Origin of the sequence: Pseudomonas eutrophicaquae, from assembly GCF_023544715.1 — a bacterium.
In the GTDB taxonomy this organism is placed as follows: Bacteria; Pseudomonadota; Gammaproteobacteria; order Pseudomonadales; family Pseudomonadaceae; genus Geopseudomonas.
In genome coordinates this window covers 1-54550 of sequence record NZ_JAMJEZ010000015.1, presented here as the reverse complement: position 1 = coordinate 54550, position 54550 = coordinate 1, and the positions used below count along the sequence as shown (strand labels likewise).

57 protein-coding genes, 1 other RNA gene and 1 CRISPR repeat array (1 of these 59 cut by a window edge) are annotated in these 54550 nt (G+C 66.9%); of the genes, 40 read left to right on the top strand and 18 right to left on the bottom strand.

Annotated features, from left to right (window positions below; all coding sequences use genetic code 11):
- Both MXC11_RS08535 and MXC11_RS08530 read right to left on the bottom strand, forming a co-directional pair.
- On the bottom strand, positions 1-1199 hold the 5' portion of the coding sequence (locus MXC11_RS08535) for a YifB family Mg chelatase-like AAA ATPase (protein WP_250008281.1). The gene continues 307 nt to the left of window position 1, outside the view; the window shows 1199 of its 1506 coding nt (coding positions 1-1199); it begins with the start codon at positions 1197-1199; the stop codon falls past the left edge of the window.
- A 33-nt stretch (positions 1200-1232) separates the two neighbouring features.
- Positions 1233-1493 (bottom strand): accessory factor UbiK family protein, encoded by a 261-nt coding sequence (locus MXC11_RS08530; protein ID WP_250008273.1) that lies wholly within the window; start codon positions 1491-1493, stop codon positions 1233-1235.
- Positions 1494-1855: 362 nt separating this feature from the next.
- Here MXC11_RS08530 and glnK point away from each other — a divergent pair, with 362 nt between their 5' ends.
- From glnK to sutA, 3 genes are all read left to right on the top strand, one after another.
- Entirely contained in the window at positions 1856-2194 is a 339-nt protein-coding gene (gene glnK, locus MXC11_RS08525) for a P-II family nitrogen regulator (protein WP_250008265.1), read from the top strand.
- A 44-nt stretch (positions 2195-2238) separates the two neighbouring features.
- A complete protein-coding gene (locus MXC11_RS08520) occupies positions 2239-3492 on the top strand; it encodes an ammonium transporter (protein ID WP_250008249.1) in 1254 nt (417 codons plus the stop codon).
- A gap of 192 nt (positions 3493-3684) precedes the next feature.
- On the top strand, positions 3685-4020 hold the full coding sequence (gene sutA / locus MXC11_RS08515) for a transcriptional regulator SutA (protein WP_250008242.1): 336 nt from the start codon (positions 3685-3687) through the stop codon (positions 4018-4020).
- An 84-nt stretch (positions 4021-4104) separates the two neighbouring features.
- Here the strand turns inward: sutA and MXC11_RS08510 are convergent, their stop codons facing one another.
- The 6 genes from MXC11_RS08510 to lptM are packed head-to-tail and all read right to left on the bottom strand — an operon-like array spanning position 4105 to position 8367.
- The gene (locus tag MXC11_RS08510; protein WP_250008234.1) at positions 4105-4794 is read right to left on the bottom strand and encodes an HAD family hydrolase; all 690 of its coding nucleotides are present in this window, start codon (positions 4792-4794) and stop codon (positions 4105-4107) included.
- Positions 4795-4820: 26 nt separating this feature from the next.
- Positions 4821-5384 (bottom strand): site-specific integrase, encoded by a 564-nt coding sequence (locus MXC11_RS08505; protein WP_250008227.1) that lies wholly within the window; start codon positions 5382-5384, stop codon positions 4821-4823.
- A 30-nt stretch (positions 5385-5414) separates the two neighbouring features.
- Positions 5415-6095 carry a DUF484 family protein gene (locus MXC11_RS08500; RefSeq protein ID WP_250008206.1) on the bottom strand — a complete coding sequence of 227 codons (681 nt, stop codon included), beginning with the start codon at positions 6093-6095 and terminating at the stop codon, positions 5415-5417.
- Entirely contained in the window at positions 6092-6922 is an 831-nt protein-coding gene (gene dapF, locus MXC11_RS08495) for a diaminopimelate epimerase (protein ID WP_250008199.1), read from the bottom strand. Before dapF ends, MXC11_RS08500 begins: the two co-directional genes overlap by 4 nt.
- A gap of 13 nt (positions 6923-6935) precedes the next feature.
- On the bottom strand, positions 6936-8183 hold the full coding sequence (lysA, locus tag MXC11_RS08490; RefSeq protein WP_250008182.1) for a diaminopimelate decarboxylase: 1248 nt from the start codon (positions 8181-8183) through the stop codon (positions 6936-6938).
- A 49-nt stretch (positions 8184-8232) separates the two neighbouring features.
- Positions 8233-8367: an LPS translocon maturation chaperone LptM gene (gene lptM / locus MXC11_RS08485; RefSeq protein WP_250008173.1), complete on the bottom strand. Its 135-nt coding sequence runs from the start codon at positions 8365-8367 to the stop codon at positions 8233-8235.
- Positions 8368-8494: 127 nt separating this feature from the next.
- Here lptM and cyaY point away from each other — a divergent pair, with 127 nt between their 5' ends.
- The 3 genes from cyaY to rnk all read left to right on the top strand — a co-directional run bounded on the left by cyaY (position 8495) and on the right by rnk (position 9537).
- Positions 8495-8827: an iron donor protein CyaY gene (gene cyaY, locus MXC11_RS08480; RefSeq protein ID WP_250008165.1), complete on the top strand. Its 333-nt coding sequence runs from the start codon at positions 8495-8497 to the stop codon at positions 8825-8827.
- Positions 8817-9014, top strand: coding sequence for a DUF1289 domain-containing protein (locus MXC11_RS08475; RefSeq protein WP_250008159.1), 198 nt, complete (start codon positions 8817-8819; stop codon positions 9012-9014). Before cyaY ends, MXC11_RS08475 begins: the two co-directional genes overlap by 11 nt.
- Before the next feature lie 118 nt (positions 9015-9132).
- Positions 9133-9537 carry a nucleoside diphosphate kinase regulator gene (rnk, locus tag MXC11_RS08470; RefSeq protein ID WP_250008152.1) on the top strand — a complete coding sequence of 135 codons (405 nt, stop codon included), beginning with the start codon at positions 9133-9135 and terminating at the stop codon, positions 9535-9537.
- A gap of 107 nt (positions 9538-9644) precedes the next feature.
- Here the strand turns inward: rnk and MXC11_RS08465 are convergent, their stop codons facing one another.
- The 3 genes from MXC11_RS08465 to argH all read right to left on the bottom strand — a co-directional run bounded on the left by MXC11_RS08465 (position 9645) and on the right by argH (position 11905).
- Entirely contained in the window at positions 9645-9881 is a 237-nt protein-coding gene (locus MXC11_RS08465) for a TIGR02647 family protein (protein WP_250008145.1), read from the bottom strand.
- 45 nt (positions 9882-9926) lie between these two features.
- Positions 9927-10391 carry a hypothetical protein gene (locus tag MXC11_RS08460; protein WP_250008138.1) on the bottom strand — a complete coding sequence of 155 codons (465 nt, stop codon included), beginning with the start codon at positions 10389-10391 and terminating at the stop codon, positions 9927-9929.
- A 119-nt stretch (positions 10392-10510) separates the two neighbouring features.
- Positions 10511-11905, bottom strand: a complete 1395-nt coding sequence (gene argH, locus MXC11_RS08455) for an argininosuccinate lyase (RefSeq protein WP_250008131.1) — start codon at positions 11903-11905, stop codon at positions 10511-10513.
- A 196-nt stretch (positions 11906-12101) separates the two neighbouring features.
- Between argH and MXC11_RS08450 the strand changes: the two genes are divergently transcribed.
- The 8 genes from MXC11_RS08450 (at position 12102) to MXC11_RS08415 (ending at position 18953) form a co-directional block, all read left to right on the top strand.
- Positions 12102-12839, top strand: a complete 738-nt coding sequence (locus MXC11_RS08450) for a LytR/AlgR family response regulator transcription factor (RefSeq protein WP_250008127.1) — start codon at positions 12102-12104, stop codon at positions 12837-12839.
- A 93-nt stretch (positions 12840-12932) separates the two neighbouring features.
- The gene (gene hemC / locus MXC11_RS08445; RefSeq protein WP_250008121.1) at positions 12933-13871 is read left to right on the top strand and encodes a hydroxymethylbilane synthase; all 939 of its coding nucleotides are present in this window, start codon (positions 12933-12935) and stop codon (positions 13869-13871) included.
- Complete coding sequence (locus tag MXC11_RS08440) at positions 13868-14635, top strand: uroporphyrinogen-III synthase (protein ID WP_250008114.1); 768 nt, start codon at positions 13868-13870, stop codon at positions 14633-14635. The genes hemC and MXC11_RS08440 overlap by 4 nt, the downstream gene beginning before the upstream one ends.
- Positions 14636-14681: 46 nt before the next feature.
- Positions 14682-15926, top strand: a complete 1245-nt coding sequence (locus MXC11_RS08435) for a uroporphyrinogen-III C-methyltransferase (protein WP_250008106.1) — start codon at positions 14682-14684, stop codon at positions 15924-15926.
- On the top strand, positions 15923-17161 hold the full coding sequence (locus MXC11_RS08430; RefSeq protein ID WP_250008099.1) for a heme biosynthesis HemY N-terminal domain-containing protein: 1239 nt from the start codon (positions 15923-15925) through the stop codon (positions 17159-17161). The genes MXC11_RS08435 and MXC11_RS08430 overlap by 4 nt, the downstream gene beginning before the upstream one ends.
- A gap of 61 nt (positions 17162-17222) precedes the next feature.
- Positions 17223-17714 (top strand): disulfide bond formation protein B, encoded by a 492-nt coding sequence (locus MXC11_RS08425; RefSeq protein WP_250008091.1) that lies wholly within the window; start codon positions 17223-17225, stop codon positions 17712-17714.
- Between the two features lie 121 nt (positions 17715-17835).
- The gene (gene rsd, locus MXC11_RS08420; RefSeq protein ID WP_250008084.1) at positions 17836-18294 is read left to right on the top strand and encodes a sigma D regulator; all 459 of its coding nucleotides are present in this window, start codon (positions 17836-17838) and stop codon (positions 18292-18294) included.
- A gap of 65 nt (positions 18295-18359) precedes the next feature.
- Positions 18360-18953, top strand: a complete 594-nt coding sequence (locus MXC11_RS08415; protein ID WP_250008077.1) for an AlgP family protein — start codon at positions 18360-18362, stop codon at positions 18951-18953.
- Here the strand turns inward: MXC11_RS08415 and MXC11_RS08410 are convergent.
- Complete coding sequence (locus tag MXC11_RS08410) at positions 18944-19414, bottom strand: TIGR02444 family protein (protein WP_250008069.1); 471 nt, start codon at positions 19412-19414, stop codon at positions 18944-18946. The two genes, MXC11_RS08415 and MXC11_RS08410, sit on opposite strands and share 10 nt — an antisense overlap.
- A 64-nt stretch (positions 19415-19478) precedes the next feature.
- On the opposite strand from MXC11_RS08410, the gene MXC11_RS08405 reads away from it, so the two are divergent.
- Genes MXC11_RS08405 through MXC11_RS08395 form a run of 3 tightly spaced genes read left to right on the top strand, consistent with a single transcriptional unit; the run spans position 19479 to position 22750 of the window.
- Positions 19479-21395 carry an ATP-binding cassette domain-containing protein gene (locus MXC11_RS08405; RefSeq protein WP_250008062.1) on the top strand — a complete coding sequence of 639 codons (1917 nt, stop codon included), beginning with the start codon at positions 19479-19481 and terminating at the stop codon, positions 21393-21395.
- Positions 21392-21985 (top strand): mechanosensitive ion channel family protein, encoded by a 594-nt coding sequence (locus MXC11_RS08400; protein WP_250008054.1) that lies wholly within the window; start codon positions 21392-21394, stop codon positions 21983-21985. The genes MXC11_RS08405 and MXC11_RS08400 overlap by 4 nt, the downstream gene beginning before the upstream one ends.
- 6 nt (positions 21986-21991) lie before the next feature.
- A complete protein-coding gene (locus MXC11_RS08395) occupies positions 21992-22750 on the top strand; it encodes a TerC family protein (RefSeq protein ID WP_250008048.1) in 759 nt (252 codons plus the stop codon).
- Positions 22751-22815: 65 nt separating this feature from the next.
- On the opposite strand, the gene MXC11_RS08390 is transcribed toward MXC11_RS08395, so the two are convergent.
- Complete coding sequence (locus tag MXC11_RS08390) at positions 22816-23589, bottom strand: SDR family NAD(P)-dependent oxidoreductase (RefSeq protein WP_250008041.1); 774 nt, start codon at positions 23587-23589, stop codon at positions 22816-22818.
- Between the two features lie 123 nt (positions 23590-23712).
- Here MXC11_RS08390 and MXC11_RS08385 point away from each other — a divergent pair, with 123 nt between their 5' ends.
- A complete protein-coding gene (locus MXC11_RS08385; protein ID WP_250008034.1) occupies positions 23713-24168 on the top strand; it encodes a YaiI/YqxD family protein in 456 nt (151 codons plus the stop codon).
- A gap of 49 nt (positions 24169-24217) precedes the next feature.
- Here the strand turns inward: MXC11_RS08385 and elbB are convergent, their stop codons facing one another.
- Positions 24218-24871 (bottom strand): isoprenoid biosynthesis glyoxalase ElbB, encoded by a 654-nt coding sequence (gene elbB / locus MXC11_RS08380; RefSeq protein WP_250008027.1) that lies wholly within the window; start codon positions 24869-24871, stop codon positions 24218-24220.
- Positions 24872-25106: 235 nt separating this feature from the next.
- Here elbB and hemB point away from each other — a divergent pair, with 235 nt between their 5' ends.
- Together hemB and ppk1 are read left to right on the top strand one after the other, a co-directional pair.
- Complete coding sequence (gene hemB, locus MXC11_RS08375) at positions 25107-26120, top strand: porphobilinogen synthase (RefSeq protein ID WP_250008020.1); 1014 nt, start codon at positions 25107-25109, stop codon at positions 26118-26120.
- Positions 26121-26137: 17 nt separating this feature from the next.
- Positions 26138-28432: a polyphosphate kinase 1 gene (ppk1, locus tag MXC11_RS08370; RefSeq protein WP_349665507.1), complete on the top strand. Its 2295-nt coding sequence runs from the start codon at positions 26138-26140 to the stop codon at positions 28430-28432.
- A 92-nt stretch (positions 28433-28524) separates the two neighbouring features.
- Here ppk1 and ppx read toward each other — a convergent pair whose 3' ends face one another.
- On the bottom strand, positions 28525-30027 hold the full coding sequence (gene ppx / locus MXC11_RS08365; protein ID WP_250008014.1) for an exopolyphosphatase: 1503 nt from the start codon (positions 30025-30027) through the stop codon (positions 28525-28527).
- Positions 30028-30204: 177 nt separating this feature from the next.
- Between ppx and trxA the strand changes: the two genes are divergently transcribed.
- The 4 genes from trxA to MXC11_RS12185 all read left to right on the top strand — a co-directional run bounded on the left by trxA (position 30205) and on the right by MXC11_RS12185 (position 33957).
- Complete coding sequence (gene trxA / locus MXC11_RS08360; RefSeq protein WP_250008008.1) at positions 30205-30531, top strand: thioredoxin TrxA; 327 nt, start codon at positions 30205-30207, stop codon at positions 30529-30531.
- Between the two features lie 233 nt (positions 30532-30764).
- A complete protein-coding gene (rho, locus tag MXC11_RS08355; protein ID WP_250008001.1) occupies positions 30765-32024 on the top strand; it encodes a transcription termination factor Rho in 1260 nt (419 codons plus the stop codon).
- Between the two features lie 131 nt (positions 32025-32155).
- On the top strand, positions 32156-33622 hold the full coding sequence (gene ubiD, locus MXC11_RS08350; protein ID WP_250007988.1) for a 4-hydroxy-3-polyprenylbenzoate decarboxylase: 1467 nt from the start codon (positions 32156-32158) through the stop codon (positions 33620-33622).
- 200 nt (positions 33623-33822) lie between these two features.
- Positions 33823-33957 carry a hypothetical protein gene (locus MXC11_RS12185; protein ID WP_284060450.1) on the top strand — a complete coding sequence of 45 codons (135 nt, stop codon included), beginning with the start codon at positions 33823-33825 and terminating at the stop codon, positions 33955-33957.
- Between the two features lie 6 nt (positions 33958-33963).
- On the opposite strand, the gene MXC11_RS08345 is transcribed toward MXC11_RS12185, so the two are convergent.
- The 3 genes from MXC11_RS08345 to MXC11_RS08335 all read right to left on the bottom strand — a co-directional run bounded on the left by MXC11_RS08345 (position 33964) and on the right by MXC11_RS08335 (position 35196).
- A complete protein-coding gene (locus tag MXC11_RS08345; protein WP_250007982.1) occupies positions 33964-34572 on the bottom strand; it encodes a 5-formyltetrahydrofolate cyclo-ligase in 609 nt (202 codons plus the stop codon).
- 89 nt (positions 34573-34661) lie between these two features.
- Positions 34662-34836, bottom strand: a non-coding RNA gene (gene ssrS / locus MXC11_RS08340) — 6S RNA.
- Between the two features lie 54 nt (positions 34837-34890).
- A complete protein-coding gene (locus tag MXC11_RS08335; protein WP_250007975.1) occupies positions 34891-35196 on the bottom strand; it encodes a cell division protein ZapA in 306 nt (101 codons plus the stop codon).
- Between the two features lie 206 nt (positions 35197-35402).
- On the opposite strand from MXC11_RS08335, the gene MXC11_RS08330 reads away from it, so the two are divergent.
- The 16 genes from MXC11_RS08330 to cas2e all read left to right on the top strand — a co-directional run bounded on the left by MXC11_RS08330 (position 35403) and on the right by cas2e (position 52902).
- Positions 35403-35963 carry a UPF0149 family protein gene (locus MXC11_RS08330; RefSeq protein ID WP_250007958.1) on the top strand — a complete coding sequence of 187 codons (561 nt, stop codon included), beginning with the start codon at positions 35403-35405 and terminating at the stop codon, positions 35961-35963.
- A 19-nt stretch (positions 35964-35982) separates the two neighbouring features.
- Entirely contained in the window at positions 35983-37317 is a 1335-nt protein-coding gene (gene pepP / locus MXC11_RS08325; protein WP_250007951.1) for a Xaa-Pro aminopeptidase, read from the top strand.
- A 1-nt stretch (position 37318) separates the two neighbouring features.
- Positions 37319-38524, top strand: a complete 1206-nt coding sequence (gene ubiH / locus MXC11_RS08320) for a 2-octaprenyl-6-methoxyphenyl hydroxylase (RefSeq protein ID WP_250007945.1) — start codon at positions 37319-37321, stop codon at positions 38522-38524.
- 26 nt (positions 38525-38550) lie between these two features.
- Entirely contained in the window at positions 38551-39780 is a 1230-nt protein-coding gene (locus MXC11_RS08315) for a 2-octaprenyl-3-methyl-6-methoxy-1,4-benzoquinol hydroxylase (RefSeq protein ID WP_250008293.1), read from the top strand.
- Between the two features lie 124 nt (positions 39781-39904).
- Positions 39905-40906: an extracellular solute-binding protein gene (locus MXC11_RS08310; protein ID WP_250007939.1), complete on the top strand. Its 1002-nt coding sequence runs from the start codon at positions 39905-39907 to the stop codon at positions 40904-40906.
- A 134-nt stretch (positions 40907-41040) separates the two neighbouring features.
- Positions 41041-42657 carry an ABC transporter permease gene (locus MXC11_RS08305; protein WP_250007931.1) on the top strand — a complete coding sequence of 539 codons (1617 nt, stop codon included), beginning with the start codon at positions 41041-41043 and terminating at the stop codon, positions 42655-42657.
- A gap of 99 nt (positions 42658-42756) precedes the next feature.
- Positions 42757-43842, top strand: a complete 1086-nt coding sequence (gene gcvT / locus MXC11_RS08300) for a glycine cleavage system aminomethyltransferase GcvT (RefSeq protein WP_250007925.1) — start codon at positions 42757-42759, stop codon at positions 43840-43842.
- 70 nt (positions 43843-43912) lie between these two features.
- Positions 43913-44296, top strand: a complete 384-nt coding sequence (gcvH, locus tag MXC11_RS08295; protein WP_250007919.1) for a glycine cleavage system protein GcvH — start codon at positions 43913-43915, stop codon at positions 44294-44296.
- A 104-nt stretch (positions 44297-44400) separates the two neighbouring features.
- Positions 44401-47151 carry a CRISPR-associated helicase Cas3' gene (gene cas3 / locus MXC11_RS08290; RefSeq protein WP_462938113.1) on the top strand — a complete coding sequence of 917 codons (2751 nt, stop codon included), beginning with the start codon at positions 44401-44403 and terminating at the stop codon, positions 47149-47151.
- The gene (gene casA, locus MXC11_RS08285; protein ID WP_349665506.1) at positions 47148-48719 is read left to right on the top strand and encodes a type I-E CRISPR-associated protein Cse1/CasA; all 1572 of its coding nucleotides are present in this window, start codon (positions 47148-47150) and stop codon (positions 48717-48719) included. Before cas3 ends, casA begins: the two co-directional genes overlap by 4 nt.
- Entirely contained in the window at positions 48706-49251 is a 546-nt protein-coding gene (casB, locus tag MXC11_RS08280) for a type I-E CRISPR-associated protein Cse2/CasB (protein ID WP_250007888.1), read from the top strand. Before casA ends, casB begins: the two co-directional genes overlap by 14 nt.
- A gap of 28 nt (positions 49252-49279) precedes the next feature.
- Positions 49280-50446 (top strand): type I-E CRISPR-associated protein Cas7/Cse4/CasC, encoded by a 1167-nt coding sequence (gene cas7e / locus MXC11_RS08275; RefSeq protein WP_250007882.1) that lies wholly within the window; start codon positions 49280-49282, stop codon positions 50444-50446.
- Between the two features lie 2 nt (positions 50447-50448).
- Entirely contained in the window at positions 50449-51096 is a 648-nt protein-coding gene (gene cas5e / locus MXC11_RS08270; RefSeq protein WP_250007875.1) for a type I-E CRISPR-associated protein Cas5/CasD, read from the top strand.
- Positions 51071-51688 (top strand): type I-E CRISPR-associated protein Cas6/Cse3/CasE, encoded by a 618-nt coding sequence (gene cas6e / locus MXC11_RS08265; RefSeq protein ID WP_250007873.1) that lies wholly within the window; start codon positions 51071-51073, stop codon positions 51686-51688. The genes cas5e and cas6e overlap by 26 nt, the downstream gene beginning before the upstream one ends.
- Complete coding sequence (gene cas1e / locus MXC11_RS08260) at positions 51688-52602, top strand: type I-E CRISPR-associated endonuclease Cas1e (RefSeq protein WP_250007862.1); 915 nt, start codon at positions 51688-51690, stop codon at positions 52600-52602. The genes cas6e and cas1e overlap by 1 nt, the downstream gene beginning before the upstream one ends.
- The gene (gene cas2e / locus MXC11_RS08255) at positions 52603-52902 is read left to right on the top strand and encodes a type I-E CRISPR-associated endoribonuclease Cas2e (protein WP_250007844.1); all 300 of its coding nucleotides are present in this window, start codon (positions 52603-52605) and stop codon (positions 52900-52902) included. It abuts the gene before it with no gap.
- A 64-nt stretch (positions 52903-52966) separates the two neighbouring features.
- A CRISPR array of direct repeats spans positions 52967-54459; the repeat unit is 29 nt; unit sequence GTGTTCCCCGCGCCTGCGGGGATGAACCG.
- Positions 54460-54550: the final 91 nt, after the last annotated feature.

Sequence of the window (54550 nt, the reverse complement as noted above, 5' to 3'; positions counted from 1 at the left end):
GCGGGCGCGTGCAGGCGGGTCGGTTCGCGGCGCACGGTCAGGTGCAGGTCGATGCGCTCAAGCAGCGGGCCGGACAGACGGCTGCGATAGCGCTGGATCTGCTCGGGGGTGCAGCGGCAGGTCTGCTCCGGATCGCCCAGGTAGCCGCAGGGGCAGGGGTTCATCGCCGCCACCAGCTGAAAGCGCGCGGGAAAGCGCAGGCGCTGCTGGCTGCGGGCAATCAGGATCTCGCCGCTCTCCAGTGGCTCGCGCAGCACCTCGAGCACGCTGCGGGCAAATTCGGCCAGCTCATCGAGAAACAGCACGCCGTGGTGGGCGAGGGTGATTTCACCCGGGCGCGGCTTGCTGCCGCCACCGACCAGCGCGGCCGCCGAGGCGCTGTGGTGGGGCTGGCGGAACGGGCGCTGCGGCCAGCCGGTCAGTGGCGTGTAGCGCTCCAGGGACTGGATGGCGGCCACCTGCAGCGCTTCTTCTTCGCTGAGTGGCGGCAGCAGCCCCGGCAGGCGGCTGGCCAGGAGGGTCTTGCCGGTACCGGGCGAGCCGCTGAGCAGCAGGTTGTGGCGGCCGGCGGCGGCAATCAGCAGGGCGCGCTTGGCGGCCAGCTGGCCTTGCACCTCGGCGATATCGGCGTGCGAAGTGGGCGCTGCGTGCGGCTCCAGTCCGTCGGCCCGCCAGCGTTGTAGCGGCTGCTCGCCACGCAGGTGGGCGGCGATCTCGGTGAGGTGCTCGGCGACGTACAGCTCCAGACCGCTGACCAGCGCCGCTTCTTCAGCATTGGCCCGCGGCACCAGCAGCGCGCGCTTGGCCTTGCGGGCGGCCAGCGCGGCCGGCAGCACGCCGCTGACCGGGCGCAGCGCACCGGACAGGGCCAGCTCACCGAGGCATTCCAGCGAGTCCAGGGCCTCGCCCGGCAACTGGCCGCTGGCGACCAGAATGCCCAGCGCGATGGCCAGATCAAAGCGCGCGCCCTCTTTGGGCAGATCGGCCGGGGCGAGACTCAGGGTGATGCGCCGGCTGGGGAACTCGAAGCCGCAGCTGTGGATCGCGCTGCGCACCCGGTCCTTGCTTTCGCGCACCGCGGTTTCCGGCAGGCCCACCAGGGTCAGCGAGGGCAGGCCGTTAGCCAGATGGGCTTCCACGCTGACCGGCGGCGCGTCGATGCCGAGCTGGGCGCGGCTGTGAATGATGGCAAAGGACATGATCTCTCCCTGATCAGGCCCGCTGGTGGCGCGTCAGTCGCGCGGGGGCTCCAGGCGGGCTTCGAGTTCGGCCACGCGCGCCTCGAGGGCTTCCAGGCGGGCGCGGGTGCGGGCCAGCACCGCCATCTGCGCATCGAACTCGTCACGCCCGACCAGATCCAGCTTGCCGAACGCACCCTGCAGCAGGGCCTTGAACTGGGCTTCCAGTTCGGCGCGGGGCAGCGGGTTATCCGCACTGAACAGGCGGCTGGCCTGGGTGGCGAGCAGGTCGAAAACGGCTTTGGGCGGCAGCATGGCGATCTTCCAGACAACGTGAGGGCGCAGTCTAGCAGATGCCCATTGCCGTGCGCGGGACCGCTACGGCGCCCGCCGCGAGCGCATGGTTGCACCGATCTGGTGCGCGATCTCTGCTGCCTCGCCCGCCGTAGGGGCTGAGCGGCCACGCCAGCGCCCGGTATGCGCGGCTTGCGGCCAGTTGGCAAGGTTTCTGCATTGATGCTCTGGCCAGTGCCACTACGTCGGGATACCCCCATGAGCCGGTGGCCAGGCTGGATCCGGCGCCTGCCGGTGGCGCGTTACAAAGGCGCGAGGCTGCGCTTAGACTTGCCTGGGGTTCATCCATCCTGGGGCAGGTCCATCACTACAGGAGCAACAACATGAAACTAGTCACCGCCATCATCAAACCCTTCAAGCTCGACGACGTGCGCGAGGCGCTGTCGGAAATCGGCGTTCAGGGCATCACCGTCACCGAGGTCAAGGGCTTCGGCCGTCAGAAAGGGCATACCGAGCTGTATCGCGGTGCCGAGTACGTGGTCGATTTCCTGCCCAAGGTGAAGATCGAGGTGGCCATCGCTGACGATCAGCTCGATGCCGTGATCGACGCCATCACCAAGGCCGCCAACACCGGCAAGATCGGCGACGGCAAAATTTTCGTGGTCAACCTGGAGCAGACCATCCGCATCCGGACCGGGGAATCCGGCACCGACGCCATCTGATACCGCGACTCCCCTGAACCCCCCTCTGCCCCAGGAGTACCCCCATGGAAACCCCCGATCTGCGGGCCCTGCAATACGGGCTCGACACCTTCTACTTCGTGATCTGCGGCGCGCTGGTGATGTGGATGGCCGCAGGTTTTGCCATGCTTGAAGCCGGCCTTGTACGGGCCAAGAACACCACCGAGATCCTCACCAAGAACATCACCCTCTACGCGGTGGCCTGTCTGATGTACATGCTGGTCGGCTACCACCTCATGTACTCCAGCCCCGAAGGCGGCTTCCTGCCCAGCCTCGGGTTCCTGATCGGTGACGAGCACAGCGTCGAGAGCGTGCTGGCCGGCGGTGCTGATGCCCCTTACTACTCGGCGCGCGCGGACTTCTTCTTCCAGGTGGTGTTTGTGGCCACCGCCATGTCGATCGTCTCCGGCGCAGTAGCCGAGCGCATGAAGCTCTGGATCTTCCTTGCCTTCGCCGTGGTGATGACCGGCTTCATCTACCCGGTGCAGGGCTACTGGAAGTGGGGCTCGGGCTTCCTCAATGAAGCCGGCTTCCTGGACTTTGCAGGCTCCGGTGTGGTGCACCTGTGCGGCGCGTCGGCGGCGCTGGCCGGGGTGCTGCTGCTTGGCCCGCGGCGCGGCAAGTACGGCGCGAACGGGCAGATCAATGCCCTGCCAGGCGCCAACCTGCCGCTGGCCACCCTGGGCACGCTGATCCTTTGGCTGGGCTGGTTCGGCTTCAACGGCGGCTCGCAGCTGAAGATGAGCACCGTCGAGGATGCCAACGCGGTGGCCAGCGCCTTCGTCAACACCAACATGGCCGCGGCCGGCGGGCTGATCGCTGCGCTGCTGCTGGCGCGGCTGATCTTCGGCAAGTCCGACCTGACCATGGCCCTCAACGGCGCACTGGCCGGGCTGGTGGCGATCACTGCCGAGCCGGTCACGCCCTCGGTGCTCTCCGCCACGCTGATCGGCATGGTCGCGGGTGCGCTGGTGTTTGGCAGCATCCTGCTGCTCGACAAGCTGCATCTGGATGATCCGGTCGGTGCGCTGTCGGTGCACGGGGTGGCCGGGATCTGGGGCCTTCTGGCGGTGCCGCTGACCAATGCGGACGCCACCTTTGCCGCGCAGCTTTTGGGCATCGTCTGCATCGTCGGCTGGGTGTTCGTCGCCAGCCTGCTGGTCTGGGGCCTGCTCAAGGTGCTGTTTGGCCTGCGGGTGGACGCCGAGGAGGAGTACACCGGCGTCGATCTGGCCGAATGCGGCATGGAAGCCTACCCGGAGTTCACCCGCAAGGCGTGAGCCTCCCCCCCGATGAGCACGACAAGGGCACCTGCGGGTGCCCTTTGTTTTTTCCGGCGCCGCGCTAGAATGCGCGCCCATGCGCTGCCGGCCAGGGGCTCGGCTCCGGCGCACTGCGTATTGCCGTCCGCCTGCGATCGAGCGTTGGCGGACTCTGATCAACCGGCTCTGCCAGCACCACGGGGGTTCGCTATGAACGAAGAAGAACTGGAACAGGACGACCTGGAGGACGTTGAGGACGTCGAAGGCGAGGACGCCGAAGAGGGCGATGACGGCTTTGCCGGCGGCGCCGATGACGACGGTGACAGCGACGACGAGGCTCCGGCCCCGGTCGCCAAGAAGGCCAAGAAGGCCGTTGAGCCCGAGGAGCTGCCCTCCATCGAGGCCAAGCAGAAGGAGCGCGATGCGCTGGCCCGTGCCATGGAGGAGTTCCTCGCGCGCGGTGGCAAGGTGCAGGAAATCGACTCCAATGTGGTCGCCGACCCGCCGAAGAAGCCGGAAGGCAAGTACGGCAGCCGCCCGATCTGAGGCCCTGTCGCACCACCCCAAAGGCGATCATGTCCGCGGCATGATCGCCTTTTTGTTGCGCGCCTCCCGGCCCTTGGGCCGCGTCTAGCCGCGTGCCAGCAGCGCCGGCAGCTGATCGAGGCGCTGGATCTCGCCGTCCGGCGCCAGTGGGCCTGTCCAGGGCTGGCGCTGCGGGTTGAACCACACCGCTCTAAGGCCCGCCTGCTGGGCGCCGGCGATGTCATCGATGGGGTGATCACCGACGTGCAGCGCCTCGTCCGGTTGCAGGTTCAGGCGGGCGAGGGCGGTCTGGAACACCCGCGGGTCCGGCTTGCCGATGCCAAGCATCTCGGCGTTGAAGGCAAAGGCAAAGTACTCGCCGATGCCGATGGCGCCGACATCGGCGTTGCCGTTGCTCAGCACACCCAGCACATGGCTTTGCGCCAGTTGGCTCAGCAGCGGGCGCACTTCGGGGAACAGGGTCACCCGCTGGCGGGCGGCGAGAAACTGCTGGAAGGCCTGCTCGCCCAGCACGCGGGCGGTCTCGGCCGGGTAACCGGCCGCTTCCAGGCTGGCCTGCAGCATGCGCCGGCGCAGGCTGCTGAGCCGCACCGCCAGCGCAGGCTCTGCTGCGAGCAGGCGCTGGCGCTGCTGGCGCAGTTGCTGCGCGGCGTCCGTCAGGCGTGGGGCGTGCTGGGCCAGCCAGTCCAGCAGCACCGCCTCGGCGGCCTGCACCACCGGCGCGGTGTGCCAGAGGGTGTCATCAAGGTCGAAGGTGATCAGGCGGATCGCCATGGCGGCTCCAGGGGCGGCAGGGGGAATTAGGGGCTGTCGTCGTCGTGCTCGGGCGGTGGGTGGCCGGGCGTGGTCTCGGTCGTGCGCCGCGCCCGCGGATGGGCCTTGCGATAGGCCTGCACCAGCTGACGAAAATCCAGCGGCGCATACAGCGCCCGGTCATAGGGTGCCTCGCGCTCGGCATCGAGAGCTTGGGTGCGGGCCAAGGCGGCGGCCTGCCGCACGCGGGCGAGGCCCGCCAGGCGAATCCGCTGCTGCACGGCGGCAATGCTCAGGCGCTGGCCATGGCGGGTGACGAACAGCGCGCTGGCTGGGTTATCGCCACCGGGCAGGCGCTGGCGCCAGTCCAGCCAGCTTTGCAGCGCCGCGCAGGCTGCCTCCGGCAGGGGCCACTCGCGGGGCAGACCGGCGCTGGCCGGGCGCCACAGGCGACGGGCCGGCAGATCCAGATCCTGCAGGGTCAGAGCGCTCAGGGCCGCCGGGCGCAGGCCGGCAGCGTCAAACAGGGCGAGCATCGCCCGGTCGCGGCAGGCAGTGAAGAGCCCCTCTGGCGCTGGGCTGGGCTGGGCGTCATCCGGCCAGTCGAACATCGGCACCTCCGGCGTGTGCAGGCCGGCCGCTCAGGACGCGGCGCCCAGCGTGGTCAGCCGCCGCGCCAGCACCTCGGCAATCTGGGCAAGGAACACCCCACCCAGGCTGCTGCGGTACTGCTGCGGGTCCGGGCTGCCCAGCGCCAGCACGCCGTGCAGGCTTTGATGCTCCAGACGCGCCACCGCCGCCGAGCCGAGCGTGTCGCCGTGCTGGCCGGGGAACAGAAAATCCAGCTCGCTGGCGCGCAGCACGCCACAGGCTACCAACGGACCTTCCAGCAGGCCGCCGAGTGCCTGGCGGGCACTGTCGATGGTGACCTGCCGCCCCGCATTGCCGGTCGGCCCGAACAGCAACAGGCTGACGTAGGGCACCTGAAAGTCATGGCGCAGCCCGTCTTCGACCGCAGCGACCAGCTCCTCCAGGGATTCGGCATCCAGCAATTGCACGATCAGCCGGCGGCTGCGCTCGAACAGCCGGTCATTCTGGCGCGCCACTTCCATCAGCGTGCTCAGCTGGGCGCTCAGGCTCTGGTTGCGGCTGCGCAAAAGCCCCAGCTGGCGCTCGACCAGCGAGATGGCGTGCCCGGCTTCGTGGTGGATCTCCATATTGGCCAGCAGCGCATCACGCCCGACAAAAAACTGCGGGTGCGCCGCCAGCCAGGCGGCGACCTGTTCGGCATCCAGCACCGGCGTTTCGCGCGGCTCGCTCACAGGCGCACCTGGCCTTCAAACACCCGCAGCGCCGGGCCGGTCATCAGCACCGGCTGGCCTTCGCCGCGCCACTCGATGCTGAGGGCGCCGCCCGGCAGCTCGATGCGCACCGGCGAGTCCAGCCAGCCCTGGCGGATACCGGCCACCGCCGCCGCACAGGCGCCGGTGCCGCAGGCCTGGGTCTCGCCACAGCCGCGCTCCCAGACCCGTAGCCGCGCCTGCTGGCGATCGATCACCTGCAAAAAGCCGATGTTGGCCTTCTGCGGGAAGCGCGGGTGGGTTTCCAGTTGCGGGCCAAGGCTTTGCACCGGTGCCTGGGCGACATCGGCGACCCGCAGCACGCCGTGCGGGTTGCCCATCGACAGCGCCGCCAGCTCGACGGTCTGCCCGTCCACCTCGACCGGGTAGCTCAGCGCGGCCTGCTCGGCGAGGAAGGGCACCTCGGCCGGCAGCAGGCGCGGCGCGCCCATGTCCACGGTGATCTGTCCGTCCGGGCGCACATTCAGCTCGATGATGCTGTTCTTGGTCTCGACGCGGATGCGCTTCTTGGCGGTCAGGCGCTTGTCCAGCACGAAGCGGGCAAAGCAGCGCGCGCCGTTGCCGCACTGCTCGACCTCGCTGCCGTCGGCGTTGAAGATCCGGTAGCGAAAATCTACATCCGGACGGCTCGGCGGCTCGACGATCAGCAGCTGGTCGAAGCCGACGCCGGTGTGGCGATCGCCCCACTGGCGCACGTGCTTGGGCTGGATGTGGGCGTGCTGGCTGACCAGGTCGATGACCATGAAATCGTTGCCCAGCCCGTGCATCTTGGTGAATCGCAGCAGCATGCCAGTCTCCGGGTCAGGCGGGCAGCAGGCTTTCGCCGGCGTAGAGTTCCTCGAGGGTTTCCCGGCGCCGCACCTGGTGCATGGCGGTGCCATCGACCATGATTTCCGCCGCGCGGCCGCGGGTGTTGTAGTTGGAACTCATCACAAAGCCGTAAGCCCCGGCCGAGCGCACGGCCAGAAGATCGCCTTCGGCGAGCACCAGCGCGCGGTCCTTGCCGAGAAAATCGCCGGTCTCGCAGATCGGCCCGACCAGATCGTAGGGGCGGGCTTCACCCTCGCGCGGCACCACCGGGACGATGTCCATCCATGCTTCGTAGAGCGCCGGGCGGATCAGGTCGTTCATGGCGGCATCGATCACCGCAAAGTCCTTGTGCTCGGTGTGCTTGAGGTACTCGACGCGGGTCAGCAGCACGCCGGCGTTGGCGACGATGTAGCGCCCCGGCTCGAACACCAGCGCCAGATCCCGGCCGGCCAGCCGCTCGCGCACTGCCTTGATGTAGTCGCCAGCCTGCGGCGGCTCCTCGTCGCGGTAACGCACGCCCAGCCCGCCGCCCAGATCCAGATGGCGGATGGTGATGCCCTGCTCGGCCAGGCGGTCGATCAGCGCCAGCAGGCGCTCGAGGGCATCGAGGAACGGGGTCAGCTGTGTCAGCTGCGAGCCGATGTGGCAATCGACGCCGATGATCTCAAGGTTCGGCAGCGCGGCCGCGCGGCGATAGACCGCCAGGGCCGCGTCGATGTCGATGCCGAACTTGTTTTCCTTGAGGCCGGTTGAGATGTACGGGTGAGTCTGGGCATCCACATCCGGATTGACCCGCAGCGAGACCGGCGCCTTGACGCCCAGCTCGGCGGCAACCGCCTGCAGGCGCTCCAGCTCGACATCGGATTCGACGTTGAAGCAGTGCACGCCGACTTCCAGCGCGCGGCGCATGTCGTCGCGGCTCTTGCCAACGCCGGAGAACACCACCTTGGCCGGATCACCGCCGGCGGCCAGCACGCGCTCCAGCTCGCCGCGCGAGACGATGTCAAAGCCAGCGCCCAGACGCGCCAGCACGTTGAGCACCGCCAGGTTGGAGTTGGCCTTGACGGCAAAGCAGACCAGATGCTCGATGCCGTTCAGGGCATCGGCGTAGCTGCGAAACTGCGCCTCGATGTGGGCGCGGGAATAGACGTAGGTCGGTGTGCCAAATTGTTCGGCGATGGCGGACAGCGCCACGCCTTCCGCGAACAGTTCACCGTCGCGGTATGCAAAGGGGTGCATGCAGGTCTCCCGGGCGGAACCGGCTTCAGGTGCCGGGCCGCAAAAAGGCTCAGAGTTCGAAACGGTCCTTGCTGTTGCCGGCTTTTTCATCGCCTGGCAGATAGAGCGGACCTTTCTGCCCGCAACCGCTGAGGCCGGCACCGAGTACGAGCAGTGCCAGCAGGGGAAGCAACAGGCGCTTCATGGCGGAAATCCTTGTAAAAGCAACGATTGCGCCGGAGTATACCGACCCCCCGATGGCTTGCCTATGTGCCCAAACGCGCGGCCGGCGCGGGGTCTGCCCTGTGTTTCGAGTCTGCGGAGACCAACCCATGAGCCTCACCGAAGCCCGTTTCCACACCCTGGTGGATGCCCTGCAGGCAGCCGTCGAGGACGCCTTTGATGCCAGCGATCTGGATGTCGACCTTGAGAGCAGCGGCGGCGTGCTGACTGTGCGATTCGATAACGGCAGCCAGCTGATCTTCAGCCGCCAGGAGCCGCTGCGCCAGCTGTGGCTGGCGGCCCGCTCGGGCGGTTTCCACTTCGACTATGACGAAGCCGCTGCCGGCTGGATCTGCGACAGCAACGCCGAGCCGCTGATGAGCATGCTGCCGCGCCTGGTGCGTGAGCAGGGCGGTGCCGAGGTGTGCTTCGATGGCCTCTGAGCTGCGGGTGCGCCGCGATGACGAGGGGCGCATCGCCTCGCCCTGTGTAAGCCTGTGCGGTCTGGATGAGTATGACGTGTGCCGTGGCTGCGGACGGCTGCGCAGCGAGATCCGCGCCTGGCGCGATGCCGATGATGCCGAGCGTCTGGCGATCCTGAATGCGGTGCAGGCGCGGCGCGAGCGCTGAGCTTGCCTATTCCCTAGGCTGTGCTATGGTCACGGCAAATCTTTCAAAGCCCTGCCGTTTCGGTGGGGCTTTTCTTTTCACCCTTATATCCACCGTTCCGAGGAGTTGTGCCGCGATCATGAGCCTGTCCCCACCCATCACTCTCACCCGTCTCGACCTGCAGCGTCTGGAAAAGCTGCTGGACAGCCTGGAGGACTTCGGCCCCACCGCCGAGGCGCTGGAGCGCGAGCTCGAGCGTGCCGAGGTGGTCAGCCATGACGCCATCCCGCCGGGCGTAGTGACCATGAACTCCACCGCCCATTGCCGCGAGGAAGCCAGCGGCAAGGAGTATCACCTGACGCTGGTCTATCCCCACGAGGCGGGTGCCGAGGGCACGGTGTCGGTGCTGGCACCGGTCGGCTGCGCGCTACTTGGGCTCTCGGTCGGGCAGTCGATTGACTGGACGATGCCCGGCGGCAAACCTCTCACCCTGACCCTGCTGGGCGTCGAGTACCAGCCGGAGGCAGCTGGCGAGCTGCGCTGAGCCGGATCTGCGCCGCAAGGCCAAACAAAACAGCCCGCGACCGGAAACCCGGCGCGGGCTGTTTGGCTAAGGAGCCCGCGCTAAGCGTGCATCCTTGAGCGAGCCGCTTAGGCCGGCTTGAGGATGGTCAGCACGGTGCGCAGCTGCTCGACGGCATCCAGACCGAGGCTGGTCAGGTAGCCACCATCGACCTGGGAAATCAGGCCCTTGGCGAACAGACGCTCACCGGCAGCGACCATCGCCGGCGCAGCGTCGTGATGGATCTTCAGCCCCTCCTGGGTGTTGTCGGGGTTGAACAGAGTCAGCAGTTCCAGCTCAGCAATCAGTTCGGCGGTCAGTTTCATAGTGCCTCCAGAGCACGGCGGGGCGGCCAGCGTGGCCACCCTCGGTTATTCGTCTTGTTCGTCGTCGTCCGCGTTGCCGAGCGCTTCGGGCAGCTCGGGCAGGGCACGCAGCATCTGCTCGTAGCCGGCGCCGTCGAACGGGCGGTCCTCGGCGAGCATGTTCTCGATCTCGTGGGCGAGGATCAGCGCCATCAGGCGCACCGCGTCCTCGCGGGCGTAGCCGACCAGGGTCAGCTTGTTGAGGGTCGCCTGGGTCGCGGGCGGCTCACCGGCGGCGATCTGATTCTCGATGGCCTCGATCAGCTTTTCTTCGGCGAAGAGCGCATCGTCTTCGGCGCTGTGTTCGGTCATGGCGGGGGTCTCGTCGGGGGCCGGCGGATTCTCTTCATCCAGCTGGCAGAGGGTGCAGCTGCCATCGTCCGGGCGGCTGGTCTCGATGTAGCGCACGCGGCGGCTGGCCGACTGGCGGTCGGCGGCAACACGAAAGCGTGGGCGGTCAGAGTCAGACATGGCGGGGGTTCCAGAACGCGCAGGCCTTCTTCATAACCCGCCCTGGCTGCGGGCGGCAAGCGCTGATTGGTCGTGCCGGGTGCCGCGCGCGGTACGGTAGCGCTGCACCCGGCCATCCGTCAGCGTGCGGCCAGCAGTTCGCGGCCGCGGGCCACGGCGGCGCGCACCTGCGCCGGGGCGGTGCCGCCGATGTGGTTGCGGGCGTTGACCGAGCCTTCCAGGGTCAGCACGGCGAATACGTCGTCGGTGATCTGGTCGCTGAACTGGCGCAGCTCATCCAGGCTCATCTCGGCCAGGTCCTTGCCGGTGGTGACGCCGTACTTCACCGCGTGGCCGACGATCTCGTGGCAGTCGCGGAACGGCAGGCCCTTGCGCACCAGGTAGTCGGCGAGATCCGTGGCGGTGGAGAAGCCGCGACGCGCCGCCTCGCGCATCACCTCGACGCGCGGCTTGATCGCCGGGATCATGTCGGCGAAGGCGCGCAGGCTGTCGCGCAGGGTGTCGGCGGCGTCGAACAGCGGCTCCTTGTCCTCCTGGTTGTCCTTGTTGTAGGCCAGCGGCTGGCCCTTCATCAGGGTCAAGAGGCCGGTCAGCGCGCCGAACACGCGGCCGCTCTTGCCGCGCACCAGCTCGGGCACGTCGGGGTTCTTCTTCTGCGGCATGATCGAGGAGCCGGTGCAGAAACGATCCGGCAGCTCGATGAAGTTGAACTGCGCGGAAGTCCACAGCACCAGCTCCTCGGAGAAGCGCGACAGGTGCATCATCGCCAGCGAGGCGGCGGCGCAGAATTCGATGGCGAAGTCGCGATCCGACACGCCGTCCAGCGAGTTGCCGCCGATCGCCTCAAAACCCAGCAGCTCACAGGTGATCTCGCGCTGGATCGGGTAGGTGGTACCGGCCAGCGCCGCCGAGCCCAGCGGCATGCGGTTGACCCGCTTGCGGCAGTCGACCAGGCGCTCGTAGTCGCGCGACAGCATCTCGAACCAGGCCAGCAGGTGGTGGCCGAAGCTCACCGGCTGCGCGGTCTGCAGGTGGGTGAAGCCGGGCATGATCACTTCGGCGTGCTGCTCGGCCTGCTCCAGCAGACCTTCCTGCAGACGGGTGATCTCGGCAAGGATCACGTCGATCTCGTCGCGCAGCCACAAGCGGATGTCGGTGGCGACCTGGTCGTTGCGGCTACGCCCGGTGTGCAGCTTCTTACCGGTGATGCCGATGCGGTCGGTCAGGCGCGCCTCGATGTTCATGTGCACGTCTTCCAGGTCGACGCGCCAGTCGAAGGTGCCGGCCTCGATCTCGGCCTGGATCTGTGTCAGGCCGTCGATGATCACATCGCGCTCGGCGGCGGTGAGCACGCCGGCTTGTTCGAGCATGGTGGCGTGGGCGATCGAGCCCATGATGTCGTGGCGGTACAGGCGCTTGTCGAAGTCGACGGAGGCGGTGAAGCGGGCGACGAAGGCGTCGACCGGCTCGCTGAAGCGGCCGCCCCAGGACTGGTTGGTTTTTTCGCTGCTCATTGGGAGTTCTCGTGCTGCATGCGGGTCGAAAATGGCCGGCATGATAGCAGGTCGCCTACGGCCGCCGGGCGATGCCTCGCGGGCACTTTTCGTGCCAGAAATGCCTGTTTGGCCGGGAAATGACTTTGATCATGACCGACGGTCACAGGGCGCGTTAGTCTACGCTTGAACGTGACCCTTGCAGGGAGCTGATCCCATGAATGTCCTGATCGTCACCGGTGAACCCCTGATCCGCGCGCAGCTGGCCGAGTGGATCAGCCAGCTGCCGGGCTATCGCCCTCTTGCGGCCGAGGTGGCCAGCGTTGCCGAGGCGCTGGCGCAGATCGACAGCCTGCAGCCGGACATCGTCCTGCTAGATGTGGCGCTGCCCGGCGATGGCCTGCAGGTCGCGGCCCGCCTGTGCGAATACGAGCCGTCCCCGGCGCTGGTGCTGTGTGGCGAGGCGGCGCAGCTGGCCGGGCTGCGCCGCGAGGCGCTGGCGCTGCTGTGCCTGAGCGAGGGCGTTGATGGGCTGGCTGCCGCACTGGCGGCTGCCGTGGCGCCCAGTCGCGCCCAGCTGCTGGCCCTGGTGGCCGCACCCCAGCCGGGGCAGGCGCCGCGCAGCCATATCGGCGCGCGCACCCGGCGCGGCGTCGAGCTGGTGGCGCTTGGGGAGGTGCTGTATTTCATTGCCGATCACAAGTACGTGACCCTGCGCCATACCGGTGGCGAGCTGCTGCTCGATGAGACCCTCAAGGGGCTGGAGGAGGAGTTTGGCGAACGCCTGGTGCGCATCCACCGCAACGCGCTGGTGATGCGCGAGCGCATCGATCACTTGCAGCGCGATGTGCATGGCTACTTCCAGCTCTATCTGCGCGGGCTGGATGAGGCGAGCCTGACGGTCAGTCGCCGGCATGTCAGCGGCCTGCGCAAGCTGATGCGCGGATTGTCGTGAGCGCGGGTGCGCTGATCTGGCCGGGCAGGCCTGCGGAGGCGGGCGGGCAAGCTGCTATCATCGGCCGACTTCCCTGATCGTCTGGAATTGCCCATGCCCCGCGAAATCCGCATCGCCACCCGCAAGAGTGCCCTCGCCCTGTGGCAGGCCGAGTACGTCAAGGCCCGCCTTGAAGCGGCCCACCCGGGCCTGATCGTGACCCTGGTACCGATGGTCAGTCGCGGCGACAAGCTGCTCGATGCGCCGCTGGCCAAGATCGGCGGCAAGGGCCTGTTCGTCAAGGAACTGGAAACCGCCCTGCTGGACAACGAAGCCGACATCGCTGTGCATTCGATGAAGGATGTGCCGATGGACTTCCCCGAAGGCCTCGGTCTGTACTGCATCTGCGAGCGTGAAGACCCGCGCGATGCCTTTGTTTCCAATACCTACGCCAGCCTCGACGCGCTGCCGGCCGGTAGTGTGGTCGGTACCTCCAGCCTGCGCCGTCAGGCCCAGCTGCTGGCGCGCCGCCCGGACCTGGAAATCCGCTTCCTGCGCGGCAACGTCAACACCCGTCTGGCCAAACTGGATGCCGGCGAGTATGACGCCATCATCCTCGCCGCCGCCGGGCTGATTCGCCTGGGCTTTGAGGCGCGCATCCGCGCCTTTATCAGCGCCGAAGACAGCCTGCCGGCCGGTGGTCAGGGCGCGGTGGGCATCGAGTGCCGCACGGCCGATGCTGAGCTGCACGCGCTGCTGGCGCCGCTGCATCACGCCGATACTGCCGATCGGGTCAACGCTGAGCGCGCGCTGAACAAGCACCTCAACGGCGGCTGCCAAGTGCCGATTGCCTGCTACGCGCTGCTCGATGGCGATGATCTGTGGCTGCGTGGACTGGTCGGTCAGCCCGATGGCGGCGAGCTGCTGCGCGCCGAAGCATGTGCCCCGCGTGCGCAAGCCGAGGCGCTCGGTGTTCAGGTGGCCGAGGCGCTGCTGGCTCAGGGCGCGGATCGCATCCTCGCCGCCGTCTACGGCGACGCAGGCCAGCCGTGAGCGACTGGCGTCTGCTGCTGACCCGTCCGGCCGAGGACTGCGCCGCTCTGGCCCAGACCCTCGCCGCGCAGGGAATCTTCGGCCATTGCCTGCCGCTGCTGGCCATCGAGCCGCTGGCGGAAACTCCCGAGCAGCGCAGCCTGCTGCTCGATCTGGATCGCTACGATGCGGTGATTGCGGTCAGCAAACCGGCCGCGCGCCTGGGGCTTGAGCTGCTGGATCGCTACTGGCCGCAACCACCGGCCCGCCAGCGCTGGTTTGCGGTCGGCCCGGCCACCGGCGCGCTGCTGGAGGCTTATGGCCTGGATGCCCACTGGCCTGAGCACGGCGATAACAGCGAAGCGCTGTTGGCGCTGCCGGCTGTGCAGGCACTGCTGAATATGCCCGATGCGCAGGTGCTGATCCTGCGCGGCGACAGCGGGCGCGACTGGCTTGCTGCTCAGCTGCGCGCACGCGGTGTGCGGGTCGATTTTCTGCCGCTGTACCGGCGTGTGCTGCCGGACTATCCGGCCGGTACCCTGCTGGCCACGCTGCGCGAGCAGGCGCTCAATGGCCTGGTGGTCAGCAGTGGTGAGGGGCTGAGCAATCTGCAGCAGCTGGCCGGCGCGCACTGGCCAGAGGTGGCGCGTCTGCCGCTGTTCGTGCCCAGTGAGCGGGTCGCCGAACTGGCCCGCGCAGCGGGCGCCCTTGATGTACGCAACTGCCACGGCGCCAGCGCTGCGGCCCTGCTGGCGGCCCTGGCCGACCAGTCCGAATCCCGTTAACCGTCGGTGCGCCGCACTGCGGCGTACCTTACCGAAGGATGCCTCCGTGACCGACGCCGCCTCGCAACCCGAACAACTGCCGCCGGCTGAACCGGCAACCCCCACCCCGAGCGCAGCCCCTGCGGCGCCCGCGCCGGCACCCCGTGGCGGCTCCCGTCTGAGCCTGCTGGCGCTGCTGCTGGCCGGCGGCGCGCTGCTGCTGGGCGGCTGGAGCGTCAGTCAGCTGCAAAAGCCGACCGACCCGCAGCTGGTGGCCCAGCTGCAGAGCCTGGAGATGCGCCTCACCGAGCAGACGCAGCGCAGCGCGCAAAGCGCGCAGGCACTGAACGCGCGCCTGGCGGCCCTGCCGGGCGCTGAGGTGTTGAGCGAGCAGCAGCGCCTGCTCGCGGATCTGCAGACCCAGCAGCAGACCTTGTCGGTGCGCATCGATCAGGTGCTGGGCGCCAGCCGGCAGGAGTGGCGGCTGGCGGAAGCCGAATACCTGCTGCGTCTGGCCTCGCTGCGCCTGAGCGCCCTGCAGGACGTCAACAGCGCCCGCGCGCTGGTGCAGGCCAGTGACCAGATCCTGCGCGATCACGATGATCCCTCGGCCTTTGCCGCCCGCGAGCAGCTGGCGCGCAGCCTGGAAGCGCTGCGGCGCCTGCCGGTGATCGACCGCACCGGCCTGTTCCTGCAGCTGGCGGCGCTCGGTGAGCAGGCCGCCGGGCTGGACAGCCGTCTGCCGGTCTTCCAGCCGACTGCAGCACCCGCCGCACCGGCTAACCGCGATGGCTGGCAGGCCTGGTGGCAGCAGCTGAGCGGCTTTGTGCGGCTGGAATTTACCGCCAGTGACGAGGTGGCGCCGCTGCTGGCCGGGCAGACCCGCGAGCAGCTGCGTCTGGCCCTGCGCCTGGCGCTGGAACAGGCGCAGTGGGCGGCGCTACATGCCGATGCGCCGGTCTATGCCCGCGCGCTGGAGCAGGCTCGCGAGCTGGTGCAGCAGTTCTTCGGCCTGGAGGATGCGCACAATCAGGCGCTGTATGCGCGTCTGGGTGAGCTGCAGGCCCAGCCGGTGGCCGTGGCGCTGCCGGATCTGGCCCCGGCGCTCAATGCCCTGCAGGCCTATCTGGAGCAGCGCGCCCGCGCGGCCTTGCAGCAGAGCCTCGCAGAGACCCCCGCGACCTCCGAGGTAGCACCCGAAGCCTCGGCCCGCGCGGCAGCCGCCGAGGCGTCGGCAGCGCCCGCAGAGAGCGCACCGGCGCCGGCCGAATCCACTCCGGCCGCTGCGGCGACTGAGGAGGTCCGCCCATGAACAACCGCCTCCTGTTGCTGCTGTTGCTGGTCATTGTCGCCGCCGCCCTGTTGGGGCTGGCGGTCGCCGATCAGGCCGGTTATGTGCTGATTGCCTACGGTGGCCTGCGCTTTGAGGCGACCTTCTGGGTGTTCCTCGCGCTCTGTGCGCTGCTGGCGGGGCTGGTGTACGGCGCGCGCCTGCTGCTGCGGCTGCTGGGCGCGTCGGGGCGGGTGGTCAATCCCTGGTCGGGGCGCAATCGTCAGCGCCGTGTCCAGCAGGCGGTGCGCCGTGGCGTGCTGGCGCTGGCGGCCGGGGACTGGTCGAGCGCCCTCAAGCTGTTGTCCCAGGCGGCCCGGCATGCTCCGCAGCCGCTGCTGGCTAGTCTCGGCGCGGCGCGTGCGGCCCATGCGCTGGGCGAGCATGCCCAGGCAGAAGCCCTGCTGTCCGAGGCGCTGGAGCGTGATCCCGAGGCCGAGGTACTGGTGGCACTGGAGCACGCGCGGATGCTGATCGAGCGTGGCTGCGACAGCCAAGCGCGCGATGCGCTGCAGCGGGTGCGCGAGCATCATCCCCGGCATCCCGAGGCGCTGCGTCTGTTGCCAGGCGTACTGGAGCGCCTGCAGGACTGGTACGCCCTGAGCGCGCTGCTCCCCGAGCTGCGCCGGGTACAGACCCTGCCGCTGGCGCGTCTCGAGGCCCTTGAAGCCCACGCCTGGCGCGCCCAGTTGCGCGCCGCCGCTGAGCGCTGTGCGCCCGGTGATCCGGCCGCGCTGCAGGAGGCCTGGCAGGCGTTTGGGCAGGCACAGCGTCAGCAGCCGGCGCTGCTGGTCGCCTACGTCGAGCTGCTGCGCGGTTTTGGCCAGAGCGCCGAGGCCCAAGGCGAGGCGCTGCTGAGCGCGGCCTTGCAGCGTGAATACGATCCGCAGCTGGTGCCGCTTTATGGGCGGCTGCAGGGCCAGGATCTGGCCGCCCAGCTGCGCCGCGCCGAGGGCTGGCTCAAGGCCCATCCGGGCGATGCGGCGCTGCTGCTGGCGCTGGGGCGTCTGTCGCTGCGTAACCGCCTGTGGGGCAAGGCGCGCGATTATTTCGAGCGCAGCCTGCAGTGTGAGCGCAGCGCCGAGGCCTGCATCGAGCTGGCCCGCCTGCTTGAGCATCTGGGCGACACCGCGCGCAGCCAGCAGGTCCTGCAGCAGGGGCTGGGGCTGCTGGGCCGCGAGCTGCCGGCACTGCCGCAGCCGGGGCCGGCGCGCTGAACCGGGCGGGCGGCGCTGGCCGCCCGATCCGATCTGCTCAATCAATGTCACGGGAGTCATCATGGCGCTGGGCAATCCCCGCTTGCTGAATCTGCTGATCTTCGCCGGTTGCAGCCTGCTGCTGGCCATCGGCCTTTATCTGGAACACGTCCAGGGCCTTGAGCCCTGCCCGCTGTGCATCGTGCAGCGGATCGCCTTTGCCGGGGTGGGGCTGCTGGCGCTGCTGGCGGCGCTGCACGGCCCGCAGCGCCAGGGGCGGCGGATCTATGCCGGGCTGAGCCTGTTGTGTGCGCTGGGTGGCGCGGCCACCGCCGGGCGCCAGCTCTGGTTGCAGAGCCTGCCGCCGGACCAGCTGCCGGCATGCCTGCCGAGCCTGGATTACATGCTCGAAGCCCTGCCGCTGCAGCAGATCGTCGGGCTGGTGCTGCATGGCACCGCCGATTGCACGGAGATCAGCTGGACGCTCTTGGGGCTGGGGATTCCCGAGTGGAGCCTGCTGGGCTTCATCGCCCTGATCGGCCTGCAGGGCTATCAGCTGCTGCGCCGGCGCTGAGCCGCAAGGCGGCTTGCTGGCACCGGGGACTCGGCATAGTCTGGAGAAAAGCCGGGCCGGAGATCTGCCGATCCCCGGTCGTCGATTGCCACGCACCGTGGATTCATTCAAGGGGAAGGTCATGCTCGAAGATTGCCGGGACGCTCAGGAGCGCTGGGGCGGCGTACACCGTCTGCTGGATCGCTGGTTGCAGGAGCGTCAGCACCTGATCGAGGCCTATCAGGCGCTGTGTCAGCGTCCGCAGCAGGGTGCCGGCGAGCTGGAAGGCTTCTGCAGTCGTCTGCTGGATTATGTGTCAGCCGGGCACTTTGAAATCTACGGCCAGCTGCTCGATGAAGCGCGCGCCTTTGGGGATCAGCGCGCCCTGGAGCTGGCCGAGCAGCTCTACCCGCGTCTGCAGGCCAGCACGGATGCAGCCCTCGACTTCAACGACCGCTGCGACAATGGCGATCTGCGCGACAACCTGGGACTGGGTAGCGTGCTGCAGCCGCTGGGCCGCCAGCTTGAGGAGCGCTTCGAGCTGGAAGATTGCCTGATCGAGGTGCTGCATACCGCGCACAGCGCCCAGCAGCGCGCCTGAGCTGGTGGGAGTCGTGGCGGGCGTCTAGGCTGAGGGTGGATTGATTCCATCCCGAGGAGGCGCCCATGTCACATCCGCAAGCTCCGCTCACCACCCCGCTGCAGCTGCTGCAGCAGCTCGCCGGCAATCTGCTGGAGCACTTCGATCAGGCCTGTGCCGAGGCTCTGGAGAATACCGAGCAGCTGCTGGCCAAGCTGGAGCGCCAGCGTGCCAGAACCCAGGAGCGGCTCTACAAGGCCAACACCCGGCTCAGTGATGCGGTCCACGCTGGCAAGGCCGGGCGTCAGGCCAAGTACCGGGCGCGGATCACCGAACTGGACGAGCTGCTGGCGACCCTCGAATCCCGGCATGCCGAGTTGCTCGAGTACCTGCAGCAGCTGCGTCTTGATGTTCGCGAGAGCCTCGAGCTGGCCCAGGGGATCGGCAAGATCGCGCAGGCCGCCGCCTCAAGGCTTACCCATCGCGCCCTGAGCCGCGCGGCCTGCAGCGCCGGGCAGGGCGAGTCGCCGGCTGCCGTAGCGCCGCCGGCACCGCATGCGGCATCCGCCACCGGCAGCCGTGGCGCGCTCCCGCAGGCGGTGCACACCGCAGCCGAGCCCGAAGCGGCGACGGCGCCGCGGCGCGGGCGGCCGCGCAAAGCCAAGCCCCCTCAGGCCTGAGGGCGGGCCTGCTCGCGCAGCGCGGCGGCCAGCCCGGCGGCTGCCGGCGCTGGCAGCAGTGCACCCAGCCAGTCGCCGGTGAGCGCGTCGGGCGTTGAGGTGCGGGGCCAGGCGTCGATGCACTGCTGCAGGCGCGCCAGCAGGCAGCGCTCGGCGTCCAGCTCCAGACTGGCGAGCTGCTGGCGCAGACCGGCCAGCGCGGCATCGGTGGCGGCGGCGGCCTTCCAGGCGCGGCGCAGGGTGCGCAGCGGCGTGCAGACCGCTTGCTGCCAGTCACCGGCCACCTGCTGGAGCCGGGCGGCGAGGGCGCGATCCAGCGGCTGGCCGCGCTGTTCAAGCCACAGCGCCGTCAGCAGCAGGCAGACATCCGCCCCGTACTCATCCTGTGCCGTGAGGCAGTGCTGCGCCAGCGCCGGGCGGGCGTAGAGCGCGGCGGCAAAATCCCACAGTTCCTGCTGCATGATGCCTCCGGGGGCGAAAGGCGAACTGCTAGACTGCGCGTTTGCCGAATGCCCGTGTGTGACCATGATCCGAATCGTCAATCTTACCTTGCAGCGCGGCCCGCAGCGCCTGCTTGAACACGCCGACCTGACCCTGCACGCCGGCCAGCATGTCGGCCTGATCGGTGCCAATGGCGCCGGCAAGTCGTCGCTGTTTGCCCTGCTGCGCGGTGAGCTGCACGCCGATGCCGGCGACTGCCAGCTGCCCGCTGACTGGCGCATCGCCCACATGCGTCAGGAGGTCGATACCCTCGAGCGCCGCGCGGTGGACTATGTGCTGGATGGCGACGCCAACCTGCGGCGCATCCAGCGCGCGTTGACCGCCGCCGAAGTCGCCCACGATGGCAGCGCGATCGCCGCCCTGCACACCGAGCTGGACAACGCCGACGGCTACAGCGCCGATGCGCGGGCGCGCAAGCTGCTCGCCGGCCTCGGCTTTGATGCCACGCAGATGGAACGCGCGGTCGGCGACTTCTCCGGCGGCTGGCGGATGCGCCTGAACCTCGCCCAGGCGCTGATGTGCCCCTCCGAGCTGCTGCTGCTCGATGAGCCGACCAACCACCTTGATCTTGACGCGATCCTCTGGCTGGAGGAGTGGCTGAAGGGCTACCCCGGCACCCTGCTGCTGATCTCCCACGACCGCGATTTTCTCGATGCGGTGGTCGATCACGTGGTGCATCTCGAGCAGCAGACCCTGACCCTGTACCGCGGCGGCTACTCGGCCTTCGAGCGCGCCCGCGCTGAGCGGCTGGCCCAGCAGCAGCAGGCCTTCGAGAAGCAGCAGGCGCAGCGCGCGCACATGGAAGACTTCATCCGCCGCTTCAAGGCCAAGGCCAGCAAGGCCCGTCAGGCGCAGAGCCGGATCAAGGCGCTGGAGCGCCTCGAGGAGCTGGCGCCGGCGCACATCGACTCGCCGTTTGATTTCGTGTTCCGCGAGGCCGACAAGGTCTCCAGCCCGCTGCTGGATCTCAGTGAAGGGCGCCTTGGCTACGGCGAGCGGGCGGTGCTGGAGAAGGTCAAGCTGCAGCTGGTGCCCGGTGCGCGGATCGGCCTGCTCGGCCCCAACGGCGCCGGCAAATCGACCCTGATCAAGACCCTCTCCGGCGAGCTCGAACCGCTCGGTGGCCGCCTGACCCGCGGCGAGAATCTGGCGGTCGGCTACTTCGCCCAGCATCAGCTCGACTCGCTCGATCCCAAGGCCAGCCCGCTGCTGCACCTTGCGCGCATCGCCCCGGCCGAGCGCGAGCAGACCCTGCGGGATTTCCTCGGTGGTTTCGATTTTCGTGGCAATCGCTGCGACGAGCCGGTGCTCAACTTCTCTGGTGGCGAGAAAGCCCGTCTGGCCCTGGCGTTGATCGCCTGGCAGAAGCCCAACCTGCTGCTGCTGGATGAGCCGACCAACCACCTTGACCTTGAGATGCGCCTGGCGTTGACCCTGGCCCTGCAGGAGTTCCACGGCGCGGTGCTGGTGGTCTCCCACGATCGCCAACTGCTGAAGAGCACCACCGATGAGTTCCTGCTGGTCGCCGATGGCCGCGTGCAGGCCTTTGACGGCGATCTGGATGACTACGGCCGCTGGCTGATCGACTACCGCGCCCGTCAGCAGCCGCCAAGCAGTAGCGACAGCGCCGAGCGCGGCGATAAGACCGACAAGCGCGCTCAGCGTCAGGCCGCGGCGGCTTTGCGCCAGCAACTGGCCCCGCGCAAGAAGGCTGCTGACAAGCTGGAAAAAGACCTCAGCGGCGTACACGAAAAACTCGCCGCACTGGAAACCCGCCTTGGCGACAGCGCGCTCTACGAGGCGGCGCGCAAGGACGAGCTGCGCGCGCTGCTCGCCGAACAGGCCCAGCTCAAGGCCCGCGAGGCCGAGCTGGAAGAGGCTTGGCTGCTGGCCCTCGAAGAGCTCGAGGCGCTGGAGGCCGAGCTGGGCGGTGCGGCATGAAAGGCTGGCTGGCCCAGTGGCTGGGCGAATGGAGCGAGACCCTGCTGCTGGGTACGCGGGTGCTGCTGATCCTGCTGGTGGCCTTTGTCCTGCAGCGTCTGGTGGCGCGCGGCCTGACCCGCATCGCCACGCGCTATCAGCTGCCAGGCGAGCTGCTGTTGCCGCTGCGCGGGGCGCTGCGCTGGCTGATCATGGGCAGTGCGCTGCTGCTGGCGCTGGAGCATCTGGGCGTTTCGGCCGGGGTGCTGTGGGCGGCGTTCTCCGGCTTTGTCGCCGTTGCTGCCGTGGCCTTTTTCGCGATCTGGAGCGTGCTCTCCAACCTGTTCTGTGCGGTGCTGATCTTCACCGTCGGGCCGTTTCGCCTAGGCGATCGGGTCGAGGTGATGGACGGTTTCGACAAGCCCGGCGCCAAGGGCCGGGTCGTGGCCATCAACTTGCTTTACACCACCCTTGAAGAGGAGGGCGAACTCGCCAGCGGCGCACTGCTGCAAATCCCCAACAGCCTGTTCTTTCAGAAAGTCGTGCGCCGCTGGCGCGGCACCGACGCGCTGTCCGTCACCGTACTTCCCCGTAAATCTCAAGAGACCTGATCCCTCATGGAATGGTTGACCAGCCCGGAAATCTGGGTGGCATTCTTCACCCTGACTGCCCTGGAAATTGTCCTCGGCATCGATAACATCATCTTCATCTCGATCCTCGTCGGGCGCCTGCCCAAGGAGCAGCAGCCGCGGGCCCGCTTCTTTGGTCTGGCGCTGGCGATGGGTACCCGCATCCTGCTGCTGCTGTCGATTGCCTGGGTCATGCGCCTGACGGCGGATCTGTTCAGCGTGTTCGGCCAGGGCATTTCCGGGCGTGATCTGATCCTGTTCTTCGGCGGCCTGTTCCTGCTGTTCAAGAGCACCATGGAGATCTGGCACAGCGTCGAGGGCGAGGCCGAGGTGGCCGAGGGCGGCAGCGCGGCCAAAGCCGGCTTCATGGCCATCATCCTGCAGATTGCGGTGATCGATATCGTCTTCTCGCTGGATTCGGTGATTACCGCGGTGGGGCTGGTCGAGCATGTGCCGGTGATGGTCGCGGCGATCATCATTGCCGTGCTGGTGATGATGGCCTCGGCCGGCACCATCAGTGACTTCATCGAGAAGCATCCGTCGCTGAAGATCCTCGCCCTGTCGTTCCTGGTGGTGGTCGGCACCCTGCTGGTGGCCGAGGCCTTCGAGGTGCATGTGCCCAAGGGTTACGTCTACTTCGCCATGGCCTTCTCGCTGGCGGTCGAGGCGGTGAATATCCGGGTGCGCACGGCGATGCGCCGCAAACTGGCCGATCCGCTCAAGCTCAACAAGGATCTGCCGGGCTGAGTCTGGCGGTTCTGTACAAAAAAGGGCGACCCACGGGTCGCCCTTTTGCATGGGATGAGGCGTGTTCACCACGGCACCGGCTGATCGTTCCAGTCACGGAAGCTGCCGCTGTCGGCCGGGGTGCGGGCGGCGATTACGGTCAGCAGGCGCTCGGCGACAAAGGCAGGGCTGAACAGCCGCTCAGCGGGCACGTTGGCCTGGAAAGGGCGCGACAGCTCGGTGTCGGTGGTGCCCGGGTGTAGCAGCAGCAGGCAGGCCTGCGGGTTGAGGCGGCGCAGTTCGATGCTGGCGGTGTGCAGCAGCTGATTGAGGGCGGCCTTGCTGGCCCGGTAGCTGTACCAGCCGCCCAGCCGGTTATCGCCGATCGAGCCGACCCGCGCCGACAGGGCGGCAAAGCAACAGGGCTGGCGGCCACGCAGCTGCGGCAGCAGGTGCTTGAGCAGCAGCAGCGGGGCAAAGGCGTTGGTGCTGAAGGTGGTCATCAGGCCGGCCAGATTCAGCTGGCCGAGGTGCTTTTCTGCCCGTGCCTCGCCCTGTTGCAGTACGCCGAGGGTGCTGATCACCAGCCGCAGCGGTGCGCCGCTTTGCTGCCGCTCAAGCGCCAGAGCGGTCAGCGCCTCTTCATCGCAGGCATCCAGATCGCGCCGTTTGAAGCGCTCGCCATACTGCTCGGCCAGCGCCGCCAAGCCCGGACTCTGGGTGGCACGGCGCGCCACGGCCCAGACGTGACGCACATCATCCCGGGCCAGCAATTGCTGGCACAGGGCCAGACCGATGCCGCGGCTGGCACCACAGATCAGCACATCGGCCGGTTCGCCAAAGGGCAGGTACAGGCTCATCACACATCTCGCAGCAGTGGGCGGGGCGTCCAGTCTTGGCGCCTGCGCCGGCAAAGGCAAGTGGCTGCGGCGCCGGGGCGATATGCTCTACCATGCCGGCCGAATCTGAGTGGGGATAGAACGATGCGCGTATGGATCGATGCCGACGCCTGCCCGCGGGCAGCGCGGGATCTGGTGGTGAAATTCGCCCTGAAGCGCGGCTTCGAGGTGGTGCTGGTGGCCGGTCAGCCGGTGGCGCGGCCCAACTTCGCCTGTGTGCGGCTGATCGTGGTGCCCAGCGGCCCGGATGCGGCGGACGATCATCTGGTCGAGCATGCCGAGCCGGGCGATCTGGTGATCTGCTCGGACGTGCCGCTGGCCGATCGGCTGGTAAAAAAGGGCGTAGCCGCGCTGGACCCGCGCGGGCGCGGGTTCGATGAGCGCAACATGGGCGAGCGGCTGGCGGTGCGCAACCTGTTCACCGACCTGCGTGAGCAGGGACAGATCGGCGGCGGGCAGGCGCCTTATGGCGAGAAGGATCGTCAGGCGTTTGCCAATGCGCTGGATCGTTTGCTGGCGGCGCTGAATCGCCGGCCCTGAACAGTCAGGGCTGCGCCTGCCGGGTGTTTCCGGCAGACGCAGCAGCGGTTCAGGCCATCTCCAGCACGCGATCAACCAGCTTATTGATGCCGCAGGCCGCCTCGGCAATGCTCTGCGCCAGCATGTAGGCTGGGGTGGTCACCAGCTTGTGCGCCGGATCGACGACGATGTCGTCCACCGCGCACTCGACGTGGCTGGCGCCCATCGCGTTCAGCGCCGCAGCGGTGTCGGCATCCTGGCCGATGGTGCAGAACACGCCCTCGCCGCAGAAGGCGCGGGCCAGGGCCGGGGCGATGCAGATCAGGCCGATCGGCTTGCCGGCGCGGGCAAACGCCTGTCCGGCGGCCAGCACATCGGCCTGCACGCGGCAGTCACTGCCCTTGAGGGCGAAGTCGCAGAGGTTCTTCGCCGCGCCAAAGCCACCGGGGACGATCAGCGCATCGAAGTCCGCGACGTTCAGTTCGCGCACATCACGCACATTGCCGCGGGCAATGCGCGCCGATTCGACCAGCACATTGCGGCTTTCGGCCATTTCCGCGCCGCTCAGATGGTTGATGACGTGCAGCTGCGCGATGTTCGGGGCAAAGCATTGCACCTGGGCGTTGCGCTGGCTCAGGCGCAGCAGGGTGAGCACGCTCTCGTGAATCTCGGTGCCATCGTAGACACCGCAGCCGGACAGAATCACAGCGACTTTCTTGCTCATGGCAGACTCTCCTCGACGATCAACCCGGTCAGGCCGGGGCAGGGGTGCTAATCCTAGCGGCAAGCCTGCCTGGCGGCCACGCCCGGCTGGCCCGCCGGCGGCTGGGCGACTATGGTAGGCGGGCCGGGCATCAGCGTGGCCGGGACGAACGGTCCGGGCCAGCAGCTGTCGCAAATTGGTCATAATGTCTTCATAGACTGTCTGTCATGCCCCTTTCCGGGCTCTGGAGTGCGTCGTGAGCTTTACCCCTGCCAATCGCCTGTTCCCCGCCACCCGCCTGCGCCGCAACCGCTGCGACGACTTCTCCCGCCGACTGGTGCGCGAGCACCGCCTGAGTGTCGATGACCTGATCCTGCCGGTGTTCGTGCTGGAGGGTGAGAACCGCCGTGAGCCGGTCCCCTCGATGCCGGGCGTCGAGCGTTTGTCCATCGACCTGCTGCTGGAAGAGGCGGCCGAGTTGGTGGCGCTGGGCATTCCGGCGCTGGCACTGTTCCCGGTGACCCCGGCTGAGAAGAAGTCGCTGGATGCGGCCGAGGCGTGGAATCCTGAAGGACTGGCGCAGCGCGCCACCCGTGCCCTGCGCGCGCGCTTCCCGCAGCTTGGCATCATCACTGACGTGGCGCTGGACCCGTTCACCACCCACGGGCAGGACGGCATCATCGACGAGCAGGGCTACGTGCTGAACGATGTGACCACCGATGCGCTGGTCAAGCAGGCGCTGTCCCACGCCGAGGCCGGTGCCCAGGTGGTGGCGCCGTCGGACATGATGGACGGGCGCATCCAGGCGATCCGCGAGGCGCTGGAAGTCGCCGGTCATGTCAATGTGCGGATCATGGCCTACTCGGCCAAGTACGCCAGCGCCTACTACGGCCCGTTCCGTGATGCAGTCGGCTCGGCCGGCAACCTCAAGGGCGGCAGCAAGGAAACCTACCAGATGGACCCGGCCAACAGTGATGAGGCGCTGCACGAGGTGGCGCTGGATCTGGCCGAGGGTGCCGACATGGTGATGGTCAAGCCGGGCATGCCCTATCTGGACATCCTGCGCCGGGTGAAGGACGAGTTCCGTGCGCCGACCTTTGTCTATCAGGTCAGCGGCGAGTACGCCATGCACATGGCGGCGATCCAGAACGGCTGGCTGTCCGAGGCGGTGATCCTTGAATCACTGGTTGCCTTCAAGCGCGCCGGCGCGGACGGCATCCTCACCTATTTCGCCAAACAGGCCGCCCAGCAGCTGCAGTCGCGGTCCTGAGCCGACAGGAAGCCCCCATGAATCGCGAAGTTCCCTCCGTTTCCACCGCCGACGCCCTGCCCGGCAGCGATCCGGCCACGCTCGTCAGCGCAGACCCCGCCCCGGCCGAGGCGCCGCTGCCCGAGGCCCAGGGTGCCCTGCCGCTGGCGAGTGCTGAGGTCGCGGTCGAACCGCCGGTCGAGGCACCCGCTGCGCAGGCCGACAGTGACGCTGCCCTGCTGCCCGTGCCGCCGCCGAGCCTGGATGACAGCAGCCTGTACATCCACCGCGAGCTGTCGCAGCTGCAGTTCAACATCCGCGTGCTGGAGCAGGCGCTGGATGAATCGGCCCCGCTGCTGGAGCGCTTGAAGTTCCTGCTGATCTTCTCCAGCAACCTGGATGAATTTTTCGAGATCCGCGTCGCCGGGCTGAAAAAGCAGGTCGCCTTTGCCCGCGAGCTGGCCGGCGCCGACGGCCTGCAGCCCCATCAGGCGCTGGCGCAGATTTCCAGCGTGGTCCACGAGCAGGTGGCCCGCCAGTACCACATCCTCAACGAGGTGCTGCTGCCGGCGCTGGAGCAGCACCAGATCCGCTTCATTCGTCGGCACAACTGGACGCTGAAGATCAAGAACTGGGTGCGCAAGTATTTCCGCGAGGAGATTGCGCCGATCATGACGCCGATCGGCCTCGACCCGACCCACCCGTTCCCGCTGCTGGTCAACAAGAGCCTGAACTTCATCGTAGAACTGGAAGGCATCGATGCCTTCGGTCGCGATTCGGGCCTGGCGATCCTGCCGGCGCCGCGCCTGCTGCCGCGCCTGATCCGTGTGCCCGAGGAGGTTGGCGGGCCCGGTGACAACTTCGTGTTCCTCTCCTCGATGATCCACGCCCACGCCGATGACCTGTTCCACGGCATGAGCGTCAAGGGTTGCTATCAGTTCCGCCTGACCCGCAACGCTGATCTGTCGGTGGATGCCGAGGATGTGGATGACCTGGCGCGTGCGCTGCGCGGCGAGCTGTACTCGCGGCGCTTTGGTGATGCGGTGCGTCTGGAAGTGGCCGACAACTGCCCCGAGCACCTGACCAGCTACCTGCTCAAGCAGTTCAGCCTGACCGAGGCCGAGCTGTATCAGGTCAACGGGCCGGTCAACCTGACCCGGCTGTTCTCGATCACCGGCCTTGAAAGCCAGCGGGCGCTGCAATACCCGCCGATGACCCCGGTGATTCCCAAGGTCATGCAGAGCAGCGACAAGCTGTTCAACGTGCTCAGCAAGCAGGACGTGCTGCTGCTGCACCCGTTCGAGTCGTTCACCCCGGTGGTCGATATGCTGCGCCAGGCGGCCAAGGACCCCAACGTGCTGGCGATCAAGCAGACCCTGTACCGCTCGGGCGCCAACTCGGAAATCGTCGATGCGCTGGTTGATGCAGCGCGCAGCGGCAAGGAAGTCACCGCGGTGATCGAACTGCGCGCGCGCTTTGACGAGGAGTCCAACCTGGCGCTGGCCAGCCGTCTGCAGCAGGCCGGGGCGGTGGTGATCTACGGCGTGGTCGGCTTCAAGACCCACGCCAAGATGATGCTGATCCTGCGCCGCGAGAACGGCGAGTTGGTGCGCTACGCGCACCTTGGCACCGGCAACTACCACGCCGGCAACGCCCGCCTGTACACCGACTACAGCCTGCTGACCTCCGATGACGTGCTCTGCGAGGACGTGTCCAAGCTGTTCAACCAGCTGATCGGCATGGGCAAGACCCTGCGGATGAAGAAGTTGCTGCACGCGCCCTTCACCCTGAAGAAGACCCTGCTGGACATGATTGCCCGCGAGGCGCAGTTCGCCAGTGAGGGCAAGCCTGCGCATATCATCGCCAAGATGAACTCGCTGACCGACCCCAAGATCATCAAGGCGCTGTACAAGGCCAGTCAGGCCGGGGTGAAGATCGATCTGGTGGTGCGCGGCATGTGCTGCCTGCGTCCGGGGATTGCCGGGGTGTCGCACAATATCCAGGTGCGCTCGATCATCGGTCGCTTCCTGGAGCACACCCGTGCCTATTACTTCCTCAACGGCGGTGATGAGCAGATCTATCTGGCCAGCGCCGACTGGATGGAGCGCAACCTCGACAAGCGGGTGGAGACCTGCTTCCCGCTGGAGGGCAAGAAGCTGATCAGCCGGGTCAAGAAGGAGCTGGAAGCCTACCTGACCGACAACACCCAGGCCTGGGTGCTGCAGGCTGATGGCAGCTATCAGCGTCTGCAGCCGACCGGCAACCAGAACCCGCGCAATGCCCAGGCCTTGATGATGGAGAAGCTGGCGAGCCCGGCGCCGATCAGTCGCTGAGCAAGAGATGGGCGGCGCCTGTCGCCGCCCTGACGATAAAGGGCGGCTCCTGATGGGGCCGCCCTTTTTGTTGGCTGCGCGGGGGAGGCGCGTCAGCGGCCGCTGAGCGTGTAGCCGGCGCGGGCCAGCCACTGCGCCTCGGCGGCGATGTCGGCCTCGGTCAGCGGATTGGCGGCCAGCCAGCCGTCGGGGAAGACTGCTTCCAGGCTGCGCGGCCCGGCGACAAACGCCACCTCAGGCATGTCCTGCATGCCGCGGATGTGGTGGAAGAGGATGGCAAAGCGCAGCACGATGCACAGGCGCACCAGCTTGTCGCCTTCCTCGGCCAGCTCAGCAAAGCGATCCACCGGGATATTGCGGCGGTGGCCGCGCACCAGCAGGGCGAGCATCTGCTGATCGAGGCGCGAGAAGCCGGCCAGATCCGCATGTTCGAGGATGTAGGCGCCGTGCTTGTGGTAGTGGTAGTGGGCGATGTCCAGCCCGACCTCGTGGACCCGCGCCGCCCAGCCGAGCAGTTCGCGGTGCCAGTCATCATTCAGGCCCCAGGCGGCACCGACCTTGTCGAGGATCGACAGCGCCTTGGCCTCGACCCGCGCGGCCTGTTCCAGATCGACGTGGTAACGCTCCTGCAGCGCCGAGAGGGTGCGTTCGCGGACATCTTCATGGCTCTGCCGGCCGATCATGTCGTAGAGCACGCCCTCGCGCAGCGCGCCCTCGGTGTGGCACATGCTCTGGATGCCCAGGGCATCGAAGGTCGCCTCAAGGATCGCGAGCCCAGCCGGCAGGATCAGGAGGCGCTCGGGCTTGACGCCCTCAAGGCTCAGCTCATTCAGGTTGCCGGCCTTGAGTAGCCGGCGCTTGAGCCAAGCGAGCCCCGCCGGGGTGATCTCGCCGTTGCCTTGGCCGGCGCACTGCAGGGCCTGGGCAATGGCGCGGATGCTGCCGGAGGAGCCGACCGCCTCGCTCCAGCCCAGACGGTGAATGGCCTGCTCGAAGCCCATCAGTTCAAGGCGCGCGGCGGTGTAGGCCTGGGCATAGCGGGAGGCGCTGAGCTTGCCCTCGGCGAAGAAGCGTTTGGTGTAGCTGACGCAGCCCATCTGCTGGCTTTCGCGCAGCAGCGAGTCAAAGCGCTCACCGACGATGAACTCGGTACTGCCGCCGCCGATGTCTACCACCAGACGGCGCCCCTCGGCCGCCGGCAGGCTGTGGGAGACGCCCAGGTAGATGAGGCGCGCTTCCTCGCGACCAGACACCACCTCGACCGGATGACCGAGCAGCTCCTCAGCGCGGCGGATGAACACCGCACGGTTACGCGCCTCGCGCAGGGCGTTGGTGGCGACGATCCGCACCGCGCCCTGGGGCAGGCCATTGATCAGCTGGGCGAAGCGGCGCAGGCAGTCGAGGCCGCGCTGCATGGCCGCCTCATCGAGGTTGCGCTGCTCGTCGATGCCGGCCGCCAGCTGTACTTTCTCGCCCAGGCGCTCCAGCAGACGGACCTCGCCCTGGTCCACACGGGCCAGCACCATATGAATGCTGTTGGAGCCAATATCGATGGCAGCGATCAGCGGGAACACATCGGTGGGGGTATGCGGCATGCTGGGCAAATCTCGAAGAAGCGACACAATTTCGCCATGATAGAGCAAAAATTGCGAAGGCTGGATGACAGTTGCCAGACAGCCGGGGCCACGCCTGCCGGGCGATAGCTTCCGGAGTGCCGCGAGTGGGGCTATCATGGCGCACCTTTTATCCGCAGCCCGTCACGGAGAATCCCCATGAGCGAATTCATCACCAATGTCACCGATGCCAGCTTCGAGCAGGATGTGCTCAAGGCCGAGGGCCCGGTGCTGGTCGACTACTGGGCCGAGTGGTGTGGCCCGTGCAAGATGATTGCTCCGGTGCTCGATGAAATCGCCCGCGACTATCAGGGCAAGCTTAAGGTCTGCAAGCTGAACATCGACGAGAACCAGGAAACCGCGCCCAAGTACGGTGTGCGTGGCATCCCGACCCTGATGCTGTTCAAGAACGGCAACGTCGAGGCCACCAAGGTCGGTGCGCTGTCCAAGTCGCAGCTGGCGGCGTTCCTCGACAGCAATATCTGATCGATCTTCGTGAAAACCCCGTCGATGGCGGGGTTTTTGCCCTCTTAGGCTGGACGCTGTCGCAACGGCAGTGATAGATTCGGCCCGCAGTCCACGCTGACTGCCTTCCCCATGCCGTCGCCGACGCCCCCCATGCCGAGCACCCCGATCGGGCTTTCGCCGCGATCCTGCCGCACTTCCCGCGGCGCGGCCTCAGGCTCCCTGCATCCCTTCTGCCAACCTGCCCCCATCCTATGAATCTGACCGAACTCAAGCAAAAGCCGATTCCCGAACTGCTCGCCATGGCCGACCAGATGGGCCTTGAGAACATGGCCCGTTCGCGCAAGCAGGACATCATTTTCGCCCTGCTGAAAAAACACGCGAAAGGTGGCGAGGAGATTTCCGGTGATGGCGTGCTGGAGATCCTGCAGGACGGCTTCGGGTTCCTGCGCTCCGCCGACTCCTCCTACCTGGCCGGCCCCGACGATATCTACGTCTCGCCCAGCCAGATCCGGCGCTTCAACCTGCGCACCGGCGACACCATCGTCGGCAAGATCCGTCCGCCCAAGGAAGGTGAGCGTTACTTCGCGCTGCTCAAGGTCGATACCATCAACTTCGACCGTCCGGAAAACGCCAAGAGCAAGATTCTCTTCGAGAACCTCACGCCGCTGTTTGCCAACAAGCGCATGAAAATGGAAGCCGGCAATGGCTCCACCGAGGACCTCACCGGCCGGGTGATCGACCTCTGTGCGCCGATCGGCAAGGGCCAGCGCGGCCTGATCGTCGCTCCGCCCAAGGCGGGCAAGACCATCATGCTGCAGAACATCGCGGCCAATATCACCCGCAACAACCCCGACTGCTACCTGATCGTGCTGCTGATCGACGAGCGCCCCGAGGAAGTCACCGAGATGCAGCGCACCGTGCGCGGCGAGGTGGTGGCCTCGACCTTCGACGAGCCGCCGGCCCGCCACGTGCAGGTCGCCGAGATGGTCATCGAGAAGGCCAAGCGTCTGGTCGAACACAAGAAGGATGTGGTGATCCTGCTCGACTCCATCACCCGTCTGGCTCGCGCCTACAACACCGTGATCCCCAGCTCCGGCAAGGTGCTGACCGGCGGTGTCGATGCTCATGCCCTGGAAAAGCCCAAGCGCTTCTTTGGCGCGGCGCGCAACATCGAGGAGGGCGGCAGCCTGACCATCATCGCCACCGCGCTGGTCGAGACCGGCTCGAAGATGGACGAGGTGATCTACGAGGAGTTCAAGGGTACCGGCAACATGGAGCTGATCCTCGATCGGCGCATCGCCGAGAAGCGTGTGTTCCCGGCGATCAACATCAACAAGTCCGGCACCCGCCGTGAGGAGCTGCTCACCAGTGAGGAGGAGCTGCAGCGCATGTGGATCCTGCGCAAGATCCTCCACCCGATGGATGAGATCGCGGCGGTCGAGTTCCTGATCGACAAGCTCAAGGACACCAAGACCAACGAGGAATTCTTCCAGTCGATGAAGCGCAAGTAATCGCTGCGGGAAGACCTGACAACGGCCGGCCAACCCCGGCCGTTGTCGGTTCTGTACATTGCGCGGCTGTTCCGCCGCGCGGCCGTTCGGCGCTAGACTGGCCGCCCTTCGCATCATCCCGAGGCTTGAGCATGCAGTATCGCGATCTGCGCGAATTCATCCATGGCCTGGAGGCGCGCGGCGAGCTCAAGCGCATCCAGACGCCGGTTTCCCCCGTGCTGGAAATGACCGAAATCTGCGACCGCACCCTGCGCCGTGCCGGTCCCGCCCTGCTGTTTGAACAGCCCACCGGCCACCGCATGCCGGTGCTCGGCAACCTGTTCGGCACCCCGAAACGGGTGGCGCTGGGGATGGGTGCCGAGGCGGTCAGCGAGCTGCGCGAGATCGGCAAGCTGCTGGCTTACCTCAAGGAGCCGGAGCCGCCCAAGGGCTTCAAGGATGCGCTGAGCAAGCTGCCGCTGCTGAAAAAGGTGCTGAGCATGTCGCCCAAGGTGCTCAAGGATGCGCCGTGTCAGGAGGTGGTGCTGGAGGGGGATGACGTCGATCTGGGGCAGATCCCGGTGCAGCACTGCTGGCCGGGGGACGTGGCACCGCTGGTCACCTGGGGGCTGACTATCACCCGCGGGCCGAACAAGGAGCGGCAGAACCTCGGTATCTACCGCCAACAGGTGATCGGTCGCAACAAGCTGATCATGCGCTGGCTGAGCCACCGTGGCGGCGCGCTGGATTTTCGCGAGTGGTGCCAGAAGTTCCCCGATCGCCCCTATCCGGTGTGCGTGGCGCTGGGCGCGGATCCTGCGACCATCCTCGGCGCGGTGACTCCGGTGCCGGATACCCTCTCCGAATACGCCTTCGCCGGCCTGCTGCGCGGCTCGCGCAGCGAGCTGGTCAAGGCGCGCGGCTCGGATCTGCAGGTGCCGGCGCATGCCGAGATTGTCCTCGAAGGGCACATCCATCCCGGCGAGACCGCTCCGGAAGGCCCCTACGGCGATCACACCGGCTATTACAACGAGGTGGATACCTTCCCGGTGTTCACTGTCGAGCGCATCACCCACCGCAAGAACCCGATCTATCACAGCACCTACACCGGCCGACCGCCGGATGAGCCGGCGATTCTCGGCGTGGCGCTCAATGAGGTGTTCGTGCCGATCCTGCAGAAGCAGTTCCCGGAGATCACCGACTTCTACCTGCCGCCGGAAGGCTGCTCGTACCGCATGGCGGTGGTGACCATGAAGAAGCAGTACCCCGGCCACGCCAAGCGGGTGATGCTCGGCGTGTGGAGCTTCCTGCGCCAGTTCATGTACACCAAGTTCGTCATCGTCACCGACGATGACATCAACGCTCGCGACTGGAACGATGTGATCTGGGCGATCACCACGCGCATGGACCCGAGCCGCGATACGGTGCTGATCGACAATACGCCGATCGACTACCTGGATTTTGCCTCGCCGGTCTCCGGGCTGGGCAGCAAGATGGGCCTCGACGCCACCCACAAGTGGCCGGGCGAGACCGACCGCGAGTGGGGCCGGGCCATCGAGCGCGATCCGGCCACCGTGGCGCGGGTCGATGCACTGTGGAGCACGCTGGGCATCGACTGAGCCGGGCGCCGCGGCCCGATCCCGGCGATCCCCGGTTGCGGGCTGCGGGCAAGGTTTTCGGAATTGGCGAGCGATTATGGCGTTTGTGCGTTGCGGGGCGCGTGGGCTTGCCCGACAATCGCGCCCCGCAAGGTGCTGCGCAGATGGGCTGCTGGCGCGTATTGCGGAGCTGTTCTTACCCGGCGGGAGGGGGCAAGGGGATGAGGCGCAAGCCCGATCTGCTATGGATGCTGGTCATGCTGTTCTGCCTGGGCGTGGTGACCACCGGTTACGCCCAGAGCCTGTGGACGCCGCCCGAGCCGCCACCGTTCACCGGCGAACCGCTGCCACGCTAGCGCCCCTCAGCACGGCGCGTAGTGCCAGCCACGGTCGGTGACCGTGGCATACAGCGGGATATCCCAGTCGGCCAGCGTCAGTTGATCGACCTGCTGGCAAGCGTGGGCCAGCCCGATCAGCAGAGGCTTCTGCCACTGGCGATGGCGCTGCCGGTAAGCCAGCGCCCGATCATAAAAACCACCGCCCATGCCCAGACGCCCCCCTTGGGCATCGAATCCCACCAGCGGCATCAGCAGCAGATCCAGTGTCCAAGGTTTACGCTGGCGGGCCGGGTCGCGGGCAGGTTCGGCGATGCGCAGCCGGTTGCGGATCAGGCGCTCGCCAGCGTCCAGGCGCTGAAAGTGCATGCGTGTGCGCGGCCAGCGGGCCAGCACCGGCAGATAAACCGTCTTGCCTCGTCGCCAGGCGGCCTCGCGCAGCCAGCGCGGGTCGATCTCGCCATCATTGGGCAGATAGAGGGCAATGTGCCGTGCCCGGCGAAACAGTGGGTGCTGGGCCAGCTGGCGATACAGGTCGCGGGCGGCCTGGCGCTGCTCGGCAGGGGTCAGGGCACGGCGTGCCGCACGCAACTCGCGGCGCAGGGCAGGGCGGGAGAGGTGTTCGGCGCGGATCATGACGGCGGGCATCCCATGGCGGCCCTTGGAGACTGGCGCGCGGGGTGGCGATCAGAGCGCGTACCACGCGGGCTGCGCAGGTAGAAGGATGACTCCCCGAAGTGCCGCTGTCGGGGTGGCCCTGAACCCGAAAGTTCAGGTTGGGAGCTGCAAGAAGCGTTAAGGCTTTCCGTCGAGCGGACATGCACACCGGCCTCGGCTGCAGCCCCCGGGGTATGAGAATCGGCTCAGGGACGTACCGACTGGCCAACACACCAGGGAGCTGGGGCGCAGTTTACCGCATATGCGCGCATTGTCATCCCCGCGATGGCCCGCCGGTCAGGCCGAAGGCTCTTGCAGGGCGCGATCGACCCGCTCCAGCAGTTCGCGTACCCGGCTGCGGGTATCCCCCTCTAGCGCCGCGCTGTCACGCTCCTGCAGCTGCAGCAGTTCATGGGCGATGTTCAGGGCGGCCAGCACGGCGATCCGCTCGGCATCCACCCCCCGGCCGCTGCTGCGCAGCTCGCGCATCTTGGCATCCACATAGTGGGCGGCCCGCTCCAAGCCATGACGCGCCTGGGGCGGACAGCCGATCGGGTAATCCTTGTCCAGAATCTGGACGGTAACGACAGGGTGCTGGGTCATGGCGATGGTTCCAGAAAGCGCAGGCAGGTGAGCGCGCCGCGAGAGCCGCGCGAACTCGGCCACCCCGGTGGTTCGAACCGCCGGGGTGGTTGATTGACTATACAAGATGCCCCGTCCACCTGCCCGAGCCTCGATGGTCTTGAGCGGGGCGCCGGTGCTAGGATGACAGCCTTCTTTCGCTCCTTGTCCTCGGTACACCTGCTGCCATGTCCCGCTCTGCCTCTGCGTATTCCGCCTTTGCCGCCCTGCTCACCAGCGCCGGCCAGTCCCTTTCGCCTGCCGAACTGCACGGAGTGCTGGTCGGGCGCACCTGTGCGGGGGCCGGTTTTGCTGTCGAACCCTGGCTTCAGGCGGCGAGCGAGCTGCTCGACTGCCCGCCCGAAGAGCGGCTGCGCCAGGCGCTGGCGGGCTTGCAGGGCATGCTCAAGAGTGAGCTGGAGGCCGGCGAGCTGTCGCTGGTATTGCTGCTGCCGGACGACGAAACCCCGCTGGCCGAGCGGGCCACTGCCCTCGGGCAATGGTGTCAGGGCTTTCTGGCCGGTTTTGGCCTGACCGCACGGCGCGGCGAGCTATCCCGCGAGGCGCGCGAGGTGCTGGAGGATCTGGCCGCCATCGCCCGCATCGAGGAAAGCCTCGAGGAGTCCGAGGACGCCGAGAACGACTACATGGAAGTCACCGAATACCTGCGTGTCGCGCCGCTGCTGCTGCTCAACGAATGCGCGGGCCTGCCGGCCGCGCCCGCGGCGACCCCGCCATCTGTGCATTGATTCTTTCGGAGTGCCGTCGATGATCCGTCTTCCCGCCCGTGAATATGCCCACCGCCGTCAGGCACTGATGGCACAGATGACCCCGGGCAGCGCCGCCCTGCTGCCGGCCGCGCCGGTACAGCTGCGCAACCGGGATGTCGAGCAGGTCTACCGGCAGGATAGCGACTTCCAGTACCTGACCGGTTTCCCCGAGCCGGAGGCGCTGCTGCTGCTGATCCCCGGCCGGGCGCAGGGCGAGTATGTGCTGTTCTGCCGCGAGCGTGACCCTGAGCGCGAGCTGTGGGATGGCAAGCGCGCCGGTCAGGATGGGGCGGTGCGTGATTACGGCGCCGATCAGGCCTATGCCATTGATGATCTGGATGAGGTGCTGCCGGGTCTGGTGGAAAATCGCACCCGGCTCTACTACCCGCTGGGCATCAGCGAGTCCTTCGATCGTCAGGTCAGCGGCTGGCTGGCCAGCCTGCGCCAGCGGGCCCGGCAGGGTATCAATCCGCCGGTCGAGTTCGTTGCCCTTGATCACCTGCTGCACGAGATGCGCCTGATCAAGAGCGAGGCCGAGATAGCGCTGATGCAGGCGGCCGCCGATGTTTCTGCCAAGGCCCATGTGCGCGCCATGCAGACCTGCCGGGCCGGGCTCAATGAATACCATCTGGAGGCCGAGCTGGAGTACGCCTTCCGCCTCGGCGGGGCCAAGCTGCCGGCCTATGGCTCGATCGTCGCCAGTGGTCACAACGCCTGCATCCTCCATTACCGGGAGAACGATCAGCCGCTCAAGGACGGTGATCTGGTGCTGATCGACGCCGGTTGCGAGCTGGACTGCTATGCCAGCGACATCACCCGCACCTTCCCGGTCAGTGGCCGCTTCTCGCCCGAGCAGCGTGCCATCTATGAGCTGGTGCTGGCGGCCCAGACGGCGGCGTTTGCCGCCATCGCTCCCGGACGGCACTGGAACGAAGCCCACGAGGCGGCGCTGCGCACCCTCACCGCCGGGCTGATCGAGCTGGGCTTGCTGCACGGCGAGCTGGAGACCCTGCTGGAGGGCGAGGCTTACAAGCCGTTCTACATGCACCGCACCGGTCACTGGCTGGGCATGGATGTGCACGATGTCGGGCATTACAAGGTCGAGGGCCAGTGGCGGCCCCTGCAGCCGGGCATGGTGCTGACCGTCGAGCCTGGGTTGTACATCGCCGCGGATAACCTGCAGGTCGAGGCGCGCTGGCGCGGGATTGGCGTGCGCATCGAGGATGATGTGCTGGTGACCGCTGAGGGTTGCCGGGTGCTGACCGGCGGGGTGCCCAAAACAGTGGCCGAGATCGAGGCGCTGATGGCGGCTGCCGGCGGTGAGGCCGCCTGAGATGCCGACCACACAGCAGGCAGCGGGCGGGCATATCGTGATTGCCGGGGGCGGGCTGGTCGGTGCCAGCCTGGCGCTGGCGCTGCTGGAGGGCGGGGCGCGTGCGCGGGGCTGGCGGATCAGCCTGGTCGAGCCCCATGCGCCGGGTGAGGGCTTTCAGCCGAGTTTTGATGCGCGCAGCTCCGCATTGTCCTGGGGCTCGCGCCAGACTTACCAGCGCCTGGGCTTGTGGACGGCGATTGCCGCCCAGGCCGAGCCGATCACCCGCATCCATGTCGGTGAGCAGGGCCGCGCCGCCGCCACCCGGCTGAGCGCCGAGGAGGAGGGCGTGCCGGCACTGGGCTATGTGGTGGACAACGCCTGGCTCGGCCACTGCCTGTGGCAGCGTTTGCGCGCGGCCGAGGGCCTGACCTGGTACTGCCCGGCGCGCGTCGAGCGTGTGCAGGCGGTGCCCGGTGGCTATCACTTGACCCTCGATGACGGCAGCCCGCTGGACTGCGACCTGCTGGTGCTGGCCGATGGCGGTCGCTCCGATCTGCGCACCCAGCTCGGCATCCACGTGCGCCGCACCGAATACGGCCAGAGCGCGCTGATCGCCAATATCGGCCTCGGCCAGCCCCACGGCGGTGAGGCTTTCGAGCGTTTTACCCGTCATGGGCCGATGGCGCTGCTGCCGCTGGCCGGGCAGCGCAGCGCACTGGTCTGGACCCGCAGCCCCGAGGAGATCGCCCGTCTGCAGGCACTGCCTGACGCGGCGTTTCTGGCTGAACTGCAGCAGACCTTCGGCTACCGGCTGGGACGTCTGCGCCGGGTCGGCACCCGCTACAGCTACCCGCTGGCGCTGCACGAGGCCGAAGAGCAGGTGCGCAGCCATCTGGTGGTGCTCGGCAATGCCGCCCACGGCCTGCACCCGATTGCCGGACAGGGCTTCAACCTGTCGCTGCGCGACGTGATGGCGCTGAGCGAGACCCTGCTGGGCAGTGCTGCGCCTCTGGGTGAGCTGGCGACGCTGCAGCGCTACCTGCAACGCCAGCGCGATGATCAGGCGCTGACCATCGGCTTTTCCGACCGGGTCACCCGGCTGTTTTCCAATGCGCACCCGCTGCTGGCCTGCGGGCGCAGTCTGGGCCTGCTGGCGCTGGAGCTGTGCGCTCCGGCCCGCCAGGCCTTTGCCCGCCAGGCCATGGGCCTGGGCACCCGCCGCTGAGCCGGCAGAGAGCACGAGGAGGCATGATGCACGCGGATCTGATCATCGTCGGCGCCGGCATGGTCGGCAGCACCCTGGCGCTGGCCCTGCAGGAGAGTGGCCTGCGGGTGCTGTTGCTCGACGGCGCCTCGCTGGAGCCTGGCCCGGCGCTGGCGGCGGATGCCGCCTTCGAGCCGCGGGTCAGTGCGCTGTCGGTGGCCAGCCAGCGGATTCTCGAGCGGCTGGCGGTCTGGCCGGGGATCATCGCCCGCCGCGCCACTGCCTACGATGCGATGTGCGTGTGGGATGGCTCGGGCACCGGGCAGATCGACTTTCACGCCGCCAGCGTGCATGCCGAGCACCTCGGGCACATCGTCGAGAACCGCGTGGTGCAGGAGGCGCTGCTGGAGCGTCTGCGCGCGGCACCGATCGAGCGTCTGGGTGAGGCGCGTCTTGAGCAGCTGCGCCGTTCGGCCGGGGGCTGGCTGCTGACCCTCGCCGATGGCCGCCAGCTGCGCACCCCACTGCTGGTGGCGGCGGACGGCGCCCGTTCGCGGGTGCGCCAGTTGGCCGGCTGTGCGACCCGTGAATGGGATTATCTGCACCATGCCATCGTCACCAGCGTGCGCTGCAGTCAGCCGCATCAGGCGACCGCCTGGCAGCGCTTCACTGACAGCGGCCCGCTGGCCTTCCTGCCGCTGACCCGCGCTGGCGATGCCCACTGGTGTTCGATCGTCTGGTCCTGCCCGCCGGCCGAGGCCGAGGCGCTGATGGCACTGGAGGATACTGACTTTGCCGCGGCACTCGAGCGCGCTTTCGAGGCGCGCCTCGGCCGGGTGCTGCAGGTCGATCCGCGCCACTGCGTGCCGCTGCGCCAGTGCCATGCCCGGCGTTATGTCGAGCCAGGGCTGGTGCTGATCGGCGATGCCGCCCACAGCATTCACCCGCTGGCCGGGCAGGGCGTCAATCTGGGGCTGCTGGATGCCGCGGTGCTGGCCGAGGTGCTGCAGCAGGCCGAGGCGCGGGGCGAGACGCTGGCCAGCACCCGGGTGCTGGGCCGCTATGAGCGGCGGCGCATGCCCCATAACCTGGCGATGATGGCGGCGATGGAGGGCTTCGAGCGCCTGTTCCAGTCCAATGACCTGCGCCTGCGCTGGCTGCGCAATGCCGGTCTGCGTCTGGTGGATCGTCATTACCTGGCCAAGGGGCTGTTCGCGCGTCAGGCGCTGGGGCTGGGCGGGGATCTGCCGGCGCTGGCCCGTGCGCTACCGGCGTAGCGGCGGCATCGACCATTGGTCGCTTAGTTGAAAATTATTTTCGTCTGCAGTGTGTCAGCCGTTGAACCTGCAAATAGGACTGCTTATCATCTGCCTCAGTTTCCCATCCTTAGAGGCGCACTCCATGCAGGCAAACCACACGCTCCTGGCCGCCCTGGCCCTGACGACCCTGGCCGGTACCGTTCAAGCCGCCGATGAAGTGGTGGTGTATTCCTCGCGGATCGATGAGCTGATCAAGCCGGTCTTTGATCAGTACACCCGCGAAACCGGGGTCAAGGTCAAGTTCATCACCGACAAGGAAGCGCCGCTGCTGGCCCGCCTCAAGGCCGAAGGCGCCAACACCCCGGCGGATCTGTTGATCACCGTGGATGCCGGCAACCTCTGGCAGGCCGAGCAGGAGGGCGTGCTCAAGCCGCTGACCTCCAAGGTCATCGAAGCCAACATCCCCAGCCAGTACCGCTCCAGTACCGGTGCCTGGACCGGCCTGTCGCTGCGCGCGCGGACCATCGTCTACTCCACCGAGCGGGTCAAGCCGGAGGAGCTGTCCAGCTACGAGGCGCTGGCTGACAAGAACTGGGAAGGTCGCCTGTGCCTGCGCTCCAGCAAGAAGGTCTACAACCAGTCGCTGACCGCCACCCTGATCGAGACCCACGGCGCCGAGAAGGCCGAGCAGGTGGTCAAGGGCTGGGTAGCCAATCTGGCGACCGATCCGTTCGCCGATGACACCGCGCTGATTCAGGCGATCGATGCCGGCCAGTGTGATGTGGGCATCGTCAACAGCTACTACTACGGCCGCCTGCAGAAGCAGCAGCCGGATCTCAAGGCCAAGCTGTTCTGGGCGAACCAGGCTGACCGCGGCGTGCACGTCAATCTGGCCGGTGCCGGGGTGACCCAGCATGCGCCGAATGCCGAGGCCGCGCAGAAGCTCCTGGAGTGGATGACCACTGCCCCGGCGCAGGCTGTGTTCGCCGGCGTCAATCAGGAGTTCCCGGCCAATGCGCAGGTCAAGCCGTCTGCCGAGGTGCTGGCGTGGGGTACCTTCAAGGCTGATACCCTGCCGGTGGAAGTGGCGGGCAAGCGCCAGGCCGAGGCGATCCGCCTGATGGATCGCGCTGGCTGGAACTGATTCGCGTCTGACAACGGTTATACTCGACGCCCCGGCCCGTGCCGGGGCGTTTTTGTTGGCGCGCCGTGCTGTGCTGCGGCGTACCGTCCCGGGTGCCGGCTGTTGGCGGCACCCCCGTCTGCCGAGGAGTCCGCGTGGCCCATTCCATTCAACGCCGCTGGTATCCGATTGCGGCGGCGATCGCCGCTCTGGTGCTGTTGCCGCTGAGTGTCCTGTTGCTGAGCTGGGGCGAGGTGGATCGCCAGATCTGGTCGCACCTCTGGGAGACCCAGTTGCCGCGCCTGCTCGGCAATACCCTGACGCTGGTGCTTGGGGTCAGCAGCGGTGTGGTGCTGCTTGGCGTCAGCCTCGCCTGGCTGACCGCGCTGTGCGAGTTCCCCGGCCGCAAGTGGCTGGACTGGGCGCTGATGCTGCCGTTCGCCATTCCGGCCTATGTGCTGGCCTTCGTGTTTGTCGGGCTGCTGGACTTTGCTGGGCCGGTGCAGAGCCTCTTGCGCGAGCTGTTCGGCAGCGCCCTGCGCCTGCCCCGGGTGCGCTCCACCGGCGGGGTGATTCTGGTGCTGGTGCTGGTCTTCTACCCCTACGTTTACCTCCTGGCGCGCAACGCCTTTCTCGCCCAGGGGCGCGGTCTGATGGAGGCGGCGCGGGTGCTTGGCCAGTCGCCCTGGCAGGCCTTCTGGCGGGTGGCGCTGCCGATGGCGCGTCCGGCGATCGGCGCGGGGCTGGCGCTGGCGATCATGGAAACCCTCGCGGATTTCGGTGCGGTGTCGGTGTTCAATTACGACACCTTCACCACCGCCATCTACAAGACCTGGTACGGCTTCTATAGCCTGTCCAGCGCCACCCAGCTGGCCAGCCTGCTGCTGCTGCTGGTGATGCTGGTGCTCTATGCCGAGCGCCGTTCGCGCGGGGCAGCGCGCACCGGCAACGAGCGCGCCCGGGCGGCGCCGCTGTATCGTTTGCGCGGCGTCAAGGCGCTGGCCGCCAGCGCCTGGTGCGGGCTGGTATTTCTCTGTGCCTTTGTGGTGCCGGTGCTGCAGCTGTTGGTGTGGTTCTGGCAGCGCGGGCGCCTGGATATCGATGAGCGCTATGTGGCGCTGATCCTGCACACCCTCTACCTCGGCGCCCTGGCGGCGCTGATTACCGTGGCGCTGGCCCTGCTGCTGGCCTTTGCCCGTCGCATGGCGCCGACCCGGCGCATGCACGGGCTGGTCGGGCTGGCCAATCTTGGTTACGCGCTGCCCGGCTCGATGCTGGCGGTGTCGATCATGCTGGCTTTCAGCTACCTCGACCGCGAGCTGGTGATCCCGCTCTCCACCGCGCTGGGCGGGGCGGGCAAGCCGCTGCTGCTGGGCGGTCTGGCGGCCCTGTTGCTGGCCTACCTGATCCGCTTCATGGCGGTGGCTTACGGGCCGCTGGAAAACAGCCTGGCGCGGATTCGCCCGTCGCTGCCAGAGGCTTCGCGCAGCCTGGGGGTGAGCGGATTGCCGCTGTTTGGTCGCCTCTACCTGCCGCTGCTGCTGCCCGGCACCCTGAGTGCGGCGCTGCTGGTGTTTGTCGATGTGCTCAAGGAAATGCCGGCCACCCTGCTGATGCGCCCGTTCGGCTGGGACACCCTCGCCGTGCGGGTCTTCGAGATGACCAGTGAAGGGGAGTGGGCGCGTGCTTCGCTGCCGGCGCTGAGTCTGGTGCTGGTCGGGCTGTTGCCGGTGATCGGCCTGATCCGCCGTTCGGCGCGCCGTTATGGTTGAACACCGCCCAGAGAGCGCGCCGATCGGCGCGCCTGCCATGTGACTGACGCGGATTGCGGCTACAATGCGCGCCATTTGACGCCCGCAAGGAATACCCCCATGGGACAGCACACCCCCCTGCATGACCTGCACCTGGCACTGGGTGCCAAGATGGTCGATTTCGGCGGCTGGGACATGCCGCTGCACTACGGCTCACAGGTCGATGAGCACCACCAGGTGCGTCAGGATTGCGGGGTTTTCGACATCTCCCACATGACCGTACTGGATCTGGCCGGTGCGGATGCGCAAGCCCTGCTGAGCCGCCTGCTGGCCGGCGATATCAGCCGCCTGCAGCGCACCGGTCAGGCGCTGTACAGCCTGATGCTCGACGCGCAGGGCGGCATCCTCGACGACCTAATCGTCTACCGCCTCGAACAGGGCTACCGTCTGGTGGTCAATGCCGCGACCCGCGACCAGGACCTGGCCTGGATCGAGGCACAGTGCGGCTCGCTGGACGTGTCGCTGCGCGAGCGTGACGATCTGGCCCTGCTGGCCATTCAGGGCCCCCATGCTCTGGAGCGCTGCAGCGACCTGCTCAGCCCTGCCCGCGCCGCGCTGCTGCGCGACCTGCCGCCGTTCCACGGCCTGGCCGAGGGTGACTGGTTCATCGCCCGCACCGGCTATACCGGCGAGGACGGTCTGGAGATTCTCCTGCCGGCTGAAGAGGCGCTGGAGTTCTTCAACGATCTGGTCGGCGCCGGCATTGCCCCGGTGGGCTTGGGCGCACGCGACACCCTGCGCCTTGAGGCGGGCTTCAACCAGTACGGCCAGGATATGGACCGCCACACCACCCCTCTGGAGGCTAACCTGGCCTGGTGCGTGGCCTGGGAGCCGGCCGCCCGTGACTTCATCGGCCGCCCGGCGCTTGAGGCGCAGCGCGATGCCGGCGGCGCCGAGCGCAAGCTGGTCGGTCTGGTGCTGGAGGAGCGCGCTGTGTTGCGTCCGCATCAGGGGGTACGCATCGCCGGAGTGGGCGAGGGCGAAATCACCAGCGGCAACTTCTCGCCCACCCTGGGCAAATCGATTGCCCTGGCCCGCGTACCGGTCGCCACCGGCGAGCGTGCCGAAGTGGAAGTGCGCGGCAAATGGTACCCGGTGCGCGTGGTCCGGCCGTGCTTCGTGCGCCACGGCAAGGCGCTGATCTGACCCTGCGGCCCGCCGCTGCGGGCCTTTCCCTACGCCGGCGCCCGGCGCCGCTTCGCAGAAGGATGCTCCCATGAGCCATACCCCGGCCGACCTGCACTACACCGACAGCCACTCCTGGGCCCGTCTTGAAGCCGACGGCAGCCTGAGCGTCGGTATCACCGATCACGCCCAGACCTCGCTGGGCGATGTGGTCTTTGTCGAACTGCCTGAGCCTGGCCGGCGCCTGAGTGCCGGTGAGCAGGTGGGGGTGGTCGAGTCGGTGAAGACTGCCTCGGACATCTACGCCCCGCTTGCCGGCACCATCACCGCCGTCAACGAGGCGCTGGCCGATGCCCCCGAGCGGATCAACGAAGACCCTTATGGCCAGTGGATCTACCGCCTGCAGCCGGATGATCTCGGCGCGCTGCAGACCCTGCTGGATGCTGCCGGCTATCAGGCCAGCTGCGTGGGGTAAGGCGGTAAGCAGGGGGGCTTTGGCTCATCCGTGCTCAGAGATTCGTCGCGTAATGTGATGTATCTCTTGCGAACTGCGACATGGCTTGTCGCGGGAGTGTGACAATGTGCGGGTGCGTGTTTCGCACCTCACATCAGGAGAAAAGGATGTCATCACACTGTTTCAGTGATCTTTCTGATCCTGCCCGCAGCATCTGGGCCAAGAGTGGCGAGCCTCAGGGACATGGACTCTTGGCTCACATGCTGGATGTTGCAGCCGTCGCGCTGACCTTGCTGGAGCATGAATCTCCCGCCACGATTCAGCGTATGGCCGCCGCGTTCGGCCTGCCCGTGACCGACTTTCCTCGCACAGTGGCTGCATTGGTTGGTCTGCATGATTTTGGCAAGGCGATTCCCGGTTTTCAGTGTAAGTGGGAGCAGGGGCGTCAACGGGTCGAGCAGGCGGGGCTGGCGTTTCATCCACAGTCTCTGCGGGTTGCTGACCATGCCATGGCCAGTGGCGCCCTCCTTGATCGCCTGCTGCGTGAACGCCTGCCTGACCCCGACTGGCGCTATGGCGCTCTGCAAGCGATTAGTGCGCATCACGGCTACAACATCCGTTCTGAGCGAGACTGGGAAATGCCGGCCTTTGAGGCGGCCGGTTGGGCTACGGCGCGTCAACTGCTGCTGGATGCCTATTGGACATGCTTGCAGCCGGTACAGCCCTCTGCGGTGGTGCCATCGTTACCGGCTGTCGAGTGGCTGGCTGGCCTGACCAGCATTTCCGACTGGATTGGCTCAAACCCCGAGTGGTTCCCCTTAGGTGAGCGTGCAGATGAGCTGGATAGCCACTTCGCCGCGGCTCGACATCTGGCTACTCAGGCGCTGCAGGCTATTGGCTGGCCAGCATTCGACAACCTGTTACAGGGTGATGCACCGACTGAGGTGCTGCTGGGCCAGATACTGGGTCGGTGCGAGCCGCTGACACCACGTCCACTGCAAGAGGCTGCCGAGCGCCTGCTGGCGGGTAATCAAGGGCCCGCGCTGTTGCTGGTGGAAGCGCCGATGGGCGAGGGCAAGACGGAACTGGCTTTTCTGGCCCATTTGCGCCTGCAGCGCGCAAATGGGCATCGCGGCTTGTATGTGGCGCTGCCAACCCAGGCCACCGGCAATGCCCTGTACGAGCGCGCGCTGACGTTCCTGCGTGCCTTCGCCGATGAGCGCCAGCTGGATATCCAGCTGGTGCATGGCGGGGCGATGCTGGACGAGCGGGTCGAGGCACTGCGTGACCAGCATCGTCTGCAGGGTATTCATGATGACAGCGAGCGGCACAGGGCAGCGGTCACCGCCTCCAGCTGGTTCTCGCGCCGACGCCGACCGCTCCTGTCACCCTACGGTGTCGGCACCGTGGATCAGAGCCTGCTGGCGGTGCTCAACGTCAAGCATCACTTCGTGCGCCTGTGGGGCCTGGCCAACCGGGTGGTGGTTCTGGACGAGGTGCATGCCTACGATACCTATACCTCCCAGCTGATCGAAAACCTGCTGCGCTGGCTGCGCCCACTCGGTGCTTCGGTAGTGCTGATGAGTGCCACCCTGCCGGCGGCTCGCCAGCGTGCGCTGTTGCAGGCCTGGGGCGTACAGGACGAAGTGCCGCCGCTGGCATATCCGCGTCTGCTGCTGGCGGATGTGCGCGGCGTGCAGGGTGAAACTTTCGAATCACGCCAGCAGGCGCCGATTCAGCTTCACCCCGTGGGCGAGTCGCTATCGGAGCTGGCGGCACTGGCGCTGTGTCTGCTGGAGGTGGAAGGGCATGGCGCGGTGATCGTCAATACCGTACAGCGCGCGCAGCAGCTGTACCGGTTGTTGCAGCAGCAGGGGGATGGCATCGAACTGCTGCTGTTCCATGCCCGTTTCCCCGCCGATGAGCGCAGTGCTCGTGAGAGGCAGGTGCTGGCGACCTTCGGCAAGTACGAAGACCAGCCGCCGCGCACGGGGCGTGTGCTGCTGATTGCCACTCAAGTGGCCGAGCAATCGCTGGATATCGACTTCGACTTCCTGATCAGCGACCTGGCTCCGGTCGATCTGATCCTGCAGCGTGCCGGCCGGCTGCACCGGCATCAGCGTGTGCGCCCGGCGGACCATGCGCAGCCCCGTCTGTGGGTGGCTGGTCTGTCGCCGGAGCGCTTGCCCGAGATGAAGGAAACCGCCTGGGAATTTGTCTACGACCTCTGGGTACTGGCACGCAGCTGGGCCTTTCTGTCACAGGAAAGCGAGCTGAAGCTGCCCGGCGATATCGACCGGCTGGTGCAGCGGGTCTACGACGACTCGCCGCTGCCGCCCGAGCTGGCGCAGGACATCCGTGACTTCATTGATGTCGAGGCAATGGGCCGGCACCTCGGCAAGCAGACCGATCAGAGCCGGCGCGCCAGCAACATCGTGCTGGATGCCGAGGACGAACCGCAGAGTGCCTATGCTGACAAGCCGCGTGGCAATGAGGAAGGCGAAGGGCAGGGGTTGGTGAACCAGACTCGGCTGGGTGAGGACAGCATCACCCTGATTCCGCTTCACCAGCTGGCCGCTGGCTGGAGTCTGCAGTCGGATGGCGAGGTCTTTGATCCCCAGCAGGCCTTGCCGCCGGCGCTGGCGCGCACGCTGTATGCCCGTCAGCTCAAATGCAGCCGCAAGGCGCTGGTGGCCCATTGCCGCCAGCAAGCGCTGCCCCCGGCTTTCAGCGAGAGTCCGCTGCTGTGCCATGCCTATCCGTTGCTGCTGCAGGACGGCCGCTGCCAGATCGGCCGGCTGCTGGTGCAGCTCGATCCTGAACTCGGGCTGCTGTACAGCACGCCTGAAACTTCCATCGACCGCGAGGAGGAATGATGAGTCCTCGATTCAACCTGCTGGATGAACCCTGGCTGCCCGTGCGCCTGCTGGATGGCCGGGTGTGCGAGGTCGGGCTGCTGGAGGCTTTCCAGCGCGCCAGCGAGATTCACTCGCTGGCGGAAACCGCGCCGCCGAGTCTGGTGGCGCAATACCGGCTGCTGCTGGCGATCACCCACCGCGCGCTGAGCTGCCAGCTTGGGCGCTGGAAAGATCGTGAGCGTGCGGCCTGGTTCCGTGAGGGGCTGCCGCAGGAGGCGATTGCCCGCTACTTGCAGCAATGGCGCGAGCATTTCTGGCTGTTCCATCCCGAGCAGCCGTTCATGCAGGTGGCGGCGCTGGCGCAGCTGGAGGAAACGCGCGACAAGCTCAAGCCCTGGACGCAGGTGTCGCTGGCCAGTGCCAGTGGCAATAACGCAGCAGTACTTGATCACTCGGTGGACACACTCCCTGTGTCTATCTCTCCTGCCTTCGCTGTGCGGACGCTACTCGGGTACCTGCAGTTTGTTCCGCCTGGGCTTGTTAAGTGTCTGCGTGATGCGGATAAGGCTGGGCCACTGGCTAATACGGCAGCGGTGCTGCCATTGGGACATACCCTGCAGCAAACATTGTGTCTTGCCTTGCACCCAGCGGGCCGAGTGGATGATCTCCCAAGCTGGGAAAGGCCAATTACCACTCGTGCTGACCTTCTGGCTGCAGCGACATTGGCTTCTGGGCCTAATGACCGCTACACCCGTCCTACCCGAGCTGTGTTGCTACGACCTCAGGATGGTGACTCCATTCAGTGGCTGCACTTTTGCGAAGGCTTGGGATTGACCGAGGACGTCATGGCACCTGACCCCATGGCTAGCTGGCGAGCAGGTAGCCCTGATCCAGTACGGTTGCGGTTTGAGGGTGGGCGTGCGTTCTGGCGAGATCTACCAGCTTTATTGCCCGATCCCGACCGCAAAATGGGCCATCCCGCCACGGTGCTGGGGTGGGCTAGCAGCCTGCACCGCGCTCGCGGGGATGAAGTGGGGTGGCAGTCTCTGTTGGTAGCTGGAGTGACGTGTAATCCCAAACGTGTTGCGGCGCTGTTGAGGTGGCGGAGTGAATCGTTGCGGTTGCCAAAGCAGGCGTTGATCTCTGCCGAGATTGCCAGCCATATCCGTGACTGCTTGGAAGAGCTTGAAACGTTGCACACCAAGTTGTGTGGCTACGGTGTGGCTGCCTTGGCCACCAGCATGCCCGACCCGGAGCACAAGGACACCCGTTCCCGCGCCCGCGCCCTGCTGGACGCCAGCGGAGCCACCCCCGCCTTCTTTGCCATCGCTGAACGTGGCCTGCCGCAACTGCTGGCGCTGGAAGCCAGTGGCGACGGCGATGCGCTGGTGCGGCACTGGGCCGGTGTGCAGCTGGCAGCGGCACGCGCCTGGTGGGATCAGTTGCAGGGCGTGCTGGGCCGCACCGCACGCGCGCTGCGCGCCGAGGCGCAGCAGTGGCCGAAATTCCAGGGCATCTGCAACAAACTCAAGCAAGTCGCGCAACCCGACCACAGCAAGGAGGAGGCTGTCGATGAGCAGCACTGAAACCGGCTATTCCCAGGCCTTCATCAACCACCTGCGCGAGGCCTTCGAGCGTGACAGCGCCGCGCGCGCCACCCTGCGCCGCAGTCTGGCGTTCGAGCCGGGTTGCTGGCCGCCGGCCTATCCCTGGGTCGAACGCTTCGTGCCGGCCGACTGCAGCGCCAGCTCCAGCCAGCGCCGCGCGCTGTATGCGGTGGCGGCGCTGTATGCCCGCCATCCGAAGCAGGGCAGCACCACGCTGGCCACCGCACTCGGCCAGCTGATGCGTGAGCGCGGCAGCGCCAGCATCGAGAAACGCTTCGTCGCCCTGCTGGCCGCCGATGCCGAAAACCTGATGGATTACCTGCGCCAGATCATCAGCCTGCTGGCCGCTGACGAGAAGACCATCGACTACGCCGCGCTGCTGGATGACCTGCGCGTGCTGCTCAACCCCTATGCCGACCCGGACTGGCGCGACCGCATCCGCCAGCAGTGGGCGCGTGCCTTCTACCTTGCCCTGAACCCACTTGCCCAGAACCCGAGCCCGGCCGCCTGAGCGGCCCGCCAACCCTGAGAGGGATGTCATGAGTCTGTTCGTCGAATTTCACCTGATCCAGAACTTCGCCCCGTCCAACCTCAACCGCGATGACACCGGCGCGCCCAAGGATGCGCTGTTCGGTGGCTATCGCCGGGCGCGGGTCAGCAGCCAGTGCCAGAAAAAAAATGTGCGGGACTGGTTCAAGAGCAGCGATCTGCTGGGGAATGAGGTTATCGGTGTGCGTACCCGTTATCTGGATCGCCTGCTGGAAACGGAGCTGAAAGCCATTGGGCTGCAGGACTGTTCGCTTTTCAATGAAGTGGTGAAGTTGTCAGCCAAGAGCAAGAAGAAGTCGGATGAGCAAGACAAGGCAGCTGATAAGGAAGACTCCGGTGAGAAGGCGCTTTCTTATCTGTTATTTGTGTCTGCTACAGAGGTTGAAAGTTTCCGAGCCGTGATTGCCGAGCATGCAGAGAGTCTGCTGGCTCTCGCTGGCAAGAAGAAGATCAAGCCCACCGACATTCCAGACGCTTTGAAGAAGGACACTCTGGCCTGCCTGGCACGCAGCCGGGCAGTCGATATTGCGCTGTTTGGTCGAATGCTGGCTGATCTGCGATCGGCCAACCAGTACGCTGCCTGCCAGGTCGCGCATGCCATCAGCACTCATAAGGTCGAGCGCGAATTCGACTACTTCACGGCCGTGGATGAGGCTCTGCGCCCGGATGAGAGCGGTGCGGCCATGATCAATTACACGGAATTCAACTCCGCCACCTTCTACCGCTATGCCGTGGTCGATGCCGGCAAGCTGCGCAGCAATCTGCAGGGCGACCGCGAGCTGACGCTGGCGGCGCTCAAGGCCTTCACCCAGGCGATGGTGCGCGCCATCCCCACCGGCAAGCAGAACACCTTCGCTGCGCACAACCTGCCGGCCTTCGTCGGCGTGTGCCTGCGCCATGCCAGCCCGATCAACCTGGCCAATGCCTTCGAGTCGCCGGTACGTCCGCAGGCGGACAAGTCGCTGACCGAGCAGTCGGTGCAGGCGATGGCCGAGCACGAAGGCAAGCTGGCCAACGTGTATGCCGATGCGCGCGATCGCTGGGCGGTGCTGGATCTGAGCACCGCCTGGCCGCAGGGCAAGGGCGAGGCGCTGGCAAACCTCGATGCGCTGGCCAGCTGGGTCAGCGAGCAGGTCGCCGCTGAACTGGAGGGCTGAGCATGGCCACCTTGCTGTTACGCCTGCAGGGGCCGATGCAGTCATGGGGCACCACCAGCCGCTTCGACGAGCGCGACACCCAGCTGGAGCCCTCCAAGTCCGGGGTGCTCGGCCTGGTGTGTGCCGCGCTGGGGCGTGATCGCAGCGAGCCGGTGGACGATCTGGCCGCCCTGCGCATGGGCGTGCGCATCGACCGTGAAGGCGTGCTGATGCGCGACTACCAGACTGCCACCGGCGTGCTGATCGCCAGCGGCAAGCCGGATCACAACCGCACCGTGGTCAGCCCGCGTTACTACCTATCCGATGCGGTGTTTCTGGTCGGGCTGGAAGGCGAGCGCCGCCTGCTGGCGCAGATCCAGCAGGCGCTGCTGACGCCGCACTGGCCGCTGGCGCTGGGACGCAAGGCCTTCGTGCCCGGCCAGCCGGTGGCGCTGGTTGATGCGCTGCAGGAGGCCGATCTGCGCAGTGCCCTGCTGGGCTGGCCGTCGCTGCTGGACAAGCCGGCGGCAAGCCAGCGTCTGCTGCTGGAAGATGCCGCCGAAGGCAGCGTGCGTCTCGACCAGCCGGTCGCCCCCTTCATCGAGCGGCGTTTCGGCCCGCGCTTCGTCAAACAGGAAGTGATCCATGCACCTCACCCGACTGACGCTTGACCCGCGCAGCGCCCTGGCGCGGCGCGATCTGGCCGACCCCTACGACATGCATCGCACGCTGACCCGCGCGTTCGTCAGCGGGGCGGACGACAGCCCGGCGCGCTTTCTGTGGCGACTGGAAGCCGGCAGCAATGCCTGGGCCACGCCGCAACTGCTGGTGCAGTCAGCCATGGCGGGAAACTGGGAGGTATTGCAAGCGCTGCCCGGTTATCTGCAGTGCGCAGCTGAATGCCGTGCGATGGATCAGACCGCCATGCTGCAGCCCGATCGGCGCTTTCGCTTTCGTCTGCTGGCCAATCCCACGGTGACCCGTGAGCGCAAGCGTTATGGACTGGTCGATGAGTCAGCACAGCTCGACTGGCTGGCACGTCAGGGCGAGCGCCATGGCTTTGCCGTGCTGGGTGCGCTAGTCACGGCCAGCGAGCGGCTGAACTGCCAGCGCAAGCATAGCCTTGGCATCGTATTGCAGCGTGTCTGCTTCGAAGGGCATCTGCAGGTACGCGATTGCGATGCACTGGCGGGTGCGTTGCTGGGCGGTATCGGTCCAGCCAAGGCGTTCGGGTGTGGCTTGTTGAGTCTTGGGAGCGCTTGATGCTGCCGCCGCTCAAGCCGTTGCCGATGAAGGATCGTATTTCGATGGTGTTCATCGACTACGGTCAGATTGACGTGCTGGACGGTGCGTTTGTGGTCATTGACCAGAACGGGGTGCGCAAGCATATCCCGGTGGGTTCGGTGGCCTGCATCATGCTCCAGCCCGGTACCCGTGTCTCTCATGCCGCCGTCAGGCTGGCCGCGACTGTTGGAACCCTGCTGGTCTGGGTTGGCGAGGCCGGGGTGCGCCTGTACGCCAGCGGCCAGCCCGGCGGGGCACGGGCAGATCGGTTGCTGTACCAGGCCAAGCTGGCGCTGGATGACGACTTGCGCCTGAAGGTGGTGCGCAAGATGTATGAGCTGCGCTTTCGAGAGAAAGCGCCGGAGCGCCGTAGCGTCGAGCAGTTGCGGGGTATCGAGGGCGCGCGGGTGCGTGAGATCTACAAGCAGCTGGCCCGCGAGTACGGTGTCAACTGGCGCTCGCGCAACTATGACTACACCGATTGGGACAGCGCCGATGTACCCAACCGTTGTCTGTCAGCAGCGACCAGCTGTTTATACGGATTGACGGAAGCGGCTGTCCTGGCCGCCGGCTATGCCCCGGCGGTTGGCTTCATTCATACCGGAAAGCCCTTGTCGTTCGTGTATGACATAGCTGACTTGTTCAAATTCGAAACAGTAGTGCCTGTAGCCTTCCGTATTGCTGCGAAAAATCCGCGCCAGCCAGATCGTGAAGTCCGGCTGGCCTGCCGCGACATGTTTCGATCCAGCAAGCTGTTACGGCGCATCATTCCCGCGATCGAGGACGTGCTGTCCGCCGGGGGCATCCAGCCACCCCCTGCGCCTGTGGAGTCGGTCCCGCCTGCTATCCCCAACCCTGACAGCTTGGGTGATGCTGGCCACAGGAGCCAGTGAATGACCTTCACCGTCGTGGTAACGGAGAGTATTCCACCGCGCTTGCGTGGTCGTCTGGCCATCTGGCTGCTGGAAGTTCGCGCTGGTGTGTATATCGGCGACGTGTCGCGTCGTACGCGGGAAATGATCTGGCACCAGCTTTGTGAAGGGAGCGAAGACGGTAATGTAGTGATGGCTTGGGCAAGTAATCACGAGTCCGGCTTTGAGTTCCAGACTTTGGGACCGAATCGCCGTATTCCTGTCGATTTTGATGGGTTACGGCTTGTCGCATTCCAGCCCGACAGCAAGGCTGATCTTTAACAAAAAAGTTGGTGGATTTTTCGGAGCCATATTTTTCTTTATGAGTCATATGGTTACGCTAAGTGTGTTCCCCGCGCCTGCGGGGATGAACCGCTATCTCGCGGATGATCGTCAGCCAGGGGCGCGTGTTCCCCGCGCCTGCGGGGATGAACCGGCCCGAGACATGTTCGGCATGTGGGCCGGTCTGTGTTCCCCGCGCCTGCGGGGATGAACCGACCAGCGGAGGCTCATTACTCAGAAGGCGGAGGTGTTCCCCGCGCCTGCGGGGATGAACCGTCAGACCGGCGGCTAAACGGAGCGAAGTACCAGTGTTCCCCGCGCCTGCGGGGATGAACCGCCCCAGGACGGCACCGCCCCGCGCCTGTGGAAGTGTTCCCCGCGCCTGCGGGGATGAACCGGCGTTCCTTATGTCGATGAAAGCGGACGGGAGGTGTTCCCCGCGCCTGCGGGGATGAACCGGCCTCGAGGGCGGTGGCGGCGGCGCCGGTGTCGTGTTCCCCGCGCCTGCGGGGATGAACCGCTCCTTGATGTGCTGCGGCACCTCGATCACCCGTGTTCCCCGCGCCTGCGGGGATGAACCGCCGTAGAAGTCGCTGTTCTTGTCTACTTTCAAGTGTTCCCCGCGCCTGCGGGGATGAACCGTCAATCCCAGGGTATGCGGCTAAGCGGGCCTGGTGTTCCCCGCGCCTGCGGGGATGAACCGCTGCTCCCACAGATCGTCAACCTTTGCCAGAGGTGTTCCCCGCGCCTGCGGGGATGAACCGCGCGGCCGGTACTAAGCAACTGCTCCAGGCGGGTGTTCCCCGCGCCTGCGGGGATGAACCGGGGGTAGTCATGGGCGCACTTCGCCAAACTGGGTGTTCCCCGCGCCTGCGGGGATGAACCGGACGTTGTGATCAAGCTGCGCATCGACGAGTTGTGTTCCCCGCGCCTGCGGGGATGAACCGGCCCCCAGCAAGAGCAACCGAAATAACGATGCGTGTTCCCCGCGCCTGCGGGGATGAACCGACTAACACTTCCTGTGTAACCGTTGGGGTCGAGTGTTCCCCGCGCCTGCGGGGATGAACCGGCACCGGTCAGGAACGAGTTCTGCGTGATGGCGTGTTCCCCGCGCCTGCGGGGATGAACCGTAGCCTCATCTGCTCTGTCAGCTGGTTCTTTCGTGTTCCCCGCGTCTGCGGGGATGAACCGGGTACAGTGCTGGGCGATGCCGACGCTCAGTCGTGTTCCCCGCGCCTGCGGGGATGAACCGTCGAGGATCTCGGCGAGTTCGGCGACCAGTCCGTGTTCCCCGCGCCTGCGGGGATGAACCGTAGCCTCATCTGCTCTGTCAGCTGGTTCTTTCGTGTTCCCCGCGCCTGCGGGGATGAACCGCGTTACGACGTGCGAGGCGATATGTCTGGACGGTGTTCCCCGCGCCTGCGGGGATGAACCGGCAGTCAAGGCTCATGGGACTGGCGCGCTGGCGTGTTCCCCGCGCCTGCGGGGATGAACCGCTCCGCGAGCGTCGGCAGTTCGTAGCCGTCCGGTGTTCCCCGCGCCTGCGGGGATGAACCGAGATTGTGTGAGGGTTAGCGTAACCGTCCGCCGAACCCATCTCCTCACGCCATCCAGATCGCGGCATGGTGTCCACCTGTTTTTTGGTGGA

Bases quoted from the DNA above. Each gene is read 5' to 3' on its own strand.
- MXC11_RS08530 (WP_250008273.1), bottom strand. From the start codon at position 1,493: ATGCTGCCGCCCAAAGCCGTTTTCGACCTGCTCGCCACCCAGGCCAGC.
- glnK (WP_250008265.1), top strand. From the start codon at position 1,856: ATGAAACTAGTCACCGCCATCATCAAACCCTTCAAGCTCGACGACGTG.
- MXC11_RS08520 (WP_250008249.1), top strand. From the start codon at position 2,239: ATGGAAACCCCCGATCTGCGGGCCCTGCAATACGGGCTCGACACCTTC.
- sutA (WP_250008242.1), top strand. From the start codon at position 3,685: ATGAACGAAGAAGAACTGGAACAGGACGACCTGGAGGACGTTGAGGAC.
- MXC11_RS08510 (WP_250008234.1), bottom strand. From the start codon at position 4,794: ATGGCGATCCGCCTGATCACCTTCGACCTTGATGACACCCTCTGGCAC.
- MXC11_RS08505 (WP_250008227.1), bottom strand. From the start codon at position 5,384: ATGTTCGACTGGCCGGATGACGCCCAGCCCAGCCCAGCGCCAGAGGGG.
- dapF (WP_250008199.1), bottom strand. From the start codon at position 6,922: ATGCTGCTGCGATTCACCAAGATGCACGGGCTGGGCAACGATTTCATG.
- lysA (WP_250008182.1), bottom strand. From the start codon at position 8,183: ATGCACCCCTTTGCATACCGCGACGGTGAACTGTTCGCGGAAGGCGTG.
- lptM (WP_250008173.1), bottom strand. From the start codon at position 8,367: ATGAAGCGCCTGTTGCTTCCCCTGCTGGCACTGCTCGTACTCGGTGCC.
- cyaY (WP_250008165.1), top strand. From the start codon at position 8,495: ATGAGCCTCACCGAAGCCCGTTTCCACACCCTGGTGGATGCCCTGCAG.
- MXC11_RS08475 (WP_250008159.1), top strand. From the start codon at position 8,817: ATGGCCTCTGAGCTGCGGGTGCGCCGCGATGACGAGGGGCGCATCGCC.
- rnk (WP_250008152.1), top strand. From the start codon at position 9,133: ATGAGCCTGTCCCCACCCATCACTCTCACCCGTCTCGACCTGCAGCGT.
- MXC11_RS08465 (WP_250008145.1), bottom strand. From the start codon at position 9,881: ATGAAACTGACCGCCGAACTGATTGCTGAGCTGGAACTGCTGACTCTG.
- MXC11_RS08460 (WP_250008138.1), bottom strand. From the start codon at position 10,391: ATGTCTGACTCTGACCGCCCACGCTTTCGTGTTGCCGCCGACCGCCAG.
- argH (WP_250008131.1), bottom strand. From the start codon at position 11,905: ATGAGCAGCGAAAAAACCAACCAGTCCTGGGGCGGCCGCTTCAGCGAG.
- MXC11_RS08450 (WP_250008127.1), top strand. From the start codon at position 12,102: ATGAATGTCCTGATCGTCACCGGTGAACCCCTGATCCGCGCGCAGCTG.
- hemC (WP_250008121.1), top strand. From the start codon at position 12,933: ATGCCCCGCGAAATCCGCATCGCCACCCGCAAGAGTGCCCTCGCCCTG.
- MXC11_RS08430 (WP_250008099.1), top strand. From the start codon at position 15,923: ATGAACAACCGCCTCCTGTTGCTGCTGTTGCTGGTCATTGTCGCCGCC.
- MXC11_RS08425 (WP_250008091.1), top strand. From the start codon at position 17,223: ATGGCGCTGGGCAATCCCCGCTTGCTGAATCTGCTGATCTTCGCCGGT.
- rsd (WP_250008084.1), top strand. From the start codon at position 17,836: ATGCTCGAAGATTGCCGGGACGCTCAGGAGCGCTGGGGCGGCGTACAC.
- MXC11_RS08415 (WP_250008077.1), top strand. From the start codon at position 18,360: ATGTCACATCCGCAAGCTCCGCTCACCACCCCGCTGCAGCTGCTGCAG.
- MXC11_RS08410 (WP_250008069.1), bottom strand. From the start codon at position 19,414: ATGCAGCAGGAACTGTGGGATTTTGCCGCCGCGCTCTACGCCCGCCCG.
- MXC11_RS08405 (WP_250008062.1), top strand. From the start codon at position 19,479: ATGATCCGAATCGTCAATCTTACCTTGCAGCGCGGCCCGCAGCGCCTG.
- MXC11_RS08400 (WP_250008054.1), top strand. From the start codon at position 21,392: ATGAAAGGCTGGCTGGCCCAGTGGCTGGGCGAATGGAGCGAGACCCTG.
- MXC11_RS08395 (WP_250008048.1), top strand. From the start codon at position 21,992: ATGGAATGGTTGACCAGCCCGGAAATCTGGGTGGCATTCTTCACCCTG.
- MXC11_RS08390 (WP_250008041.1), bottom strand. From the start codon at position 23,589: ATGAGCCTGTACCTGCCCTTTGGCGAACCGGCCGATGTGCTGATCTGT.
- MXC11_RS08385 (WP_250008034.1), top strand. From the start codon at position 23,713: ATGCGCGTATGGATCGATGCCGACGCCTGCCCGCGGGCAGCGCGGGAT.
- elbB (WP_250008027.1), bottom strand. From the start codon at position 24,871: ATGAGCAAGAAAGTCGCTGTGATTCTGTCCGGCTGCGGTGTCTACGAT.
- ppk1 (WP_349665507.1), top strand. From the start codon at position 26,138: ATGAATCGCGAAGTTCCCTCCGTTTCCACCGCCGACGCCCTGCCCGGC.
- ppx (WP_250008014.1), bottom strand. From the start codon at position 30,027: ATGCCGCATACCCCCACCGATGTGTTCCCGCTGATCGCTGCCATCGAT.
- trxA (WP_250008008.1), top strand. From the start codon at position 30,205: ATGAGCGAATTCATCACCAATGTCACCGATGCCAGCTTCGAGCAGGAT.
- rho (WP_250008001.1), top strand. From the start codon at position 30,765: ATGAATCTGACCGAACTCAAGCAAAAGCCGATTCCCGAACTGCTCGCC.
- ubiD (WP_250007988.1), top strand. From the start codon at position 32,156: ATGCAGTATCGCGATCTGCGCGAATTCATCCATGGCCTGGAGGCGCGC.
- MXC11_RS12185 (WP_284060450.1), top strand. From the start codon at position 33,823: ATGAGGCGCAAGCCCGATCTGCTATGGATGCTGGTCATGCTGTTCTGC.
- MXC11_RS08345 (WP_250007982.1), bottom strand. From the start codon at position 34,572: ATGATCCGCGCCGAACACCTCTCCCGCCCTGCCCTGCGCCGCGAGTTG.
- MXC11_RS08335 (WP_250007975.1), bottom strand. From the start codon at position 35,196: ATGACCCAGCACCCTGTCGTTACCGTCCAGATTCTGGACAAGGATTAC.
- MXC11_RS08330 (WP_250007958.1), top strand. From the start codon at position 35,403: ATGTCCCGCTCTGCCTCTGCGTATTCCGCCTTTGCCGCCCTGCTCACC.
- pepP (WP_250007951.1), top strand. From the start codon at position 35,983: ATGATCCGTCTTCCCGCCCGTGAATATGCCCACCGCCGTCAGGCACTG.
- ubiH (WP_250007945.1), top strand. From the start codon at position 37,319: ATGCCGACCACACAGCAGGCAGCGGGCGGGCATATCGTGATTGCCGGG.
- MXC11_RS08315 (WP_250008293.1), top strand. From the start codon at position 38,551: ATGCACGCGGATCTGATCATCGTCGGCGCCGGCATGGTCGGCAGCACC.
- MXC11_RS08310 (WP_250007939.1), top strand. From the start codon at position 39,905: ATGCAGGCAAACCACACGCTCCTGGCCGCCCTGGCCCTGACGACCCTG.
- gcvT (WP_250007925.1), top strand. From the start codon at position 42,757: ATGGGACAGCACACCCCCCTGCATGACCTGCACCTGGCACTGGGTGCC.
- gcvH (WP_250007919.1), top strand. From the start codon at position 43,913: ATGAGCCATACCCCGGCCGACCTGCACTACACCGACAGCCACTCCTGG.
- cas3 (WP_462938113.1), top strand. From the start codon at position 44,401: ATGTGCGGGTGCGTGTTTCGCACCTCACATCAGGAGAAAAGGATGTCA.
- casA (WP_349665506.1), top strand. From the start codon at position 47,148: ATGATGAGTCCTCGATTCAACCTGCTGGATGAACCCTGGCTGCCCGTG.
- casB (WP_250007888.1), top strand. From the start codon at position 48,706: ATGAGCAGCACTGAAACCGGCTATTCCCAGGCCTTCATCAACCACCTG.
- cas7e (WP_250007882.1), top strand. From the start codon at position 49,280: ATGAGTCTGTTCGTCGAATTTCACCTGATCCAGAACTTCGCCCCGTCC.
- cas5e (WP_250007875.1), top strand. From the start codon at position 50,449: ATGGCCACCTTGCTGTTACGCCTGCAGGGGCCGATGCAGTCATGGGGC.
- cas6e (WP_250007873.1), top strand. From the start codon at position 51,071: ATGCACCTCACCCGACTGACGCTTGACCCGCGCAGCGCCCTGGCGCGG.
- cas1e (WP_250007862.1), top strand. From the start codon at position 51,688: ATGCTGCCGCCGCTCAAGCCGTTGCCGATGAAGGATCGTATTTCGATG.
- cas2e (WP_250007844.1), top strand. From the start codon at position 52,603: ATGACCTTCACCGTCGTGGTAACGGAGAGTATTCCACCGCGCTTGCGT.